At 71.6% G+C, this 55,222-nt stretch carries 55 protein-coding genes (2 of these 55 cut by a window edge); 34 read left to right on the top strand and 21 right to left on the bottom strand.

All coding sequences use genetic code 11. The annotated features are described in order from the left end of the window. From narH to EIZ45_RS02450, 4 genes are all read right to left on the bottom strand, one after another. Positions 1 to 751, bottom strand: partial view of a nitrate reductase subunit beta gene (narH, locus tag EIZ45_RS02435; RefSeq protein ID WP_134661460.1) — the 5' end (the start) only. 875 nt of this gene lie to the left of the window's left edge; the window shows 751 of its 1,626 coding nt (coding positions 1-751); the start codon lies at positions 749 to 751; the stop codon falls past the left edge of the window. Position 752: 1 nt separating this feature from the next. Beyond that, positions 753 to 4,454: a nitrate reductase subunit alpha gene (locus EIZ45_RS02440; RefSeq protein ID WP_134661459.1), complete on the bottom strand. Its 3,702-nt coding sequence runs from the start codon at positions 4,452 to 4,454 to the stop codon at positions 753 to 755. Between the two features lie 659 nt (positions 4,455 to 5,113). Then, positions 5,114 to 6,352, bottom strand: a complete 1,239-nt coding sequence (locus tag EIZ45_RS02445) for a cell wall metabolism sensor histidine kinase WalK (RefSeq protein ID WP_134661458.1) — start codon at positions 6,350 to 6,352, stop codon at positions 5,114 to 5,116. Beyond that, positions 6,349 to 7,032, bottom strand: a complete 684-nt coding sequence (locus EIZ45_RS02450; RefSeq protein WP_134661457.1) for a response regulator transcription factor — start codon at positions 7,030 to 7,032, stop codon at positions 6,349 to 6,351. Before EIZ45_RS02450 ends, EIZ45_RS02445 begins: the two co-directional genes overlap by 4 nt. A 116-nt stretch (positions 7,033 to 7,148) precedes the next feature. Here EIZ45_RS02450 and EIZ45_RS02455 point away from each other — a divergent pair, with 116 nt between their 5' ends. From EIZ45_RS02455 to EIZ45_RS02500, 10 genes are all read left to right on the top strand, one after another. Next, on the top strand, positions 7,149 to 7,472 hold the full coding sequence (locus tag EIZ45_RS02455) for a hypothetical protein (protein ID WP_134661456.1): 324 nt from the start codon (positions 7,149 to 7,151) through the stop codon (positions 7,470 to 7,472). Next, positions 7,469 to 8,407 carry an FAD:protein FMN transferase gene (locus EIZ45_RS02460; RefSeq protein ID WP_134661455.1) on the top strand — a complete coding sequence of 313 codons (939 nt, stop codon included), beginning with the start codon at positions 7,469 to 7,471 and terminating at the stop codon, positions 8,405 to 8,407. Before EIZ45_RS02455 ends, EIZ45_RS02460 begins: the two co-directional genes overlap by 4 nt. After that, on the top strand, positions 8,404 to 8,964 hold the full coding sequence (locus tag EIZ45_RS02465; RefSeq protein WP_134661454.1) for a ferric reductase-like transmembrane domain-containing protein: 561 nt from the start codon (positions 8,404 to 8,406) through the stop codon (positions 8,962 to 8,964). The genes EIZ45_RS02460 and EIZ45_RS02465 overlap by 4 nt, the downstream gene beginning before the upstream one ends. Further along, the gene (locus EIZ45_RS02470; RefSeq protein WP_134661453.1) at positions 8,964 to 10,292 is read left to right on the top strand and encodes an NADH-ubiquinone oxidoreductase-F iron-sulfur binding region domain-containing protein; all 1,329 of its coding nucleotides are present in this window, start codon (positions 8,964 to 8,966) and stop codon (positions 10,290 to 10,292) included. The genes EIZ45_RS02465 and EIZ45_RS02470 overlap by 1 nt, the downstream gene beginning before the upstream one ends. Then, a complete protein-coding gene (locus tag EIZ45_RS02475; protein ID WP_134661452.1) occupies positions 10,262 to 10,513 on the top strand; it encodes a ferredoxin in 252 nt (83 codons plus the stop codon). Before EIZ45_RS02470 ends, EIZ45_RS02475 begins: the two co-directional genes overlap by 31 nt. Positions 10,514 to 10,607: 94 nt before the next feature. Beyond that, positions 10,608 to 11,171 carry a DUF2231 domain-containing protein gene (locus EIZ45_RS02480; RefSeq protein ID WP_037806022.1) on the top strand — a complete coding sequence of 188 codons (564 nt, stop codon included), beginning with the start codon at positions 10,608 to 10,610 and terminating at the stop codon, positions 11,169 to 11,171. A 40-nt stretch (positions 11,172 to 11,211) separates the two neighbouring features. Next, complete coding sequence (locus tag EIZ45_RS02485) at positions 11,212 to 11,547, top strand: hypothetical protein (protein WP_037806023.1); 336 nt, start codon at positions 11,212 to 11,214, stop codon at positions 11,545 to 11,547. Between the two features lie 75 nt (positions 11,548 to 11,622). After that, entirely contained in the window at positions 11,623 to 12,870 is a 1,248-nt protein-coding gene (locus tag EIZ45_RS02490) for an NAD(P)/FAD-dependent oxidoreductase (RefSeq protein WP_134661451.1), read from the top strand. A gap of 15 nt (positions 12,871 to 12,885) precedes the next feature. Then, positions 12,886 to 13,203, top strand: coding sequence for a TusE/DsrC/DsvC family sulfur relay protein (locus EIZ45_RS02495; RefSeq protein WP_134661450.1), 318 nt, complete (start codon positions 12,886 to 12,888; stop codon positions 13,201 to 13,203). 14 nt (positions 13,204 to 13,217) lie between these two features. Further along, positions 13,218 to 13,676, top strand: coding sequence for a DsrE/DsrF/DrsH-like family protein (locus tag EIZ45_RS02500; protein ID WP_134661449.1), 459 nt, complete (start codon positions 13,218 to 13,220; stop codon positions 13,674 to 13,676). A 75-nt stretch (positions 13,677 to 13,751) separates the two neighbouring features. On the opposite strand, the gene EIZ45_RS02505 is transcribed toward EIZ45_RS02500, so the two are convergent. From EIZ45_RS02505 to ftsH, 3 genes are all read right to left on the bottom strand, one after another. Next, positions 13,752 to 14,192, bottom strand: coding sequence for a DUF6292 family protein (locus EIZ45_RS02505; RefSeq protein ID WP_134661448.1), 441 nt, complete (start codon positions 14,190 to 14,192; stop codon positions 13,752 to 13,754). A gap of 271 nt (positions 14,193 to 14,463) precedes the next feature. Further along, positions 14,464 to 14,940 (bottom strand): hypothetical protein, encoded by a 477-nt coding sequence (locus EIZ45_RS02510; RefSeq protein ID WP_134661447.1) that lies wholly within the window; start codon positions 14,938 to 14,940, stop codon positions 14,464 to 14,466. 145 nt (positions 14,941 to 15,085) lie between these two features. Then, entirely contained in the window at positions 15,086 to 17,020 is a 1,935-nt protein-coding gene (gene ftsH, locus EIZ45_RS02515) for an ATP-dependent zinc metalloprotease FtsH (protein WP_134661446.1), read from the bottom strand. 176 nt (positions 17,021 to 17,196) lie between these two features. Between ftsH and EIZ45_RS02520 the strand changes: the two genes are divergently transcribed. Further along, positions 17,197 to 18,192 carry a zinc-binding alcohol dehydrogenase family protein gene (locus EIZ45_RS02520; RefSeq protein ID WP_205669788.1) on the top strand — a complete coding sequence of 332 codons (996 nt, stop codon included), beginning with the start codon at positions 17,197 to 17,199 and terminating at the stop codon, positions 18,190 to 18,192. Positions 18,193 to 18,275: 83 nt separating this feature from the next. After that, entirely contained in the window at positions 18,276 to 20,549 is a 2,274-nt protein-coding gene (locus EIZ45_RS02525; RefSeq protein ID WP_134661444.1) for a heavy metal translocating P-type ATPase, read from the top strand. Here EIZ45_RS02525 and EIZ45_RS02530 read toward each other — a convergent pair. Beyond that, the gene (locus tag EIZ45_RS02530; protein WP_134661443.1) at positions 20,525 to 21,679 is read right to left on the bottom strand and encodes a site-2 protease family protein; all 1,155 of its coding nucleotides are present in this window, start codon (positions 21,677 to 21,679) and stop codon (positions 20,525 to 20,527) included. The genes EIZ45_RS02525 and EIZ45_RS02530 overlap by 25 nt on opposite strands. 165 nt (positions 21,680 to 21,844) lie before the next feature. Here EIZ45_RS02530 and EIZ45_RS02535 point away from each other — a divergent pair, with 165 nt between their 5' ends. From EIZ45_RS02535 to EIZ45_RS02590, 12 genes are all read left to right on the top strand, one after another. Then, positions 21,845 to 22,024 carry a hypothetical protein gene (locus EIZ45_RS02535; RefSeq protein WP_134661442.1) on the top strand — a complete coding sequence of 60 codons (180 nt, stop codon included), beginning with the start codon at positions 21,845 to 21,847 and terminating at the stop codon, positions 22,022 to 22,024. Beyond that, positions 22,021 to 22,821, top strand: a complete 801-nt coding sequence (locus EIZ45_RS02540) for a universal stress protein (protein ID WP_134661441.1) — start codon at positions 22,021 to 22,023, stop codon at positions 22,819 to 22,821. Before EIZ45_RS02535 ends, EIZ45_RS02540 begins: the two co-directional genes overlap by 4 nt. Before the next feature lie 23 nt (positions 22,822 to 22,844). After that, complete coding sequence (locus EIZ45_RS02545) at positions 22,845 to 23,426, top strand: flavodoxin domain-containing protein (protein WP_134661440.1); 582 nt, start codon at positions 22,845 to 22,847, stop codon at positions 23,424 to 23,426. Between the two features lie 35 nt (positions 23,427 to 23,461). Next, positions 23,462 to 23,869: an Hsp20/alpha crystallin family protein gene (locus EIZ45_RS02550; RefSeq protein WP_134661439.1), complete on the top strand. Its 408-nt coding sequence runs from the start codon at positions 23,462 to 23,464 to the stop codon at positions 23,867 to 23,869. Between the two features lie 61 nt (positions 23,870 to 23,930). Further along, on the top strand, positions 23,931 to 26,576 hold the full coding sequence (locus EIZ45_RS02555; RefSeq protein ID WP_134661438.1) for a GNAT family N-acetyltransferase: 2,646 nt from the start codon (positions 23,931 to 23,933) through the stop codon (positions 26,574 to 26,576). A gap of 18 nt (positions 26,577 to 26,594) precedes the next feature. Continuing rightward, positions 26,595 to 27,719: an acetate/propionate family kinase gene (locus EIZ45_RS02560; protein ID WP_134661437.1), complete on the top strand. Its 1,125-nt coding sequence runs from the start codon at positions 26,595 to 26,597 to the stop codon at positions 27,717 to 27,719. Next, entirely contained in the window at positions 27,685 to 28,095 is a 411-nt protein-coding gene (locus EIZ45_RS02565; protein ID WP_134661436.1) for a hypothetical protein, read from the top strand. Before EIZ45_RS02560 ends, EIZ45_RS02565 begins: the two co-directional genes overlap by 35 nt. Beyond that, the gene (locus EIZ45_RS02570; protein ID WP_134661435.1) at positions 28,092 to 28,718 is read left to right on the top strand and encodes a hypothetical protein; all 627 of its coding nucleotides are present in this window, start codon (positions 28,092 to 28,094) and stop codon (positions 28,716 to 28,718) included. The genes EIZ45_RS02565 and EIZ45_RS02570 overlap by 4 nt, the downstream gene beginning before the upstream one ends. Before the next feature lie 9 nt (positions 28,719 to 28,727). Continuing rightward, the gene (locus EIZ45_RS02575; RefSeq protein WP_134661434.1) at positions 28,728 to 31,400 is read left to right on the top strand and encodes a cation-transporting P-type ATPase; all 2,673 of its coding nucleotides are present in this window, start codon (positions 28,728 to 28,730) and stop codon (positions 31,398 to 31,400) included. Next, positions 31,397 to 33,640: a phosphoenolpyruvate synthase gene (gene ppsA, locus EIZ45_RS02580; protein ID WP_134661433.1), complete on the top strand. Its 2,244-nt coding sequence runs from the start codon at positions 31,397 to 31,399 to the stop codon at positions 33,638 to 33,640. The genes EIZ45_RS02575 and ppsA overlap by 4 nt, the downstream gene beginning before the upstream one ends. Before the next feature lie 29 nt (positions 33,641 to 33,669). Next, positions 33,670 to 34,167 (top strand): universal stress protein, encoded by a 498-nt coding sequence (locus tag EIZ45_RS02585; protein ID WP_134661432.1) that lies wholly within the window; start codon positions 33,670 to 33,672, stop codon positions 34,165 to 34,167. 10 nt (positions 34,168 to 34,177) lie between these two features. Further along, on the top strand, positions 34,178 to 34,879 hold the full coding sequence (locus EIZ45_RS02590) for a CBS domain-containing protein (protein ID WP_134661431.1): 702 nt from the start codon (positions 34,178 to 34,180) through the stop codon (positions 34,877 to 34,879). A 367-nt stretch (positions 34,880 to 35,246) separates the two neighbouring features. On the opposite strand, the gene EIZ45_RS02595 is transcribed toward EIZ45_RS02590, so the two are convergent. Then, positions 35,247 to 36,284 (bottom strand): zinc-dependent alcohol dehydrogenase family protein, encoded by a 1,038-nt coding sequence (locus EIZ45_RS02595; RefSeq protein ID WP_134661430.1) that lies wholly within the window; start codon positions 36,282 to 36,284, stop codon positions 35,247 to 35,249. Between the two features lie 58 nt (positions 36,285 to 36,342). Beyond that, positions 36,343 to 36,939, bottom strand: coding sequence for a hypothetical protein (locus EIZ45_RS02600; RefSeq protein WP_134661429.1), 597 nt, complete (start codon positions 36,937 to 36,939; stop codon positions 36,343 to 36,345). Positions 36,940 to 37,150: 211 nt separating this feature from the next. On the opposite strand from EIZ45_RS02600, the gene EIZ45_RS02605 reads away from it, so the two are divergent. Further along, on the top strand, positions 37,151 to 38,080 hold the full coding sequence (locus EIZ45_RS02605; RefSeq protein ID WP_134661428.1) for a universal stress protein: 930 nt from the start codon (positions 37,151 to 37,153) through the stop codon (positions 38,078 to 38,080). On the opposite strand, the gene EIZ45_RS02610 is transcribed toward EIZ45_RS02605, so the two are convergent. Further along, positions 38,010 to 38,249: a PLDc N-terminal domain-containing protein gene (locus tag EIZ45_RS02610; protein WP_134661427.1), complete on the bottom strand. Its 240-nt coding sequence runs from the start codon at positions 38,247 to 38,249 to the stop codon at positions 38,010 to 38,012. The two genes, EIZ45_RS02605 and EIZ45_RS02610, sit on opposite strands and share 71 nt — an antisense overlap. 146 nt (positions 38,250 to 38,395) lie before the next feature. Here EIZ45_RS02610 and EIZ45_RS02615 point away from each other — a divergent pair, with 146 nt between their 5' ends. Further along, positions 38,396 to 39,070 carry a CBS domain-containing protein gene (locus tag EIZ45_RS02615; RefSeq protein WP_134661426.1) on the top strand — a complete coding sequence of 225 codons (675 nt, stop codon included), beginning with the start codon at positions 38,396 to 38,398 and terminating at the stop codon, positions 39,068 to 39,070. A 307-nt stretch (positions 39,071 to 39,377) separates the two neighbouring features. Next, complete coding sequence (locus EIZ45_RS02625) at positions 39,378 to 39,659, top strand: hypothetical protein (RefSeq protein ID WP_240692025.1); 282 nt, start codon at positions 39,378 to 39,380, stop codon at positions 39,657 to 39,659. Positions 39,660 to 39,686: 27 nt separating this feature from the next. Here the strand turns inward: EIZ45_RS02625 and EIZ45_RS02630 are convergent, their stop codons facing one another. Continuing rightward, on the bottom strand, positions 39,687 to 40,094 hold the full coding sequence (locus EIZ45_RS02630) for an HPP family protein (RefSeq protein ID WP_134661402.1): 408 nt from the start codon (positions 40,092 to 40,094) through the stop codon (positions 39,687 to 39,689). A gap of 193 nt (positions 40,095 to 40,287) precedes the next feature. Between EIZ45_RS02630 and EIZ45_RS02635 the strand changes: the two genes are divergently transcribed. Continuing rightward, on the top strand, positions 40,288 to 40,887 hold the full coding sequence (locus EIZ45_RS02635; protein ID WP_134661401.1) for a hypothetical protein: 600 nt from the start codon (positions 40,288 to 40,290) through the stop codon (positions 40,885 to 40,887). Positions 40,888 to 41,312: 425 nt separating this feature from the next. On the opposite strand, the gene EIZ45_RS02640 is transcribed toward EIZ45_RS02635, so the two are convergent. Both EIZ45_RS02640 and EIZ45_RS02645 read right to left on the bottom strand, forming a co-directional pair. Further along, a complete protein-coding gene (locus EIZ45_RS02640) occupies positions 41,313 to 41,546 on the bottom strand; it encodes an SHOCT domain-containing protein (protein ID WP_134661400.1) in 234 nt (77 codons plus the stop codon). Positions 41,547 to 41,560: 14 nt separating this feature from the next. Further along, positions 41,561 to 42,568, bottom strand: a complete 1,008-nt coding sequence (locus tag EIZ45_RS02645) for an NAD(P)H nitroreductase (RefSeq protein ID WP_134661399.1) — start codon at positions 42,566 to 42,568, stop codon at positions 41,561 to 41,563. A 221-nt stretch (positions 42,569 to 42,789) separates the two neighbouring features. Between EIZ45_RS02645 and EIZ45_RS02650 the strand changes: the two genes are divergently transcribed. From EIZ45_RS02650 to EIZ45_RS02665, 4 genes are read left to right on the top strand one after another with little or no spacing between them, the layout of a single operon-like run. Continuing rightward, on the top strand, positions 42,790 to 44,193 hold the full coding sequence (locus tag EIZ45_RS02650; protein WP_134661398.1) for an amino acid permease: 1,404 nt from the start codon (positions 42,790 to 42,792) through the stop codon (positions 44,191 to 44,193). A 32-nt stretch (positions 44,194 to 44,225) separates the two neighbouring features. Beyond that, positions 44,226 to 45,440, top strand: coding sequence for an arginine deiminase (locus tag EIZ45_RS02655; protein ID WP_134661397.1), 1,215 nt, complete (start codon positions 44,226 to 44,228; stop codon positions 45,438 to 45,440). 26 nt (positions 45,441 to 45,466) lie between these two features. Then, entirely contained in the window at positions 45,467 to 46,462 is a 996-nt protein-coding gene (gene argF / locus EIZ45_RS02660; protein WP_134661396.1) for an ornithine carbamoyltransferase, read from the top strand. Next, positions 46,459 to 47,358, top strand: a complete 900-nt coding sequence (locus EIZ45_RS02665) for a carbamate kinase (RefSeq protein ID WP_134661395.1) — start codon at positions 46,459 to 46,461, stop codon at positions 47,356 to 47,358. Before argF ends, EIZ45_RS02665 begins: the two co-directional genes overlap by 4 nt. Before the next feature lie 9 nt (positions 47,359 to 47,367). Here the strand turns inward: EIZ45_RS02665 and EIZ45_RS02670 are convergent, their stop codons facing one another. Next, positions 47,368 to 48,105 (bottom strand): CPBP family intramembrane glutamic endopeptidase, encoded by a 738-nt coding sequence (locus EIZ45_RS02670; protein WP_134661394.1) that lies wholly within the window; start codon positions 48,103 to 48,105, stop codon positions 47,368 to 47,370. 37 nt (positions 48,106 to 48,142) lie between these two features. On the opposite strand from EIZ45_RS02670, the gene EIZ45_RS02675 reads away from it, so the two are divergent. Next, positions 48,143 to 49,249 (top strand): acyltransferase, encoded by a 1,107-nt coding sequence (locus EIZ45_RS02675; protein WP_134661393.1) that lies wholly within the window; start codon positions 48,143 to 48,145, stop codon positions 49,247 to 49,249. A 1,003-nt stretch (positions 49,250 to 50,252) separates the two neighbouring features. Here EIZ45_RS02675 and EIZ45_RS47575 read toward each other — a convergent pair. After that, positions 50,253 to 50,519: a DUF2637 domain-containing protein gene (locus tag EIZ45_RS47575; protein WP_370318106.1), complete on the bottom strand. Its 267-nt coding sequence runs from the start codon at positions 50,517 to 50,519 to the stop codon at positions 50,253 to 50,255. Continuing rightward, positions 50,456 to 50,695 (bottom strand): hypothetical protein, encoded by a 240-nt coding sequence (locus EIZ45_RS02685; RefSeq protein ID WP_134661392.1) that lies wholly within the window; start codon positions 50,693 to 50,695, stop codon positions 50,456 to 50,458. Before EIZ45_RS02685 ends, EIZ45_RS47575 begins: the two co-directional genes overlap by 64 nt. Positions 50,696 to 50,955: 260 nt before the next feature. On the opposite strand from EIZ45_RS02685, the gene EIZ45_RS02690 reads away from it, so the two are divergent. Next, complete coding sequence (locus tag EIZ45_RS02690; protein ID WP_134661391.1) at positions 50,956 to 51,855, top strand: LysR family transcriptional regulator; 900 nt, start codon at positions 50,956 to 50,958, stop codon at positions 51,853 to 51,855. 91 nt (positions 51,856 to 51,946) lie between these two features. On the opposite strand, the gene EIZ45_RS02695 is transcribed toward EIZ45_RS02690, so the two are convergent. The 4 genes from EIZ45_RS02695 to EIZ45_RS02710 all read right to left on the bottom strand — a co-directional run. Continuing rightward, the gene (locus tag EIZ45_RS02695) at positions 51,947 to 52,795 is read right to left on the bottom strand and encodes an aldo/keto reductase (protein ID WP_134661390.1); all 849 of its coding nucleotides are present in this window, start codon (positions 52,793 to 52,795) and stop codon (positions 51,947 to 51,949) included. Positions 52,796 to 52,817: 22 nt separating this feature from the next. Further along, positions 52,818 to 53,693: a DMT family transporter gene (locus EIZ45_RS02700; protein WP_238606336.1), complete on the bottom strand. Its 876-nt coding sequence runs from the start codon at positions 53,691 to 53,693 to the stop codon at positions 52,818 to 52,820. Positions 53,694 to 53,943: 250 nt separating this feature from the next. Beyond that, positions 53,944 to 54,309 (bottom strand): hypothetical protein, encoded by a 366-nt coding sequence (locus tag EIZ45_RS02705; RefSeq protein ID WP_134736016.1) that lies wholly within the window; start codon positions 54,307 to 54,309, stop codon positions 53,944 to 53,946. A 495-nt stretch (positions 54,310 to 54,804) separates the two neighbouring features. Next, positions 54,805 to 55,222, bottom strand: partial view of a LysR family transcriptional regulator gene (locus EIZ45_RS02710; protein WP_240690510.1) — the 3' portion only. It continues 485 nt past the right edge of the window; the window shows 418 of its 903 coding nt (coding positions 486-903); its start codon lies off the right edge, out of view; it ends in the stop codon at positions 54,805 to 54,807.

Below are 55,222 nucleotides of genomic sequence, written 5' to 3' on the forward strand. Positions count from 1 at the left end.
AGCAGAAGGTGCACTTCTCCGCTTTGCCGGTGGCGTGGTTGACGTAGACCTTCTTGTACGGGCACGCGCTCACGCACATCCGCCAGCCGCGGCACCGGTCCTGGTCGACCAGGACGATCCCGTCCTCCTCGCGCTTGTACATCGCGCCCGAGGGACAGGCGGAAACGCACGCCGGGTTCAGGCAGTGCTCGCAGATCCGCGGCAGGTGGAACATGAACGTCTTCTCGAACTCGAACTTCACCCGCGCGGCGGCCTCGGGGTCCATGGCCGCGATGTTCGGGTCGGTTCCGGCCCGTTCGGGCGCGCCGCCGAGACCGTCCTCCCAGTTGGCGCCCCACTCCAGGCGCATGGGCTCGCCGGTGAGCGCCGAACGCGGCTGCTTGACCGGCGTGTCGGCCGACCCGGCCGGCGCGTCGAGGAGGATGTCCTTGTCGAAGGTGGCGGGTTCGTAATAGTCCTCGAGCGACGGCAGGTCCGGGTTGGCGAAGATCCGCGACAGCCGCTTCGCCCGGCCGCCGGAGCGGAGGACCAGCCTGCCCTTGGCGTCGAGCTTCCAGCCGCCTTTCCAGCGTTCCTGGTCCTCGTAGTGCTTCGGGTAGCCGATGCCGGGTTTGGTCTCGACGTTGTTGAACCAGACGTACTCGGTGCCCTCGCGATTGGTCCAGGTCTGCTTGCAGGTGACCGAGCAGGTGTGGCACCCGATGCACTTGTCGAGGTTCATCACCATCGCCACTTGAGCGCGGATGCGCATGTCAGTACTCCACTTCCTGGCTGCGCCGCCGCACGACGGTGATCTCGTCGCGCTGGCTGCCGATCGGTCCGTAGTAGTTGAAGGCATAGGTCAGCTGGGCGTGCCCGCCCGCGAGATGCGTGGGCTTGACCAGCAACCGGGTCATCGAGTTGTGGTAGCCGCCGCGCTTTCCCTTGCCGCGGCCGCCTTTTTCGGTCTTCGGGACGTTCACCGTCCGTTCGGGGGAGTGGTACTGGAACACCGTGCCCTCGGGCATCCGGTGGCTGACCACGGCCCTGGCGACGATCACGCCGTTGCGGTTGACCGCCTCGACCCAGTCGTTGTCGGCGACGCCGATCTTCGCGGCGTCCTCGACGCTCATCCACAGCACCGGCCCGCCGCGCGACAGCGCGAGCATCAGCTCGTTGTCGTGGTACATCGAGTGGATCGACCATTTCGCGTGCGGGGTCAGGAACCGGACGGTGACGCCGCCGTCGGCGAGGTCGCCGGGCTTCCCGAAGTGCCGCGCCATGTTGAGCGGCGGCCGGTAGCCGGGCAGATGCTCGCCCAGTTCGGCGACCCAGTCGTGTTCGACGAAGAACTGCTGCCGTCCGGTGAGCGTGTGCCACGGCTTGCGGCGCTCGACGTTGATGGTGAACGGCGAATAGCGGCGGCCGCCCTTTTCCGAACCGGACCATTCCGGGCTCGTGATCACCGGCTGCGGGGCCTGTTGCGTGGCCGCGTAGGTGACGTGCTCGGTTTCGTGGCCCTCGACCAGGTCGGTGAACTGCTGCCCGGTCTGCTTTTCCAGCTTCAGGAAGCCTTCGTGGGCGACGCGGCCGTTGGTCGTGCCGGAGAGCGCGAGGATCGCCTCGCACATCCGGTCCGCTGTGGACAGCGACGGCCGCCCGGCGAGCGGGCCGTCGGCGATGACGCCGTTGCGGCGGCGCAGGTATTCCAGTTCCGGCGCGACGTCGACGGTGATGCCCTTGGTGGTGGTGCCGAGTTTGTCCAGCAGCGGGCCGACCGCGCGCATCTTGGCACCGAGCAGCGTGTAGTCGCGCTCGATTTCGATCAGCTTCGGCATCGTCACGCCCGGCACTGGCTCGCATTCGCCGCGGCCCCAGTCCCGGACCCGCCCGGACGGCGTGGCCAGTTCGTCGGGAGTGTCGTGCTGCAGCGGCGCGGCCAGCACGTCGCGGCGAGTGCCGAGATGGGCGACCGCGAGCTCGCTGACCTTGTCCGCCAGTGCGAGGAACGCGTCGTAGTCGGTGCGCACCTCCCCGGGCGGCTCGACCGCGGGGGAGAAGGCGTGCACGAAGGGGTGCATGTCGGTGGTGGAGATGTCGTGCTTCTCGTACCAGGTCGCGGCGGGCAGCACGAGGTCGGAGTGCAGGCCGGTGTTGGTCATCCGGAAGTCGACCGTGGTGAGCAGGTCGAGCTTGCCGGTCGGCGCGTCGTCCCGCCACTTCACGTCGCGCGGGCGTTCGTCCGTGCCGCATTCGTCGGCCGAGGCGAGGGAATCCACGCCGAGCAGGTGCTTGAGGAAGAACTCGTTGCCCTTGCCCGAGGAGCCGAGCAGGTTGGCCCGCCACAGGGTCAGGCAGCGCGGGAAGTTCGCCGGGTCGTCGGGGTCGTCGGCGACCGCGTGCAGCCGCCCCGCCCGCAGTTCGCCGACGATGTGCTCGGCCGCGCTGACTCCGGCGGCCGCGGCCTCGTCGGCGAGGTCGAGCGGGTTGCGGTCGAACGCGGGGTGGCCGGGCGACCAGCCCATCCGCTGCGCGGCCGCGACCGTGTCGGCGAAGGCCATCCCGGCCAGCCTGCCCTCGCCGAGCGGGGAAGCCAGCTCGTCGGCGGGCACCTTCTCGTAGCGCCACTGGTCGGTGTGCAGGTACCAGAACGGCGTGGCGGCCTGGTGGCGCATCGGGCGCTGCCAGTCGAAGGCGAAGCTCAGGTGCTGCTGCCCGGTGAGCGGCCGGGCCTTCTCCTGCCCGACGTAGTGCGCCCAGCCGCCGCCGTTGACGCCCTGGCAGCCGGTGAGGGTGACCAGTGCGATCAGCGCGCGGTAGGTCATGTCCGAGTGGAACCACTGGTTCGCGCCCGCGCCGAGCGCGATCATCGACCGGCCGTGGCTGCGTTCGGCGTTGCGCGCCAGTTCGCGCCCGATCCGGGCGGCCAGCGCCGCCGGCACGCCGGTGATCCGCTCTTGCCAGGCCGGGGTGTGCGGGGCGTCGGCGTCGTCGTACCCGGTGGGCCACTCGCCCGGCAGGTCGCCGCGCTGGACGCCGTACTGGGCCATGAGCAGGTCGAAGACGCTGGTGACGAGGTGTTCTCCGACCCGCACGACGGGCACGCCGCGCCGCATGGTGGCGCCGCCCTCGGTCTCGCCGATGTCGAACCGGGCGAGGTCGACGGCGACCTGGCCGCTGGCGTGGCCGAGCACGCCGAGCGCGGGCACGACGTCGCCGAGGTCGAGGTTCCAGCGGCCTTCGCCCTCGGCGCCGTAACGGAAACCCAGGGATCCGTTGGGCACCAGGGGGTTTCCGGTGGCGTCGTCGAGCAGGACGGTCTTGTGCCGCGCTCCTTCGCCGTCGTCGCCGAGATCGGCGGCGGTGAGGAAGCGGTCGGTGGCGTAGACGCCGGGCTCGCGTTCCCGCAGCGTCACGAGGAACGGCAGGTCGGTGTTGGACCGCACGTAGTCGGCGAAGTAGGGCACCTGGCGGTCGCGGAAGAACTCGGTGAGGACGACGTGCCCCATGGCCATCGCCAGCGCCCCGTCCGTGCCCGGGTGCGGAGCCAGCCAGTCGTCGGCGAACTTGACGTTGTCGGCATAGTCCGGGCTGACCGCGACCACCTTCGCGCCGCGGTAGCGCGCCTCGGCGAGGAAATGCGCGTCCGGGGTGCGGGTGACCGGGATGTTGGAGCCCCACATGACCAGGTAGGTGGAGTTCCACCAGTCGCCCGCCTCGGGCACGTCGGTCTGGTCGCCCCACACCTGCGGCGAAGCGACCGGCAGGTCGGCGTACCAGTCGTAGAACGACAGCAGCGTGGCACCGAGCAGCGCGTGGTAGCGGGTGCCCGCGGCGAAGGACGCCATCGACATCGCCGGGATCGGCGAGAACCCGACCACGCGGTCGGGCCCGAAGGTCTTGGTGGTGTAGACGTGTGCGGCGGCGATCATCGTCGTCGCCTCGTCGAAGGTGGCGCGGACAAACCCGCCGCGGCCGCGCTGTTCCTTGTAGGCCTTGGCTTTGCGCGGGTCCTCGACAATGTCCGCCCAGGCCGCGACCGGGTCGCCGAACCGCCTGAGCCCGGCCCGGAACATCGTGAGCAGCGAACCCCGCACGTACGGATGGCGCACCCGCGACGGCGAGTACTCGTACCAGGAGAACGACGCACCCCGGGGACAGCCGCGCGGCTCGTAGTCGGGGCTGTCCGGCCCGGTGCCCGGGTAGTCGGTCGCCTGGTGCTCCCAGGTGATCAGGCCGTCCTTGACGAAAACGTTCCACGAGCACGAACCGGTGCAGTTCACCCCGTGCGTCGAACGCACGACGCGGTCGTAGCTCCACCGGTCGCGGTAGAACGACTCCCACGCGTTCGCGTCGATCTGGTGCAGGGTGCGCCCGTGGTCGCCGACGGTCTCCTTGGTCAGCAGCCGCCGCACGCCGAGCAGCGGTCCGTGCCCGGGAACGCGGTCGTTGGCCGGCACTGGTCGTGTGGGCAATGCGACTCCTTCGGGCGGTCGGCTCGGCGGGACTGTCCCGCTGCGACACCACCCTGGTGCCGGCCGTACGCCATTCAGCTTCGGCGAAGGAGGCGGACCGTTCACCGGGCGTTCGTCACGGGTCGAAGTGACCTTCGGCCTCTGCGGGCCGCCATGCGCGCGTACGCGCAGTCCTGTCGGGAATCCACCACGATTCCGCGGGAAGAGTCTCTTGTGCCCGCCATCGATTGGCTGCTGCGCAAGCGGAACGGACGGCCGTGACGGTGTTCTCCGCAGGGAGCGGCGGCAGCGGAGGGGCCGGGGACGAGGGGAAGAGCCCCATGCCGCCGCCACCGCTCGAGGCGAGAGCGCTGCTGCCGAATCGTCGGGGTTGGCCCGCTCGCGGCTCTCGCGCTTTCAATTCTTCTTCTTGCCGCCGGGGGAACGGCAGGGCGCAATGTCCTCGCTGCGGAGGACGAAGGGCAGCGCCGGTGGCCGCTGTCGCTGCTGGCGTCGCCGATGAGCATCCGGTCGGCCAGCGGTCGAGATCCTCAGCGGAGGCATCTCGGTGCCGGACGGGGTGGACCTCATTGCCCGTCGTCGACCGCGGAAGACGTTCTGCCGCAACGAGGACGGGCCGCGGCTTCGCTGCCGCCGGCTCCCCGCTCAGAATCGGCTGATCAGCCGGGCGAGGCGCGGGAATCGCGTCCGGCCAGCGGCAGGGTCAAGGTCAGCAGCGCGCCGCCGCCGGGGTTGCTTCCGGCCGTGATGTGGCCGCCGTGCCGGTCGGCGATTTCGCTCACCAGGGCCAGCCCGAGGCCGTAGTGGCGGCGCGGCGAGGATTCGGGGCGAGCGGACGAGAATCGCTCGAACAATCCCGGCAGGACCGCGGGGTCGATGCCGGGCCCGTCGTCGGAAACCTCGACGACGCCGGTGGTTCCGGTTTGCTTCGTCGTGATGGTGACCGCCGAACGGGCGTGGGTCACGGCGTTGTCGACCAACGCGGTCACGGCGCGGAGGAGGCCGCCCTGAGTGCCGCGCACGAGCAGCGTCGGCACCGTCGGACGCGCCTCGATGACGATCGAGCGCTCGGCCGCGGCCGGGGTTCCGGCGGCGGCCGCCCGGGCGGCGAGTTCCACGAGATCGAGGGTCGCGGTGAGTCCGTCCGCGCGGACGTCGGCGGCCAGCAGAAGGTCTTCGAGGATGTCGGTGAGGTGCCCGGCGTCGGCGACCACCCCGTCGATTTCGGCGGTCAGCCGTTCTCGGGAGTCGCCGCGCCGCAGGTGCCGGCGCAGTACCTGGACGCGCGTGGACAGCAGGGTCAACGGGGTGCGGAGTTCGTGGCTCGCGTCGGCGACGAACCGTCGTTGCATGCCCAGCGCGGTGGCCAGCGGCGCGACCGCGCGCCGCCCGAACCACACACCCGCGCCTACTGCCAGCAGCAGCCCCACTCCGCCGCTGAAGAGCATGGCGGCGAGCAACCGCTCGCGTTCGTCGTTGTTCGCCCGCAGGTCCAGCGCCGCTTGCACGGTCTGCGTGCCGCGCTGCTCGGTGTAGACCTCGTAGCCGGCTCGCTCGCCGCGGACCTCGTCGGTTTGCGCGGTCCCGGTCTTCGCGACGTTCGCCAGCGCCGCCCGATCGGGCAGGACGGCCGGTACGCCGGGCGTCGCCGTCAGGCCGCCGGGTCCCTGGATGGCGAGCCAGACCCCGGCGGGCGGGTCCTGCACATCGTCGGCCTGCGAGGCGGCCTGCTGCAGCAGGGTGGCCACGCCGGTTTGCTGGCTTCGCAGCACCATCAACACCGCGAGGCCGGACAGCAGCACGACAATCGCGGCGACGGACAGCCCGACCTGCAAGCCCAGTCGCCAGGTCGCGCGTCGCAGCAGCCTCGCTTCGGTCGAAGCCGGCGGGCGGCTCACGGCGCGCCCAGCTGGTATCCGCGCCCGTGGACCGTCGCGATGACCGGCCGCCCGAGCTTTCGGCGCAGGTACGACACGTAGGTGTCGACGACGGCCTCGCTGTCGGCCTCCGGGAAGGCCAGGCTGAGCAGATCCCGCCGGGTGAAGACCCGGGAGGGCCTGCCCGCGAGCGTCGCCAGCAGCGCGCATTCCCGTTCGGACAGCCGGACCGGCTCGCCCGCCCCGGGGCCTGGCTCGACCTGGCGGGTGTCCAGGTTCAGCCGCATCGTGCCGACCGGCAGCACCCGGGCGACGTCGAGGTGGCGGCGGCGCAGCGCGCGCAGCCTGGCGAGCAGTTCGTCCACGTCGAACGGTTTGGGCAGATAGTCCTCGGCTCCGGCGTCCAGGCCCGCGACGCGGTCCGCGGGGTTGCCGAGCGCGGAAAGCACCAGCACCGGCGTCGTGACGCCTTTGCCGCGCAGCCGGGCGAGAACGTCGAGGCCGTCGAGCGCGGGCAGGCCCCGGTCCAGGATCACCACGTCGTACTGCCGCACCAGGCCGAGGTGCAGGCCGCGTTGCCCGTCCGCGGCGGTTTCGACCTCGTAGCCCTCGTCGGACAGCAGTTCGGTCAGGAGCTCGGCCAGTTCGGCGTTGTCCTCGACCAGCAGGACCCGGCCGGAGCCGCGGTGCGCAGTGTCCATCCCGCAATCGTGCCTGCCCGCGCGGCCCGCGGCATCCGCGGCCCGGATTCCCAGATTTTCCCCAGGACTCCCGTCGAAACTGGGCAGCAGACCTCCCCGGCCCGAAGGAGACCCGCGTGAATCACCGGCAACGCGTCCGGGCCCGTGCCCGCGGCCGCCGCAGCGTCTCGACGGCGACGTGGACGGCGGGTCTCGGCGGCGCGGCGCTGGCCACGGTCTTCGGCGTGACGCTCGCCCAGCAAGCGACGGCGGACACCACCGCACCGGCTTCTCCGCCGGTGACCTCCTCGCCGTCCGCGATCCCGCCGCCGCAGACCTCCGCGGACAGCACCCCGGACAGCATCCCGGAGAGCAGCGCGCCTCCGGCGGTCAGCCCGCCCGCGCAGCCGCCGGTCGTCGGTCGCCGGCACCACAGTGCCGCGCGCTCGGGCGGCTCATGACCACGGCCGCCGAACCGTTCGCGAGCATCCGGTTCCGCGCGCTGGGCACCACGGCCGAACTGGTGGTCACCGAGCCGGACCGCCTCCCGATCGCGACAGACCTGCTCCGGACCGAACTGCGTGCCGTCGACGAGACGTGCAGCCGGTTTCGCGACGATTCGGAGATCGCCGAGCTGCACCGCCACGCCGGTTCTCCCGTGCGGGTCAGCCCCTTGCTGGCCGAAGCGCTGCAGGTCGCGTTGCGGGCCGCCGAGGCGACCGGCGGGCTGGTCGATCCGACCGTCGGCCAAGCCGTGTGCGACCTCGGCTACGACCGGGACTTCTCCGCGATCGATCGCGATCTCGCGGCACCGGTCAAGCCGGCGGGCGAGGCTCCGGGCTGGTGGCGGATCACCGCCGACTGGCCCCGGCGCGAGGTCGTCGTCCCGCGCGGCGTGCGGCTGGACCTGGGAGCTACCGGGAAGGCCTGGGCAGCCGACCATGCCAGCACCGTGCTCGCGCGCGAACTCGGCTGCGGCGTGCTGGTCGGGCTCGGCGGCGACGTCGCTGTCGCGGGACGCGCACCGGCCGGGGGATGGCCGGTGGTGGTCGGCGAGGACCACGCCGCGGCGGATCCTCTCCGCGACCCGGTGATCGCCGTGGCCAGCGGCGGACTGGCCACGTCCAGCACGGTGTGCCGCACCTGGCGGCGAGCCGGGCGGACGGTGCACCACATCGTCGATCCGCGCACCGGGGACATCCCGGATCCCTGCTGGCGGACTGTGACCGTCGCGGCGGCCACGTGCGCGGACGCCAACACGGCCAGCACCGCGGCCGTCGTGCTCGGCGAACTCGCTCCGGCGTGGCTCGCGGAACGCCGGCTGCCCGCTCGCCTGGTCGCCTCGGACGGGCGCGTCGTCCGCGTCGCCGGATGGCCGGAAGAGGCGCCGGCATGAGCGCGTTGTGGTACGTCAGCCGGGCGACAGGACTGGCCGCATTGGTGCTGTTCACGGCCGTGGTGGTCCTCGGCGCGATCTCCAGCGCCCGGCTCGCGTCGCCGAGGTGGCCGAGGTTCGCCGTCGCCGCCTTCCACCGGAATCTGTCCCTGATCACGCTTGCCTTCTTGGCCGTCCACATCGCGACCGCGATCATCGACACGTACGCGGGCATCCGGTGGATCAGCGTGGTGGTCCCGTTCGTCTCGGCGTACCACCCGGTGTCGCTCGGCATCGGAGCCGTCGCGTTCGATCTGCTCGTCGCTGTGGTCGTGTCCAGCCTGCTCCGTCCCCGGATCAACGCCAAGGTCTGGAAAGCCGTGCACTGGGCCGCGTATCTCTCCTGGCCCGCGGCCGTGGTGCACGGCTTCGAGATCGGCGGCGCCGACTCCCGGCTGGGCTGGGTCCGGGTGCTGCTGGTGGCCTGCGTGCTCGCCGCCGCGGCGGCCGTGGGGTGGCGCGCGACGGTGCGGCATCCCGACACCGAGGCGCGGCGCGGCACCCTGGGAGGCCTGTGATGACGACCGCTCGCCGTCCCCGGGCGGCCAGCGAGCTGCTTCCGCCTGATCCGGCCCGCCCGCGCCGTCTTCTCGCGGGCTGGCTGGAAGCCCGGCAGTCCGCCGGATTCGCCGAGCACAGCGCCCGGTACGGCGCGCTGCCCGTCGAACGCTACGCCGGACGGAACGGCAGGGCCCTGCTGCTGTCCACAGTGGACGCTTCGGGGCTGCGGGGGCGCGGCGGGGCGGGTTTCCCCACCGGCCGCAAGCTGCGTGCCGTCGCCCGCGGCCGCCGCCCGGTCGTCGTGGCCAACGGCTGCGAGGGCGAACCGGCGAGCGGCAAGGACCGAGCACTGCTCACCGTCGCGCCGCACCTGGTCATCGACGGGGCGGTGCTGGCCGCGACGGCGACCGACGCGACGGAGATCATCCTGTGCGTGCACCGCGCCGATCCGATCGCCGGCTCCGTCGCCGGTGCGCTGGCCGAGCGGCCGAGCGGAGAGATCCCGATCCGGCTGGTCCAGGCGCCCGGCCGGTACGTGGCGAGCGAGGAATCCGCGCTCGTCAACTTCCTGGAGACCGGCGACGCCCGGCCGACCGCGAAACCGCCCCGTCCTTTCGAGCGCGGGGTGCGCGGCCGGCCGACCCTGGTCGACAACGTCGAAACGCTCGCCCATCTCGCCCTGATCGCCCGCTACGGCTCGGAGTGGTTCCGCGGCTGCGGCACCCGGGACTCGCCCGGCACCACACTGGTCACCGCCGGCGGCGGAGTCGCCCGGCCGGGGGTGTACGAAACCGCGTTCGGCACCCCGGTCGCGGAGGTGCTCGACCAGGCGGGCGGCCCGGCCGGAACACCGCAGGCGATCCTGTTCGGCGGATACGGCGGCACCTGGCTGCCCGCGCCCGCCGCGGCGGGCATCCGGCTGTCCCATCAGGACCTTCGCGCGGCGGGCGCGGCACTCGGCGTCGCCTCGCTGACCGTGCTGCCCGCGCGCGCCTGCGGTCTCGCCGAAACCGCTCGGGTGCTGCGCTATCTGGCGGGGGAGTCCGCCCGCCAATGCGGTCCGTGCATGTTCGGTCTCCCCGCCGTCGCCGACGATTTCACCTCCCTGGTGCTCGGCGGCCGGGCAGCGGCGCTGGCCGGGCAACGGCTCCGCACGCGGCTCTCGGTCATTCCAGGGCGCGGTGCGTGCGCCCATCCCGACGGCGCCGTCCGGCTGGCCGCGAGCGCGCTGCGGTGTTTCGCTGACGACCTGCGAGCCCACCTCGCCGGGCGTCCGTGCGCGTGGGCGGCGCACCCCGCGCTGCCCTTGCCGGGATGGAACAACCGAAGCGGCGATTGGACGTGACCGTGCCCGAACGACGCTCCCGTCAGCTGCGGGTCGACCCGATCGCCTGCCGAGCCCACGGAATCTGCGCCGAACTGCTGCCCGAACTGATCGACCTCGACGAGTGGGGCTACCCGATCCTGGTCGACCGGCCGGTGCCGGGCCCGGTGCTGTCCGACGCGCGCCAGGCGGTCGCCGCCTGCCCGACCCTGGCGCTGCGACTGGCGGGCGGGGGCCGATGACTGTCCGGCGCGAACCGGTCTCCACCGTGCCGCCGTGAGCGTGCCTTCGCAGAGTTCCCGCTGAATCGCGAAATTCCACCGGATTAAGGACATCATGACGACCGTGAACGGCCTGCCCGCCCACATCCTGCTCGTGCACGCGATTGTCGTGCTGCTGCCGTTGAGCGCACTGCTGCTGGTGCTGAGCAGCGTCTGGCCGAAAGCACGCGGAAAGCTCGCCGCGCCGAACGCCGTGCTGGCCGTGATCGCGCTGATCCTGGTTCCGATCACCACGAACGCCGGCGAATGGCTCGAGCGGCGAGTTCCGCGGACTCAGTTGCTGCGCGACCACACCGAACTGGGCGACACCGCGCTCTGGGTCGCGATCCCGGTCGCCGTGCTCGCGCTGGTGGTGTGGTGGCGCCAGCGCGAAAGCGCCCTGCTGACGGGCAAAACCGACGTCGGGACCGCCGAGGACAACGCCGCGGTCGCCACCGCCGTGCGCCGCAAGACTTACCTGGCGCCCGCCTCGACGAAGGTCACGACGGTGATCGCGGTCGTCGCGGTCCTGGTCGCCGGCGCGACCCTTTACGACGTCTACCGCATCGGCGATTCCGGTGCGCAGGCATCGTGGCAGGGTAAGTTCAGCGAGAACGCCGCCCCACGCGGTACTCGGTGACGCTCCGCCGCGGGGGCCCGCCGAGGAGGGAGCAGAAGCGATGACCGATCACCCGGCAGTGTCTTCGATCGACGCGGTGGCCGCCGAATTGCAGGTCGAAGCCGGCGCGCACGGATCACGGCGGGCCGCGCGGACGCTGGTGTCCGGAACCTCCCAGCGGGCGACGCTGATCGCGTTGGGGGACGGCGCCGAGCTGGCCGAGCACGACTCGCCGCCCGCGGCCACGCTCCAGGTCGTCGCAGGCACCGTGCGGCTGCACACCCAGGGTGCGGAGTGGACGCTGGAACGCGGGCAGCTGGCCGTCGTTCCGCCGGAACGCCACGGGCTGCAGGCGCTGGGAGACGCGGTCGTGTTGCTGACTGTCGCGCTGCGGTAACCGGCCCTCCTTGGTCGCCCCCGCCGGTGACCGAAGACCCTAACCGGACCGGCGGGCCGCTTCGAGACTGGAGCGGTGACCAAGCACATTGTGATTCTCGGCGGCGGGACGGGCGGCACCCTGGCCGCGAACCGGCTGCGGCGCGGTCTGGGCGACCAGGTCCGGATCACCGTGGTGGACCAGGACAACGACCACGTGTACCAGCCGGGCCTGTTGTTCGTGCCGTTCGGCCTCGCCCAGCCGGAGGACCTCGTCCGGTCCCGCCCGGCGCAGTTGCACCGGGGAATCGAGTACCACCGCAGCGCGGTAGACCACGTCGACGCCGAAGCCGCGCGAGTCCGTCTGGCGGACGGCACGATGCTCGCCTACGACGCGCTCGTGATCGCGACCGGCGCCCGGCTCGTGCCCGAGGAAACCGAGGGACTCACCGGCCCGGGCTGGCGGGAGAGGGTGCACACCTTCTACGACTACGCCGGGGCGATGGCGCTCGCGTCCGCGCTCGACGAGTTCACCGGCGGGCGCCTCGTGGTGAACGTGATCGACCTGCCGATCAAATGCCCGGTCGCCCCCTTGGAATTCTGCTTCCTCGCCGACTGGTACTTCACCGAACAGGAAATCCGCGACGAAGTGCGGATCACCTATGTCACGCCGCTCGATTCCGCGTTCACCAAACCGGTGGCGGCGAAGACGCTCGCCGGTCTGCTGGAGGACAAGAGCATCGAACTGGTGACGGAGTTCAACACCGGCGAGGTCGACGGCGCGGGCGGTCGGCTGGTCTCCTACGACGGCCGCGAGGTCCCGTTCGATCTCGCGGTGGTGGTGCCGATGCACAGCGGAGCGTCCTATGTGGACCGATCACCCGGTTTGGGTGACGAGTTCGGCTTCGTTTCCGTCGATCCGCACACGCTGCAGTCCACGGCGTACCGCAACATCTTCGCGCTCGGCGACGCCGCCGGGGTGCCGGCGTCCAAGGCCGGTTCGGTCACCCACTTCGAGGGCGCGGTGCTGGCCCGCAACGTCGCACGGTACCTCGCCGGCCGTCCGCTCGACCCCGGATTCGACGGGCACACCAACTGCTTCATCGAGAGCGGTTTCCACAAGGCGATGCTCATCGACTTCAACTACGACACCGAACCGCTGCCCGGTCATTTCCCGGCGGCGGCCGGACTTCCGCTGCTGCGCGAATCGCGGCTGAACCACCTCGGCAAGCTGATGTTCTCGTGGCTGTACTGGCACAGCCTGCTGCCCGGCCGGGAAATCCCCGGCATCGCCGCCGAGATGCCCCGCGCGGGCAAGGAGTTCCCGGCGCCCGCGGAACACTGACCAGAAAGGACGCTCATGCCCACCGCGACCTACGCGGGCACCGAGGTGCCTGTCAACGACGAGGGTTTCTTCACCGAGCCGGAGTCCTGGACCGAGCAGATGGCTCCGGAGATCGCCCGCGAAGCCGGCATCGACGCGCTGACCGACGAGCACTGGAAGGTCATCGAGTTCATGCGGCGGGAATACGCGGAGAAGGGCACCGGCCCGACCGTGCGGGCGCTCGGACGCACTTCCGGCGTCCCGATCAAGGACCTGTACCGGCTCTTCCCGAAAGGCCCGGCCAAGCTCGCCGCGAAAATAGCCGGAATCCCGAAACCGCGCGGCTGCATCTGAGGAGGAATCCCGGCATGATCGAAAAAGTCTCCGTCATCGTCTCGAAAGGCTCGCTGGACGCGATCTACCCCGGCCTGATCATGGCCAACGGGGCGCGCGCGGAAGGCATCGAAGCCGATCTGTTCTTCACTTTCTTCGGGCTGGACGCCGTGCACAAGGCCCGGCACGACCACATCAAGCTGGCGACCGTCGGCAATCCGGGCCTGCACCTGGCCACCTGGGCTGGCGGGCTGCCCGGCGTCTCGTCGGTCATGACGCAGTATCTCGAACGGAAGATGGAAAAGCTCGACATCCCGGCCATCCCGGAATTCCTCGAAATGATTTCCGACACCGGGGCCGGGCTGTACGCGTGCAAGGCGTCGGTCGACCTGTTCGGCCTCGAAAAGGACGATCTGATCGAGCAGGTGCGGGACATCATCACCGTCGGCGAATTCTACGCCAAAGCGGCGGGCGGCCAGATCATCTTCACCTGAGCGCCCCGCTGCGCGCGCGAAGCACCAGCTTGGCTGTGCCGGCCCGCTCGCGTCCCCGCTCCCGCTCGACCGGGGTCACTGGCTGGACAGCGGTTGCGGAGTCCGGTAGCCGAAAAGCCGGGCGAGGAGGTCGGCCCGCCCGCGGTTCAGCTCCGGCGGCGCGGGCGGCGGCGTGCGCCGGGTCAGGGCGCGGACCGCGCGGACGAATTCCCGGACGCGGGAAGGGGGCGGTACCAGGTCGTCGCCGAGGTAGGCCACCACGAGCAGGTCTTCGCCGGAATGGGTTTCGATGGTGAACGACCAGCCGTGCCGTTCGTCCCAGACCAGCGCTGTGTCGCGTCCGGGATGGACGGCGAGCTGCCCGTCGAGTGCGAGGTAGGCCGACATCGGCGAGTCGAGGTCCATCGTGGCGGACTCGGGGCCGACGCCCGCCGCGACGCTCACCGCGTCGAGATAGCCGCTCATTCCGCAGTGCAGGAGGTATTCGTCGTCGGTGGTCGCTTGCTGGCCGCTCATCGGTTCTCGTTTCTGCTGCCGCGTGGCACGGCGGATTTCTCGGCGCCGGCGGTTCGGCCGGGCGGGCTTTCGCCTATGCCCGGAATGGCGTTCCCGCGCTCGCCCTGGCCGCCGGTTCGCGACGGTCAGGGGGAATCGGGCGCCCGGCTGCCTGTCTCCAGGCTGCGCTTCGGGCGGGTGCCGGAAAAGGGCCGAAGGTCCCCGGCTCCGCCCTCTGTGGACAGCGGCCCGAGCCGCGCACAGGTTCGCCGCGCCGCGCGGTTCCGTTCGCTCAGGCGCACAGGTCGCGGCCGGACGAGCGGTCGAAGGCCGCGGCGATGCTCGCCCGGCACGCGCGGGTCAGCTGGCGGGTGGCGCGGTTGTCGGGGGTCTGGCCGCAGCGCGGGCAGGAGAACCGCACGTCGCCGGAGAGTTCGTCGACGGCCGCGTCGAGCGGGCGGCCGCACGGGCGGCACCAGCGGTGGCCGCTGAGCGGCACCGCGTGGTGCGGGGACGAGACGCACTGGTGGAGCCAGCGGCGATGGGTCCGGCAGGTGATCCGGTCGAACGGGTCGAGATCGGTCTCCTCGCGGGCGTCTTCCTGGGTCAGGGCGAGCGCGAGACGGAGGTCGCGGAGATCGGCGTACCGGGCGTCGACGCGACCGTCCGGCACCAGCGCGAGCCGGTCGTGGCGGTTGCGCCGCAGTCCGGCCGGGACGGTCGTCGAGGGCGCGGGAGGGCGGTCCGGGGAGATGCGGTCGATGCTCATGGTCGCCTCGCTTTCGTTGCGTCCGAGCTTCCGCTTCGACGCTCGGGCCCACGAGGGCCGCACTGCCCGTTCCGGAGGGCCCGCCGGCTCCCGGCGGCGAGCGGTTCTCCTTGCCGCGCGGGGACTTTAGGCACCGGATCGGCACCTATCGCGGCACTGCGGCCGGGATTTCGGCCAAATCCTCGGGTGCGGTTCGGCTGGCCGCCAGAGCAGCCTGCACGGCCGTGCCGTCGACGGTCTCTTCTTCGCGCAGCCGCTCGGCGAGCCGGTCGAGCGCGTCGCGGTGCTGTTCGAGCAGGGCTGCCGCCCGGGCCTCGGCCTCCCGCACGAGGCGGCCGATTTCCTGGTCCACCACGCGTTGCGTTTGTTCGGAGTACGGCCTGCCCAGCAGCGCCGGGCCGTCGTCGGCGACGGCGGGGGCTCCGCCGCGGCTGTAGCCGATCGGGCCGAGCGCGGGGGAGAGCCCGAACTCGGTGACCATTTTCGCGGCGATCGCGGTGGCGCTCGCGAGATCGTTGGCGGCACCAGTCGACGCTTCTCCCAGCGCGACCAGTTCGGCCGCCCGTCCGCCGAGGCGCACCGTGAGCAGATCGGCCAGGTAGCTCTCGGAATAGAGCCGCCGTTCGGCCTCCGGCAGCTGCTCGGTGGCGCCGAGGGCCATGCCCGCGGGCAGGATCGTCACCTTCGCCACGGGGTCGGCGTGTTCGCACAGCGCCGCGACGAGAGCATGCCCGGCCTCGTGCACGGCGACGGACCGGCGCTCCTCGGGAAGCAGCGCGTTCGAGGCGTCGCGGCGGCCGAGCAGGACCCGGTCCCGTGCGGTCGCGAGGTCGTCCGCGGTCAGCACGGTCCGGTTGTCCCGCACGGCGTTGATCGCCGCCTCGTTGACGAGGTTGGCCAGATCGGCGCCGGAGAACCCGGGCGTGCCGCGGGCGACGACCGTCAGGTCGACGTCCGGATCGAGCCGCTTTCCGTCGATGTGGACCGCGAGAATCTCAGCCCGCTCGGCCTGGTTGGGCAACGGGACGGTGACCTGCCGGTCGAACCGGCCGGGGCGCAGCAGCGCGGGGTCGAGGGTTTCCGGCCGGTTCGTCGCGGCGAGCACGACGGTGCCGCCGCTCTGGTCGAAACCGTCCATTTCGGCCAGCAGCTGGTTCAGCGTCTGCTCGCGCTCTTCGTGCCCGCCCGCGCCGCCGATGCCGCGGCGGCTGCCGACGGCGTCGATCTCGTCGATGAAGATGATCGACGGCGCGCGATCGCGAGCCTCGGAGAACAGGTCGCGCACCCGGGAAGCCCCGACGCCGACGAACATCTCCACGAACGCGGACCCGGTGATGGACAGGAACGGCACGCTCGCCTCGCCGGCCACCGCGCGGGCGAGGAGGGTTTTCCCGGTGCCGGGCGGCCCGACCATCAGCACCCCGCGCGGGCCCTTGGCCCCGGCGGCGGCGTACCGCGAGGGATCGCGCAGGAAGTCGACGACCTCGGCGATCTCCTGTTTCACTCCCTCGTACCCGGCGATGTCGGCAAACCTCGTGCCGGGTCGCTGAGCCTCGATGATCTTGGCCTTCGACCGGCCGATGCCGCCCATACCTCCCATGCCGCCGAGCCCGCCCGCGCCGAGAGTGCGCTGCGCGCGCCGGCCCGCCCACCAGAACAGTCCGAACATCACCAGGATCGGCAGATACGCCAGCAGAGCGGTGAAGACCGAATCGCCGCTGCTGGTCTTCGCGCCGGTGACGGCGACGTTCTTCTCGCGCAGCTTGGCGTCGAGCCGCGGATCGCCGAGCGCGGTGGGAAGCTGGCTGGTGAACTTGCCGCCGTCGCGGTAGTTCCCGGAGACCGCGCCGTCGTCGCCGACCGTGATCTCGGCGACCTGGTTGGCGTCTACTTTGGACAGGAGCTCGGTGTAGGCGAGCGCCGGGACCGACGAGGTCCACAGCGAGGGACCGGCGATGAGCACCACGGTGACGAGAACCGCCGCGGTGAGCAGAAGCCCGATGAGGCCGCCGTTGCGGTGCTCTTCGGGCTTGTGCGCGGGCGGGTCCGGAGGCGGCCCGGGACGGGCGGTGCGGGACATCCTGGCCTACGCCGCACGCTGGGGAGCAGTCATGGCACGACTCTGCGCAACCGCGGCGCCGGAGAGAAGAGCCGAACGTCCCCGGCGGGCGGGACCTGCGGACGTCGTCCCGGATCCGGCCCGCCGACATCCTGGACGGGGCACTGCGGACGAGAGGAGCCGCGATGACGGCGGAAATGCGGGCCTGGCGGCTGCGTGCGCCCGGTCCGATGGCGGGCGGCCCGCTGGTGCGGGAACGGACGCCGGTCCCGGAGCCAGGAGACGGCGAACTGCTGGTGCGGGTGCGCGTGTGCGGGGTGTGCCGGACCGATTTGCACGTCGCGGAGGGCGATCTTCCGGTGCACCGCGCCGGAGTGGTGCCCGGCCACGAGATCGTGGGCGAGGTGGTCGAGGCGAGGGCCGGCGGCTTCGGGACGGGGGACCAGGTCGGCATCGCCTGGTTGCGCGGAACCTGCGGCGCGTGCCGCTATTGCGTGTCCGGCAAGGAGAACTTGTGCCCGGAGTCGAGGTACACCGGATGGGACGCCGACGGCGGATACGCCGAGTACGCCGTCGTCCCCGCCGCGTTCGCGCATCGGTTGCCTGCCGGCTACTCCGACGAAGAGCTGGCGCCGTTGCTGTGCGCCGGGGTGATCGGCTACCGGGCGTTGAAGCGGGCCGAGGTCCCCGAAGGCGGCCGGCTCGGCATTTACGGGTTCGGCGGTAGTGCGCATCTCGCCGCGCAGGTGGCGCTCGCGCGCGGGGCGACCGTGCACGTGCTGACCCGCAGTCCCGAAGCCCGGAAGCTGGCGCTCGAGCTCGGTGCCGCTTCCGCGGGCGACGCGGCCGAGGCACCGCCGGAGCCGCTGGATTCGGCGATCCTGTTCGCGCCAGCCGGGGAACTGGTGCCGGTCGCGCTGGCGGCGCTGGACCGCGGCGGCACACTCTCGATCGCGGGTATCCATCTTTCGGACATACCCGTGCTGAATTACCAGCACCACCTTTTCCAGGAACGGCAAGTGCGCAGCGTCACCGCGAACACGAGGGCGGACGCGCGGGAGTTCCTGGAGTTCGCGGGAGCGCACCGGCTGCACGTCCGGACGATGTCCTATCCGCTGTCCGCGGCGGCGGAGGCGTTGACGGACTTGGCGGCGGACCGGGTCACCGGAGCCGCTGTCCTGCACGCGGACTGATTCCGTCCACTGTGGACTGAACCGGGGTCCTTCGGCCCTTCCCGGCCGGAGGCCTTCGGCGCATCGTGCGGCCGGGAGGCGTCATGACACTTCAAGGGAAGCGGCTGCCGGGCGAAGCGCTGTTGCTCGCCGCGGTGGCTGTGTTGCTGGCAGCCGGAGGAATTCTCTGGTGGTGGGGGAACCCCGGGTCCGGCGGCTGCTGGGCGGCGGCGACCGCGGTCGCGCTGGCTCCCGCCGTCTGGTGGGTGGCCGAGGATCTGCGGCACCGGCGCTGGGGCGCGGATTCGCTGGCGGTGCTGGCGCTCGCCTCGACCCTCGCGGTCGGCGAGTTCCTCGCCGGCGCGGTCGTCGCGGTGATGGTCGCGACCGGGCGGGTGCTCGAATCGCGGGCACAGCGCCGCGCCGCGCGGGACCTGACCGCGCTGCTGGACCGGGTGCCGCAAACGGCGCACGTGCGGGCGGGGGACGACCTTCGCGAGGTCCCGGCGGGCGAAGTCGCCGCGGGGGACGCGGTGGTCGTCCTGCCCGGCGAGGTCGTTCCCGTGGACGGGACGCTCGCCGCCGGCGGGGTATTCGACGAGTCGGCCCTCACTGGGGAACCGCTCCCGGTCGCGCGCACCGCCGGGGACGCGGTCCGCAGCGGAGTGGTGAACGCCGGGGCCGCGGCGGAGATCACGGCGGCGGCGAGCGCGGACGAAAGCACGTACGCCGGGGTGGTCCGGCTGGCCGAGTCGGCGGCGGCGCAGACGGCGCCGGTCGCGCGGCTGGCGGACCGGGTGGCCGTGTGGTTCTTGCCCGCGGCGTTGCTGATGGCCGGTGCGGCGTGGCTGCTGAGCGGCGAAGCGGAGCGGGCGGTCGCGGTGCTGGTGACCGCGACTCCGTGCCCGCTGCTGCTGGCGGTGCCGATCGCGGTGACCGCCGGGATGTCGCGCACCGCGAGGGCCGGGGTCGTGGTCAAGGACGGTGCCGCGCTGGAGTCGCTTGGCCGGGCCCGGGTGCTGCTCATGGACAAGACCGGCACGGTCACCGCCGGGCGGCCGGAGGTGACCGACGTGGTGTGCGCGCCGGGGCACCCCGTCGAGGAGGTGCTCCGGCTGGCCGCGAGCGTCGAGTACTACTCGCCGCACGTGCTCGCCGCGGCGGTCGTCCGGGCCGCGGAATCGGCCGGGATCGAACGCGTCCCGGCGGTCGAGGTCGGCGAGGTGCCCGATTCCGGGGTGGCCGGGCGCGTCGGCGGGCGGCTGGTCCGGGTGGGCAGGCCGGCCGCCGGCCGGGAGACGCCGGCCTGGGCGCGCAGTGCCGCGCGCCGGGGACGGCTCGACCTGGCGTCCGTGCTCTGGGTCGAGTGCGACGGCGAGCCGGTGGCGGCGCTGCTGGCGAAGGACCGGGTCCGCCCCGACGCGGCCCGCACGACGCGCCGGCTGCGGGCGGCCGGGATCGCCACGATCGGGCTGCTCACCGGCGATCGGGTGGACAACGCGCGGGAGGTCGCGGCCTTGCTCGGCCTCGACCGCGTCCAGGCGGAGGTCAGCCCGGCGGAGAAGGTCGCGGCGGTTTCCGCCGCTCGGGCCGAGGGACTCGTCGTGATGACCGGCGACGGCGTGAACGACGCTCCGGCGCTCGCGGCCGCCGATGTCGGCGTCGCGCTCGGTTCCCGCGGCGCCACGGCCGCGGCGCAGGCGGCCGACGCGGTGATCCTCGACGACCGGCTGGACCGGCTCGCCGACGCCGCGGAGATCGCCCGGCGCGCGCGGCGGCTGGCAGTGCAGAGCGCCGCGGCCGGAGTGGCGCTGTCGCTGGCGGCGATGGCGGCCGCGGCGGCCGGTTTCCTCACGCCGGTCTGGGGCGCGATCGTGCAGGAGGGCATCGACGTCGCGGTGATCCTCAACGCCTTGCGCGCCTTGCGGGTCCCCGCGGTCGCGGCTCCGGCGCCCGCCCAGCTGGTGCACCGCTTCGAGACCGAGCACGAGCGGCTCCGGCCCGCGCTGCTGGCGATCCGGCAGGCCGCCGACGCACTGGCCGGCGGGCCGACCCCGGCGGCGGATCGGGCTGTCCGGCACGCGTGCGACGTGCTGCTGCGGCAAGTCCTGCCGCACGAGACCGCGGAGGAGACCGAGCTGTACCCGGCGCTGGCCGATGCGCTGGGCAGTCCGGAGAGCACGGTGCCGATGAGCCGCGCGCACGCCGAGATCGCCCGGCTGGCGCGGCGGCTGGAACGGCATCTGGCCGAGTCGCCGTCGAGGATCCAGGCGGACCAGGTCGACGACCTGCGCGCGACGCTGTACGGGCTGGACGCGGTGCTCACCCTGCATTTCGCGCAGGAGGAGGAAGCCTATTTCACGCTGCCGGCGTCGTGAGCGGGCCGCACGCCGAGTCCGGCGAGTTCGAGCGTCCGCGCGAGATCGCCCGGAGCCGCTACTCCGGCGAGCTCGCCGTGGTCGACGACGAGCACCAGGTCCTGGCCGGGACGCAGCCGCACGCCCCCGAACACTTGGGAGAGCGGCGTGTCCGGACTGGCGATCAGGCAGGCGGGCGGCTTTACGCAGATGTCCTCCAGCCGCGTGGCGGTCCGCTCGGTTTCCGGGACCCGGGACAGCGCGGAAAGACTGACGACACCGACCGGTGCCCCGGTGAAGGACACCACGGGGAAGGTCCGGAACCGGGTCCGCGCGGCCTGGTCCAGGAAGCCTTGCACGGTGTACCAGCCGGGTGCGGTGACCGGTTCGGTGCTCATGACGTCGCGGAGCCGGAGCTGGGAAAGCAGCTGCCGCAGCGGGGCCGCGGATATCTCGGTGCGCGCGGCGACGGCGAGGAACCAGCTGATGGCGATCGTCCAGAGTCCGCCGAGGTTGCCCAGCGCCAGAATTTGCCAGGCGCCGAAGGCCGCGAGCGCGCTGGCGAGCACCTGGCCGCCGGCGGCGGCGATCCGCCGGGCACGGGCCCGGTTTCCGGTCAGCCGCCACGCGACGGCTTCGAGAACGCGCCCGCCGTCGAGCGGCGTCCCCGGCAGCAGATTGAAGACCGCGAGCACGCCGTTCGCCCAGCCCAGCCAGGCGAGCGCCACGGTGACCACCGCGGGCAGCAGCGGGGAGGCAAGCGCGGACGCGCCGAGGAACCCTCCGCCCGCCACTGCGCTCGCCGCGGGCCCGGCCGCCGCGATGAGCAGCGCGGAGCGCGGCGTCGGCGGTTCCTCGGGCAACTCGGTGGAACCGCCGAGCAGCCACAGCGTGATGCGTTCCGCCCGGAGCCCGTAATGCCGCGCGACGAGCGCGTGGCACAGCTCGTGCGCGAGCAGGGACGCCAGGAACACCAGCGCGCTCACGACCGCGACCGTCCAGTCGACCGCGACCGGCGAACCGCGGGCGCCGAGCGGAAGGACGGTCGTCGCGAGGAGATCGGCCAGCAGGCCCATCACGATCAGCACGGACCAGTGCGCGCCGACGCGGATCCCGGCGACGCGGCCGAGCGGGAATGTCGCCTGTGTCATGGCCCGAATCTCCCGCTGGGCCGGTGCGAGCGGCAGGGCCGCAGCGCCTCTCGCCGCGGGACCAAAGACTCCGGCGCCGCGGACGTCCGCCCGCAGCGGCCGCCGGCCGCGCGGTCTTAGCGTCGGCTTCGGGACGAGCGAGTCCCGGCTCGGAGGAGGCACGCGATGGACGAGAAGGAAAAGGCGCTGATCGAGGAAGACGCCCGCCGCAGCGTCGCCGAGCGCGGACAGCACGGCGGGCACGGCCCGGCGATGCGGCGGTATCTCCTGGCGGAGGAACAGCGGGCGAGCAACGAAAACGAACGCGGCGAGGTCCCCGAGCCGGCGCCAGCGCCGCACCGATGATCCCGCCGGTGGTCGTCGGGATCGACGGCTCGCCGGAGTCATCGGCCGCCGTCCGGTGGGCGGCGGCGCAAGCCCGGTCGCGCGGCGGCGGGCTCGTGGTGTTCCGCGCCGAACTGTTCGACGACCCGGACCTGCTGCCGCACCGGAAACCGCCCGTCGAAGCGGAATTGCTGCTCGAACCCGGGTACCGCCTGCTTCGGCGGGCGGCGGACGAGGCGCGCCGCGCGGTGCCCGGGGTCTCGGTGCGGATGTGTCTTCGGCTCGGGGCCGCGGCCGGCCTTCTCGTCGAACAGTCGGCCGAAGCCGGATTGCTCGTCCTCGGGCCGTCCGGCGTGGGCGGGATGCGGGGCGCGGTCACCGGTTCGGTGCCGCTCAGCGTCGCGGCCTCCGCTCGCTGTCCGGTAGCGGTCGTGCGCGGCCGCGCGGATCCGGCAGGGCCGGTGGTGGTCGGGGTCGACGATTCCGGCGGCAGCGAACGAGCGCTGGCCTTCGCTTTCGAAACCGCCGAAACGCACGGAGCGGCGCTGGAAGCGGTGCACGCGTGGCATGACGGAAACCGGGAAAACGGTGTCCCCGAACAGGTCGCCGCGTGGTCCCGGAAACATCCGGCGGTTCCGGTGCGCGTCCGGACGGTGCGTGCTCGTTCGGCGGCCCGTGCGCTCGCCGGGATTTCCCGCGGCGCCCGGGTGGTCGTCGTGGGCAGCCGCGGCCGCGGACCGGTCGCGGGCGGCCTGCTCGGCTCGACCGGCAACGGTCTGCTGGCGCACGCGGCCTGCCCGGTCGTGGTCGCCCGCTGAATGCGAGGGAAGGACTGAGTCTCATGAGAATTGTTGTCGCGGTCGCGACCCGGCACGGGGCGACCCGGGAGATCGCCGAGCAGATCGCGGTTTCGCTGCGCGGAGAGCTCGCGAAGACGGGCACGCCCGCGGAGGTGGTGGTGGCAGACGCGGGCGGCGTCACGTCGTTCGACGGCTGCGACGCGGCGGTGCTCGGCAGCGCTGTCTACATCGGACATTGGCTCGAGCCCGCTCGCGAACTGGTGCGGGCTCATCAGGACGAGCTGTCCCGGATCCCGGTGTGGCTGTTTTCCAGCGGTCCGGTGGGGGAGCGGAGCAAACCCGGCGAAGAACCGGTGGACGTCACCGACGTGCTCGCCCGCAGCGGAGCGAAGGAGCACCGGTTGTTCGGCGGCCGGCTCGACCGTTCCCTGCTGCGGTTCCCGGAGCGCGCGATGGTCGCCGCGCTGCGGGTGCGCGACGGCGACAACCGGGACTGGCCGGTGATCCGCGCCTGGGGCCGGGCGATCGCCCGCGAGCTGAGCGCGGGGACGGCCGGTGACCTTCGTCCATCGTCTTCAGGCAATCCGGCCGCGTCGCCGCGGCGGGCGCCTGGAGTTGTCTGAAAGTGCGAGACCGTTCGCGAAGAGAGGAGCGCGCAATGACGTCGCTGTTGCCCGGTTCCCGGCTGGCGCTGCCGAGCATCGCCGCCTGGCTCGACCACCCGTGGCCGTTCGCCGAGCACAACCCGGTGCGGATCGAGGAGTCCGCCGAGGACGGCAAGTACACGGTGCGAGCCGAGTTGCCGGGGTTCGATCCCGAGAAACACATCTCTGTGACCACGCACGACGGGCTGCTGACCATCGAGGCGGAGCGCGAAGCGAAGAAGGACACGGGCGGCCGCAGCGAGTTCTACTACGGCAAGTTCAGCCGCACGGTAGGCCTTCCCGCCGGCGCTGAGGCCGCCAAGATCGCCGCGAAGTACGCCGACGGCATTCTCGAGATCTCGATGCCGCTGGCGCGGCAGCCGCACGAGAAGCAGGTTTCGATCCACGTCGACAAGGCATGACGGACCAGGCGGCGGGCACGGTCGCGGCCGTGCCCGCCGCCTCGCGCAGGGAGGAGTTCCGATGAGCGCGGACCAGCCCGCACGGGTGCTGCTTGCCGACGGACAGGTCGGCCTGGTGCGCCCGCTCGGACCGGCCGACACCGAGGCCGTGCTGCGGCTGCACACCGACCTCGGGGAGCGGGACCGGTACTTCCGGTTCTTCGGCCCGCTGCCGTCCACTGTGGACAGGCTGGCGGCGGAGATCGCCGGGACGTCCGACGAATGCCACACGGCCGTCGGCTGTTTTCTCGGCGAGCAGCTGGCCGGGGTCGCGCACTGCGAGCGGATCGGGCAAAGCGCCGACGCCGAGATCGCGCTCGTCGTGGACGGGCACCGGCGCACGCACGGGATCGCGACGCTGCTGCTCGAACACCTCGCCGCGGCGGCCCGCGCGCACGGCATCTCCCGGTTCGTCGCCGAAGTGCTCGCGGAGAACGCGAAGGTGATCCGGGTGTTCGCCGAACTCGGCCTGCCCTACGAAATCGACCACGAGGGCCCGGAATGGTCGGTCACGATCTGGCTGGACGGCGAGGACCGCTACCCGGACGCGTTCGCCCGCCGCGACGAGGTCGCCGAGGCGGCCAGCCTGGCGCATCTGCTGCGGCCGGCGTCGGTCGCGGTGATCGGCGCGGGCAGGCGGCCGGGCTCGGTGGGGCACGCGGTGCTGGCGAACCTGCTGGACAGCGGTTTTCCCGGCTCGGTCGAGGTCGTGCATCCGGTGGCGGAAGAAATCCTCGGCGTCCGCTGCGCGCCGTCGGTCGCGGACCTGACCCGGACTCCCGAGCTGGTGGTGATCTGCCTTCCCGCGGAAGCCGCCGCGGACGCGGTGGAGGAATGCGGCAAACGCGGAGTGGCCGCGGCGGTCGTCGTTTCGTCCGGGCTGACCGGGACCGCGGCCGGCGAGCGCGTCCGCGACGCGGTGCGCAGGCACGGCATGCGGCTGGTCGGCCCGAACTGTCTCGGCGTGCTTTCGACGGATCCGTCCTGTCCGTTGGACGCGACGTTCCTCGCCCGCCGTCCGCGGGCCGGGGGCATCGGCGTCACGACGCAGTCCGGCGGGGTCGGGATCGCCCTCGTCGAGGCGCTGACCGGGCTCGGCCTCGGGCTTTCCTCGCTGGTCTCCACCGGCGACAAATACGACGTGAGCGGCAACGACCTGCTGCTGTGGTGGGCGAGCGACCGGCGCACCGAGACTGTGGTGCTGTACCTCGAATCTTTCGGCAATCCCCGCAGATTCGCCCGGCTGGCGGCTCGGCTGGCGAGGACCCGGCCGGTGCTCGCGGTGCGGGCCGGAAGCGGCGGGACCGCCCAGCGCGCCGCTGCTTCGCACACTGCCGCCGCGGCGACTCCCGCGGTGACTCGTGACGCGCTTTACGCACAGGCGGGCATCATCGCCGTCGACACGGTCGCGGAGCTGGTGGATGTGCTCGCCGGTGTTTCCTGGCAACCGCTTCCGCATGGCCGTCGGGTCGCGGTGCTGAGCAACGCCGGCGGAGCTGGGGTGCTCGCGGCCGACGCGTGCGAGCGCGAAGGACTCACGATGGCGAGCCTGTCGGCGGAGACCGCGGCCAGGCTGCGCGAGCTGCTGCCCGCCGAGGCCGCTGTGCACAATCCGGTGGACACGACAGCGGCGGTTCCGGCGGAGAAATTCGGGCAGGCGCTGAAGATCGTGCTCGCCGATCCGGGCGTCGACGCGGTCATCGCGGCGACGGTTCCGACTGCGGTCGGGAACCCCGCGGCCGCGCTCGCCGACGTGCTGCCGGACGTGGACAAGACCGTGCTTGCGGTCCGGCCGGGACAGCGGGAACGGGTGTCGCCGCTGTGCGCGGACGGACCCGCGGTCACCGCGTGCTACGACGATCCGGCCACCGCCGCGCTCGTGCTCGCCCGGCAAGCCGAGTACGCCGAATGGCTCGCTCGGCCCAGGAACGACGCCACGACTCTGCCGGAGATCGATTCCGCCGCGGTGCGGGAATTCGCGACGGCGCGAGCAGCGGAGCGCGAAGGCTGGCTGTCGCCCGCCGCCGCGGCGGAACTGCTCCGGCTCGCGGGAATCCCGTTGGCGCCGACCCGATACGCCCGCGACGAGACCGAGACTGTCCGCGCCGCCGAGGAATTCGACGGGCCTATCGCGGTGAAGGCGGATGCCGAGGGACTGTTGCACAAGTCCGCCGGCGGCGGCGTGCTGCTCGGCGTCGAGAGACCGTCCGGGGCGCGGGACGCGTACCGGCTGCTGCTGACGCGCTTCGGTCCGGCGCTGCGCGGCGTGGTGATCCAGCCGATGGCCGACCGGGGCCGGGAACTGCTCGTCGGCGTGCGGTCCGACCCGGTGTTCGGCCCGCTGGTGGTGTTCGGGCTGGGCGGGATCGACACCGATCTGGTGGCCGACCGCGCCGCGCGGCTCGCCCCGCTCACCGGACCGGACGCGGACCTGCTGCTCGACGGCCTGCGCTCGGCCGAGGCGCTGTGGGCGTCCGGCATCGACCGGGCCGCGGTGCGCGAGCTGTTGCTGAAGACCGGCCGGCTGGCGACGCTCGTGCCGGAGCTCGCGGAACTGGACCTGAATCCGGTGGTCGCGCGGGCGGACGGCTGCGCCGCGCTCGACGTCCGGATCCGGCTCGAGCGCCGGAAGCCCGCCGATCCGTACCTGCGCAAGCTGTCCGGCTGACCGAGCGAGGAGAAGCCAGTGCGAATCCTGACCCTGAATCCCGGGTCCTCCAGTGTGAAGGCGGCGGTCGTGCACGACGGCGTCGCGGTCGGCTGGGCGGCGTGGCAGAGCGACATGTCCCGCGCGGTCGTCGATGCCGTGGAGCGCTGGCCCCGGCCGGACGCGGTGGCGGTGCGGTTCGTCCACGGCGGCGCGCAGAAAGCGCCGGTGCTGGTGACCGACCAGGTGATCGCGAACCTCGACCGGCTGGTTCCGCTGGCACCGATCCACCAGCCGCTGTCGCTGGACGTCACCCGGCAGGTCCGGGCACTGCTGCCCGGCGTGCCGGTGGTGGCCTGCTTCGACACCGCGTTCCACGCCGAGCTGCCCGACGCGGCAGCGCACTACCCGCTGCCGCGCGAGTGGACGCGGCAGAACCGGTTGCGCCGTTACGGTTTCCACGGTTTGTCCGTGCAGCACGCGGTGCGCCGTGCCGCGGAACTGCTGCGGCGGCCGGCCGACGAGCTGCAACTGGTCTGCGCACACGTCGGAGCCGGGGTGTCGGTGACCGCGGTGCGCGGCGGGCGGAGCGTGGACACCTCGATGGGGTTCACCCCGCTGGAAGGGCCCGCGATGGCCACCCGGTCCGGTTCGATCGACCCGGGATTGCTGCTGCACGTCATGAAAACCGCGCCGATGGGACCCGACGAGCTGGCCGACGCGCTGTGCCTGCGGTCCGGGCTCGCCGGGATGAGCGGGACCAGCGGCGACCTCGGAGAAGTGCGGACGGCCGCCGCGGCCGGGAACGCCGACGCAGCGCTGGCGGTCGAGGTCTACGTCCACCGGCTCCGCCGGGAGATCGGCGCGGCGGCGGTCAGCCTCGACCGGCTCGACGCGCTGGTGTTCACCGGCGGGGTCGCGCAGTACCAGCCGGACACCGTCGCCGAGGTCGCGCGCGGCCTCGGGGCGCTGGGCGTGCGGGTGGGGGCGCTCGAGAGGTCCGACGCGGACCGGGCGATCAGCGCGTCCGGCTCGGCCGCGCCGGTGCTTGTGGTCCGCGCCCGGGAAGACCTGGAACTCGCCCGCGGCGCGGAAACCGTGCTCGCCGATCTGGGAAATGAGGTGCATCGTGCACGTACTGCTGACCGAAGCGAAGTTCGGTGACTGCGACGCGCTCAGCAAGCCGTTGCGGGACAACGGGTGCCGGGTCAGCCGGTGCCATGCGCGGGAAGGGATCTGCCTCGCACTCGCGCCGGGTTCGTCGTGCCCGCTCGACGACCGCGCCGATCCGCCGGTGCTCGCCGTGGACGTTCGCGACGCCGACCCCGAGCTCACCGCACGCGAGTTCGGGGTCGTGTGCGCGCTGCGGAAACAGGTCCCGGTGGCGATCGTCCCGCCGGAACCCGGACTGCCGGTGGCCGCGCCCGCGGGGCTTGAGGACCGGGTCACGGTGACCGACGCCGAGACCTTGTTGTCGACCTGCCGCGCGGCGGCCTCGATCCCGAGACCGAGGCCGGAACCCGCCGGAGCGATCGGATGAGCGACGTCGCTTTCGCCTGGGACCGCTGCGCGCGAGCGGTGCTCGTGGACGCGCTGGTGCGGCTGGACGTGCGCCGTTTCGTGGTCGAGACCCGGGCAGGCGAGCTGGCGATCTCCCGGGTGGGCCGGCTCCGGCACGATCCCGGCGGACGCCACGTGCTCGCCGGATGCGGCACCGCGCTGTCCGCCGCCTGGATCGTGCTGCGGGGGCTGGGCATCCGCCCGGTGCTGTCGTTCCCGGACGACCCGAGCCGCCCGGACGTGGTCGCGGCCGTGACCCCCGGGGCGGACGACCCGGCGACCGCGAGCGACTGGGACCGGTACCTCGCCTTGCGTGCGGTCGCCGGACCGCCGCGAGGCCGCGCGGTGCCGGTCGCCGACCCGGGCGTGCTCGCGGAGCTGGCGCAGGAGAACACCTGGCCGCGCACCCGAGTATCGCGGCACCCGGGCAGCCGGGGCCTCGTGGTGCTCGCCGACGGAACGACTCGCGTCGACCGCGTTCTGGTCGGCGCGGCGGTCCATTCCCTGCGGGTCGCAGCCGCGGTCCGCGGATTGACGACCGAGGTGCGTCCCGGGGACCAGAGCCCGGCTCCGCAGGCGGTCCTTCACGTGTTCGAGAGCTGAGGGAATTCCATGACCACGCATCTGCGCCCGCCGCCCGCGACAGCGGAGCCCGAGGTCGACGCACGGGAGCCGATCGGCCTCCTGCTGCGGGATCTCCGCTCCGCGCCGGGCGGCTTGAGCGGCCGGGAAGCGGCCCGGCGACTGCAGGTCTACGGGCCGAACGAGCTGCCGCACAAGGGCGGCAGGCAGTGGCCGCTCGCCCTGCTGCGCCAGCTGGTCCACCCGCTCGCCCTGCTGCTGTGGGTCGCGGCCGGGCTGGCGTGGTTCGCCGGGACGACCAACCTGGCGTACGCGATCGTCGGGGTGATCATCCTGAACGGGCTGCTCGCGTTCTTCCAGGAACAGCAGGCGGAGCGGGCGGTCGAAGCACTGGGCAAGTACCTGCCCGAGCGCAGCGCGGTGCTGCGTGACGGCGTCGTCGTGCACCTCGAATCAACCGAGCTGGTTCGCGGCGACGTCGTCCTGCTCGCCGAAGGCGACCGGGTTCCGGCGGACGCGCGGCTGATCGAAGGGACGGTGGACATCGACGCGTCGATGCTCACCGGCGAGTCGGCTCCGGTGACCCGGACCGCCGACGCCGTGGACGACGCCGACCGTTCGCTGGATTCCCCGGTGTTGGTCTTCAGCGGCACGGTCTGTGTCGCGGGTTCCGCGCGGGCCGTGGTGCACGCGACCGGACGGCGCACCGAAATCGGCCGGATCGCGTCGCTCTCGGCCCGGATCGGCCGCGAGGAGAGCCCGCTGGAGCGGCAGGTGCGGCGGGTCGCGTGGCTGATCGCCGGGGTCGCGGTGGTCGTCGGGGTCGGGTTCCTTCCGCTCGGCGTCGCGGCGGGGCTTTCGTGGTCGGCCGCCTTCGTGTTCGCGATCGGCCTGCTGGTGGCCAACGTGCCCGAAGGCCTGCTGCCGACGATCACGCTCGCGCTGGCGGCCGGGGTGCGGTCGATGGCGAAGGCAGGCGCGCTCGTGAAGCGGCTGTCGGCGGTGGAGACGCTGGGCTCGACCACCGTGATCTGCACGGACAAGACCGGCACGTTGACCCAGAACTCGATGCGGGTCGAGGAACTGCGCGGCCCGGACGGCGCGGATTCGGCACACCCGCGCGAGACCGCCGAGGTCCTCGCGCGGTGCAGCACCGCGGACCTCGACGGGGAATCCGGCGATCCGACCGAACTCGCGCTGCTTCGGTTCGCCGCGGACCATGGCGCGAACGTGACCGCGAGCGCCCGTGAAGCCGCACGGAAAACGTTGTACCCGTTCGATCCCCGGCTCAAGCGGATGTCCACAGTGGACTTAGTGGATGGCGGCCTCGTGGTGGCGGTGAAGGGCGCGCCCGAACAGGTGCTCCCGTTGTGCACCACGGAGTTCGACGGAACGGAGCTGACCGCGACCCGGCGCGCGCAGCTGGCGGCGCTCGTCGACAGCATGGCCGGGCGCGCGCTGCGGGTGCTGGCCATCGCCCGGCGGGAGACGCCGGCGATCCCGGGCAGCCGCGTGGAAGCGGAGAACGGGTTGTGCCTGCTCGGCTTCGTCGGCCTGGTCGACCCGCCTCGTCCGGAGGTCGCCGCGGCGGTCGCGGACTGCCATTCCGCCGGGATCACCGTGCACGTCGTGACCGGGGACAACGGGCTGACCGCGGCCGAGATCGCCCGCCGGGTCGGCATCGGCGCGGACCGGGTCGTGGACGGCACCGCGCTCGCGCGCATGCCGGAGCCGGACCTCGACACGGTGCTGGCCGGGGGAGACGAAGTGGTGTTCTCGCGTGCCGCACCGGAGGACAAACTGCGCATCGCCGACGCGTTGCGCGACTGCGGCGAGGTCGTCGCGATGACCGGCGACGGGGTGAACGACGCGCCCGCGCTGCGGCGGGCCGACATCGGCGTCGCGATGGGCGTCAGCGGCACCGACGTGGCCAAAGAAGCCGCGACCGTCGTGCTGACCGACGACAACTTCGCGACCATCGTCGCCGGGGTCCGCGAGGGCCGCCGGGTGTTCGACAACGTCCGCAAATTCGTGCTGTACATCTTCGCGCACGCGGTGCCGGAGGTGCTGCCGTTCCTGCTGTTCGCGATCTCCGGCGGCGCGATCCCGTTGCCGCTCACGGTATTGCAGATCCTCGCGATCGACCTCGGCACCGAAACGCTGCCCGCGCTCGCGCTCGGCCGGGAGCCCGCCGAGCCCGGGCTGATGGCGCGCCAGCCGCGCTCCCGCCGCGAAGGCGTGGTGACCGGCCGGATGCTTCTGCGAGCGTGGGGAATCATGGGCGTGCTGTCGGCGGCGCTCGTGCTCGGCGCCTTCTTCGCGGTGCTGTACGCCGCGGGCTGGCACCCCGGCGCGGACGTGTCGGACGGCGCGCCGCTGCACCACGCCTATCTCCAAGCCACCACGGCCAGCTTCGCCGCGATCGTGTTCTGCCAGATCGGCACCGCGTTCGCCGCCCGCACCGAACGGGTCTCGCTGCGGGCGATCGGCCTGGGCACCAACAAGCTTCTGCTCGGCGGCATCGCCTTCGAACTGGCCTTCGCCGCCGCGCTCATCTACCTGCCCTGGCTTCAGGACGTCTTCGGCACCGCGGCGCTGCCCGCGTGGGTGTACGCGGTGCTGGCGCCGATGCCGGTGCTGGTCTGGGGCGCGGACGAGCTGTTCCGCCGCCTGACCCGCGGTACCCGAGGAGGATCGTCATGACACACGTGCGCAAACTGGCCGAGATCCGGCTCGTTGATGCCGAGACGGCGGGCGGCAAGGGGGCGAACCTCGGCGAGCTGATCTCCGCGGGCTACCCGGTGCCGGACGGATTCGTCGTCACTCGCGACGCGTACTGGTCCGCGCTGGAGGCCGCCGGGGTCCGTGCCGAGATCGCCGACCTGCACGCCAAGGCGCTGATCGCGGTGGACGACGCACAGGAGCTGGCGGCCGCCTGCGAGCGGCTGCGAGAGCTGGTGCGCTCCGCCGGGCTGCCTCGGGAACTGGCGTCGGAGGTGACCGGCGCGTACCGGGCACTAGGCGACCAGCCGGTGGTGGCGGTGCGCTCGTCGGCAACCGGGGAGGACGGCAGCGAAGCCTCCTTCGCGGGCATGAACGCCAGCTACACCAACGTCGTCGACGAAGAAGCCTTGGCCGCGCGAGTGGTGGACTGCTGGACGTCGTTGTTCTCGCCGCGCGTGGTGAGCTACCGGGCGAGCCGGGGATTCACCGGCGAACCGGCGATCGCGGTCGTCGTGCAGCGGATGATCCCGGCCGAGCGGTCCGGCGTGATCTTCACCGCCGACCCGCGCACCGGCGACCGCGACCGGGCGGTGGTCGAAGCGGTGTTCGGCCAGGGCGAGGCGATCGTGAGCGGCGCGGTGGACCCGGACACCTACGTGGTGGCGAAAGAGGACCTCCGCGTGCTCAGCGCGCGGATCGGGGCCCAGTCGCACAAGATCATCCCCGAAGCGGGCGGGGGAGACGTGAAGGTCGCGCTGACCGCGCAGGCAGGCGGCCGGCGCGTGCTCGACGACGCCGCCGTGCTCGGGCTGACCCGGCTCGCCTGCCGGGTCGAGGATCACTACGGCGTGCCGCAGGACATCGAGTTCGCCATCGCCGATCGCCAGACCTGGCTCGTGCAGTCCCGGCCGATCACCACCCTGCCGCCGGTTCAGGAAGGCGCCACCGGCGTGCTGGTGACCGGGCTGGCGGCCTCGCCCGGCGAGGGCAGCGGCGCGGTCCGGGTGCTGCGCGATCCGGCCGAAGCACGGCGGCTGCGCGACGGCGAGGTGCTGGTGGCCCCGATGACGACACCGGACTGGGTCCCGGCGATCCGTCGCGCGGCTGCGCTGGTCACCGACGGCGGCGGGATGACCTGTCACGCCGCGGTGGTCGCCCGGGAACTGGGCGTGCCGTGCGTCGTCGGCACCGGCGACGCCACCCGGGTGCTCGCGGACCGCACGCTGATCACTGTCGACGGCACGAAAGGCGAGGTGCGAGCGGGAGCGATCGCGCACGAGGCGGCGCACCCGAAACCGGTCGCCGCGCCCGCTGCCGCCGAGGCGATCGGCACCCGGCTGTACGTCAATCTCGCGATGCCCGACCACGCCGCCGAGGTCGCGGCCCAGCCGGTCGACGGGGTCGGCCTGCTCAGGGCCGAGTTCCTGCTGACCACGGCACTCGGCGGACGGCATCCGCGCGCCCTGATCGCGCGCGGCGAGGAAGACTCCTTTGTGGACGCTATGGCGAAATCGCTGCTCGAGATCACCGCCGCGTTCGGCTCGCGTCCGGTGGTCTACCGCGCGACCGACCTGCGCAGCAACGAATTCCGCGGCCTCGACGGCGGAGCCGAGTACGAGCCGGTCGAGAACAACCCGATGATCGGCTACCGCGGCTGCTACCGCTACCTGCGCGAGCACGACCTGTTCGCGCTGGAACTGCGGACGCTGGCGCGGGTGCGGGAGCGGACGCCGAACCTGCACCTGATGATCCCGTTCGTGCGCACGAAATGGGAACTGGAGGCGTGCCTGGAGGCGGTGGACGCGAGCCCGCTCGGCAAGCAGCGCGGGCTGCACCGGTGGATCATGGCCGAGGTCCCGTCGGTCGTCTACTGGCTGCGCGAGTACGCCGGCCTCGGCATCGACGGGGTATCGATCGGCAGCAACGACCTCACCCAGCTGATGCTCGGCGTCGACCGGGATTCGGCGGTGTGCGCGGAACTGTTCGACGAGGCCGATCCCGCGGTGCTGGACGCGGTCTCGAGAATCGTGCGGACAGCCCGCGACTGCGGCATCACGTCGTCGCTGTGCGGCCAGGCGCCGTCGACGAACCCGGCGTTCACCGAACATCTCGTGCGCGCCGGGATCACGTCGATCTCGGTCAACCCGGACGCGATCGGGGCGGCGCGCGGCGCGATCGCCGCGGCCGAACGCCGCGTCCTGCTGGAAAAGGCGCGCTGAGCGCCGCATCGTGCACGGAGGAGAAAACCATGACCACAGCGAATGAACACGAAATCGTCGTCGGCGTCGACGGGTCGGCGGGCAGCGCCGCGGCGGTCCGCTGGGCGCTGGCGGAAGCGAAGTCGAGCGGCCGGACGGTGGTGGCGTTGCGAGCCTGGACGTTCGACCCGCTCGGCGACCTCGAATCGGCGGTCACCCGTTCGCCGGACGACATCGCCGCCCGCTACCAGCACGAACTGGACCAAGTGCTGGACCAAGCACGGGACGAGGCCGAAGGGGTGCGCGTGCGCAGCGGCACGATCGACGGCGCGCCCGGCCCGGCACTGGTCCGCGCGTCGGCGGAGGCGGCGATGCTGGTGCTGGGCAGCCACGGGCACAGCCGGGTGCTGCGCATGCTGGTCGGCTCGGTCTCCGAGTACTGCCTGCGGCACGCGCGCTGCCCGGTGGTCATCGTCCCGGCCCGGTCGGCCGAAGAACGGGAACCACTGCCCGAAGCGGCCGCGTACTACCCCGGACCCCTGTTGTGAGGAGCGGAAAATGAAGAGAACACGCCGGATCCGCTCGGTGATGACGACCGATGTCGCACAGGTCGTGCCGGGCACATCGTTCAAGGCCGTCGCCGCACTGCTGGAAGAACGCGGCGTCGGCGGTGCGCCGGTCGTCGACAAGGACGGCCGCGTGCTCGGGGTCGTCTCGCGCGGCGATCTGCTGGAGCGCAACGTCGAACACCACGGCCTCGGACCGCAGGCACGACGCGGCAAGCACAAGGCCGAAGCACTCTTTGCGGCCGACCTGATGACGGCGCCGCCCGTCACGGTGGACGTGGAGGACGACGTCGTGCGCGCGGCCCAGCTGATGGAGAAGCACCGGGTGCACCGGCTGCCAGTGCTCGAAGCCGACGGGACGCTGGCCGGGATCGTCTCCCGGGCGGACCTCGTGCGGGCGTATTTGCGTTCGGACAACGACATCCGCGAGGAAGTGCGCGACGAGGTCTTGAAACAGGAGATGTGCCTCGACCCGTCCACGCTGTATGTCTCGGTGCACGACGGGGTGGTGTCGCTGAGCGGGGCTGTCGAGCGGTACAGCATGATCGGGGTGATCAAGGCCCTGATCAGCCGGGTCGACGGGGTGGTCGAGGTGCGGGAGCACCTGCGGGTGGAGCTGGACGACCGGAACATCGGGCCGGGCGTGCCCGCGGCGGGCGGGATGTTCCCGGACCGGTCGATCCATCGTCCGTGAGCTCGGCTGTAACGTACGCGAGGGCCTCCCTGAGGGAATCAGATTCCGTCAGGGCGGCCCTCACGTACTTCGGCGGGTGCGGAGAGCCACCCGGCCCGGCCGATACTGCGCATCGCGGCGGCCGGGCTCGTTCGCGAAGGGCGCGCCTCGCGGCCTGCGCCCGGCGATGAAGGCAGATCTGCCGGAACCAGAGTCAATGCCAGGAAGTTGCTGTGCCGATTCCGCCCGCTGACTGTCCACACGAGACGCCAGCGGCACCGAAATGCCCGATTGATCGCCACCTGGCTGGTATTCGAGGTGCGTGAGGGGCCCCTGAGGGAATCAGATTTCCTCAGGGGCCCCTCGCGAACGTTCACCGGGGCGCAGCTCACTCGCGGAACAAAGCGACCTTCAGTGCACCGCTGTCCTGCGGATGCGCGAAGACGTCATACGCCTCGTCCATCTCCTGCAACCCGAACCGGTGCGTGACCATCCGGCTGACGTCGAGGTGTCCGGCGGCGAGCATCCGCAGCAGCATCGGCGTGCTGGAGGTGTCGACCAGGCCGGTGGTGATGGTGACGTTGCGGATCCAGAGCCGTTCGAGGTGCAGCGTGGCCGGTTTGCCGTGCACGCCGATGTTCGCGACCCGGCCGCCGGGGCGGACGAGCTCCGCGCACAGTTCGAACGTCTCCGGGACACCGACGGCTTCGAGGGCCACATCCGCGCCGAGGCCGCCGCTCGCTTCGCGCACCGCGGTCTCGGCTTCCGAGGGCTGGACCGTCACGTCGGCACCAGCCGCTTTGGCTGCCGCGAGCCGGGCGGGTTCCTTGTCGATCACGATGACCGACGACGGGCTGTAGAGCCGGGCCCCGGTGATCGCTGCGAGGCCGATCGGGCCCGCTCCGACGATCGCCACGACGTCGCCGGGGCGGAGGCGTCCATTGAGGACTCCTACCTCGTAGGAGGTGGGGAGGATGTCGGCCAGCAACAAGGCCGCTTCGTCGCTCACCGACGGCGGCAGCAGGTAGACGGAGGTGTCGGCGAACGGGACGCGGGCGAATTCCGCCTGTACGCCGTCGACGAGGTGGCCGAGGATCCAGCCGCCTCCGCCGAGGCATTGGCCGTAGCTGCCGCGGCGGCAGTATTCGCAGCGGCCGCAGGCGCTGATGCAGGACACGAGCACGCGGTCGCCCGGCTTGACCGAGGCGACCGCGTCGCCGGTGCGCACGACGGTGCCGACCGCTTCGTGGCCGAGGATCCGGCCGCGTTCGACCTCGGGGACGTCGCCTTTCAGGATGTGCAGGTCGGTGCCGCAGATGGTGACGGCGTCGATCCGGACGATCGCGTCGGTCGGCGCGAGGATTTCCGGGTCCGGGCGGTCGGTCCAGGACCGGCGACCGGGGCCGTCGTACACGAGTGCCTTCACAGTTCCTCCTTCACAGGACTGCGGGCGTCCGCCGGCACGGCGGACGCCCGTGGACGGTTCAGCGCAGCCAGGTCCGGTCGCCGACGAAGGCGGCCCAGCGGCGGCCGATTCCCCACGTGTCGCCGGCGCAGGCGGCGGCGAGCGCGATCAGGACAAGGGCGTAGACCAGGTGGTAGTCGAGGAACGGGTTGGCCGAATGCGTGGCCGCTCCCGCACCGGTGCTGCGGGCGGGCGGCCATTCCGCGGCCCACATGAGCAGCATCAGCAGGGTCCCGGAGACCGCGGCGATCCGCAGTCCGGCCCCGGCGGCCAGCGCCAGCCCGATGCCGAGCAGGCTCAGCATGAACAGCCAGTCGGCCCACCACGTTCCGGCCCACGCGTGGAACATCGACGCGAACGGGCCGACGTCGACCTTGCTCAGGAAGCCGTTGGTGGGCGAGCCGCCGTGGATCCAGGCTCCGGCGGCGGGCGTGGAGTAGCCCAGGCCGAGCAGTTTGTCGGCGAAGGGCCACAGGAACAGGAATCCGGCGGCGATCCGCAGGACCGCGAGCGACCGGGCCCCGTAGCTGGCCCAGGGCGGCTGCGCGACCGTCTCGTCGCGACCGGCCGGAGTCCGGCTCGCCGGGGGTGTGCTGTGCTGGGATTTGACGGACATGGGGACCTCCATTCGTCTCTGGCCCGAGTCTGATCCGCCGGGCCAGTGCGGCTCTGGAGCCGAAAGTCCTCGTCGGACAGGCCGTTGGGCGCGGATCGCCGAGGAGGGGCCGAAGGTCCACGCACGAGGGGACCGACGCCGCTGCCGCCCGGTGCCGTCCGCGCCTACCGTCCGGAGGGAAAACCCGGCTGGACAAGGAAAGGCGGAACCGATGACCGAACCCGCACTCGTCGCCGCAGTCGACGGCTCGCTGGCTTCCCTGCACGCGGTCGGGTGGGCGGCGCGCGCCGCGGCGGGACGCGGGGTTCCGCTGCGCCTCGTGCACGTCCTCGACGAGCTGGCCCTCGACTTCCCCCGTCCATTGCCGACAGTGGAGAACTTCGGCAAGGTGCTCACCGCGCGCGGGCACCGGATCCTGCGCACCGCCCGCGACGCCGCCCAGGAAGCGGTTCCCGGACTGACTTCGGATCTGGTGCTGCTGCGCGGAATCGTCGGGAAGTGCCTCGCCGCGCAGTCCCACGGGGCGGTGCTGCTGGTGCTAGGGACCCCCGGACTGCGTCCGTTGGGCCGGATCCTGCTCGGCTCGGTGTCGATCTCTCTCGCCGCGCACGCGGACTGCCCGGTGGCGCTCGTCCGGCCGCACGCGGGCGACGAAGAGCCGCCGGCGACCGGACCGGTCGTCGTGGGAGTCGACGGTTCGCCGTCGAGCGAACTGGCGCTGGGGACGGCGTTCGAGGAAGCCGCGTGGCGGAACGCTCCGCTGACCGCGGTGCACTGCTGGGACGACCGGCTGCTGTCGGCGATCTTCCGGGAGAACCGCTGGAACGCCGACAGCGGGATCGAGCAGGAGGCGCACGTGGTGCTCGCCGAGCGGGTCGCCGGGTGGGCGGAGAAATATCCCGGTGTCGATGTGCGGCAGCTGGTGGTGCGCGGCCGTCCTGCCGAGCAGTTGCTGGATCTGGCGGACCGGGCGCAGCTGCTCGTCGTGGGCAGCCGCGGGCGCGGCGGGTTCGGCGGACTGCTGCTCGGGTCCACGAGCCAGGCGGTGATGTCCTACGCGCTGTGCCCGGTCATCGTCGCCGGTTCCGGCGAGGAACCGCCCGGCCCCAGCGGAAATACGCCAGCGGACCCGCGAAGTTGACCGCGATCGCGACCGCCCAGGCGGATTTCGGGCCGTTGACCCCGTCCTCGGGCCGTTTCGCGAGATCCCGCCAGGCGGCCGCGGCCAGCAGCACTTGCACCGCGGCGGCGGCCAGGACCGTGCGCCGCTGCGCGGGGGAGAGATCGGAAAACTTCCGGTGTGCTCGCATGGGCTCCTCCTCCTGGTCGGGCTCCCAGGCAACACCCCCGCGAGACCGGCGGGGAAGAGGAGAACGGCCCGGCTCCCGGGGACCGCGGACTCCGGCCGCCCGGCGAGGGAAAGCATACGGTGCGACGAAAACTCGGAGGTGCTGTGATGACCGGACTGCTGGTCTCGGAGGTGATGAACTGGCCGGTGGTGACTGCCGCGCCGGACACGCCGTTCAAGGGACTGGTCGATCTTCTCGCCGCCAACCGCATTTCGGCGGTGCCGGTGACCGACGGGTCGGGGCGGCCGGTCGGGGTGGTTTCGGAGCAGGAACTGCTCGCCCGGTACGACAGCCGGGCCGAAGGGCCCCCGCCCGGCTTTTTCGCCTCTCCTCGCCGCCGTCGCCGCTGGGCGCGAGCGCGGGGCCGGCGGGCCCTCGACGTGATGCGCACCCCGGTGCGCGTCGTCCGGCAGGACGAACCGCTGGCCGACGCGGCGCGGTGGATGGTCGAGGCGAACCTGCGCCGGTTGTTCGTCGTCGACGGTTCCGGATCGCTCACCGGAGTGCTCGCCCGCCGGGACGTGCTCGCGGTGTTTCTCCGGCCGGACGCGGAAATCAAGGAAGCGGTCGAACGCCGGGTGCTGCGCGAGGCGCTGTGGGCGGACCCCGCGACGACGTCGGTGCGGGTGGACGACGGCGTGGTCACCTTGACCGGGACGGTGGACAGCCCAGGCGAGGTGCTGCGTGCCGAGCTGCTGACCGAGGTGCTGCCCGGAGTGGTGGGCGTGCGCAACCGGCTGCAGTACGCGGGGGACCGGCACGAGGCCACCGCCCAGGGGTGAGACGGCAATGCCAGGGCACAGACGACAATCCTGCTCACGATGGGCCCGGCAAGAGCCGTGCCGGGCCGCTCGGCGTGGGCAGCCGAACGCATAACGCCGCCCTGAGCGCCTGGCATCGGCGGTGCGACGACCGTGAAGGCCGCCCCGGCACTGCCGGGCGGCCTTCACGGTTTTCAGCCTCAGCTGAGGGCTCGCCCGATGGTTTCGGCGAGTTCGACGGTTCGGGCCGCGTAGCCCCATTCGTTGTCGTACCAGCCGAAGACCTTGACCAGATGGCCCTCGGCCTTGGTCAGGCCGGCTGGCCGCGGTGATCACCCGCGATCAGGGCGCGGCGGCCGAGGTCCGCGCCGGGATGGTCATGGAACGCGTCCTGCTGACCGCGACCGCGGAGGGGCTCGCGACGTCGTTCCTGTCGCAGCCGTTCGAAGCGCGGTCCACGCGGGCGCAGCTGCTGGCGGCCTTCCGCGGTCTCGGACAGGTGCACACGCTGCTGCGCATCGGGTACGGGCTCCCCACCCGGATAACAGCGCGCCGCCCAGCCGCGGAGGTGACGACGGTGCGGAGCGTGCCGGAGGTCCCGGCGTCGTGACTGATGCGCTGGGATAACCCGATCCGTTCAGGACGCCCCAGCGCCGGGAAGCACCCGAAGCACGTCCTGGAACGTCACCATGCCGACGAGCACCCCGTCGTCCAGCACGGGCAGCGAACGGATCCCGGCCTCGCTCATGCGGCGGGCCAGCTCGCCGCAATCCAGGTCGGCCGCCGCGCACAGAGCCGGGGTCCGCATGACCGCCCCGGCCGTGCGGTGTCCGCTGAGCATCGCGCCGGCATCCGGGTCCGCCTCGCCGGGGATCCCCGCGCGGATCACGTCCTCCTCGGTCAGCAGGCCCATCAGCCGGCCGCGGCTGTCGACGACCGGCAGTGCGGTGAACCCGTGCCGGGCCATCAGCCGGGCAGCCTCGGGCAACGGGACCGAGGCGGTCACCGCGATTACCGGCGTGGTCATGATGTCGCGCGCGTGCATGGGAGTCTCCGTTCGTCGCGCTCCTGCGTCGACGATCACCCCGAAACCTCGGTGCGCCAAGGGCATTTGGTCCCGGCCGCAGTGCCCTTCCGCGCGGGACCGGCGGCCCGCGCGTCCGGGCGGAATTCCTCTTCGGACGGAACGCTTTCCCGGCGATTCTGGGGGCTGGCAATCCTTACGGAAGGGGCGCGAGATGAACGCGTCAACGGACCGCGTAGTGCGGTGGTGGCACATGCTCGTCCCCGGGCGCGGTTCGGTGGCCCGGCCCTCGGACCGGTTCCAGTCCGGTCTCCTCCTCGTGGCGGTTCTCGTCGCGCTGGCCGCGATCCCGTTCGCGGCGGCCGCGGGTTCCGAGCTGTACGCGACCCAGAAACCCGTCTCGGCCGAGCAAGTCGCGCAGCGCAGCAAGGCGACCGCCGTGCTGCTGGCCGACGGCCTGGCGACGACGGTGAGCGGGCGCAGCGGCGTCGTCGCGAACTCCGCGCCGACGGACGCGGTCTGGCAGGCTCCCGACGGTTCGCGCCGGGTCGGCAAAGTGGCCGCCGACGAGGGGGCGCGGCGCGGCGACCAGGTCACGATCTGGGTGGACCGAGCCGGAAACCCGGTTCCGCCGCCGCTGACCGCCGCGGCAGTGCTGGTCGACGCGGTATGCGCGACGCTGGGGCTGTGGGTGTCGGTGTGCTTGCTGCTGGCCCTCGTGTACGGCGGCACGGTGTTCGCGCTGAACCGGCACCGGCTCGCCGAATGGCAGCGCGAATGGGACGCCGAGCAGGAAAAGCGCACCCATCCGTGAGGACGGCCGGTCAGCAGGCCGAGACTGCGAGAGCGCGGGCGACGCACGGGTGCGGCTCCTCCGTCAACGGAAGGGGCCGCACCCGTGCGTCGCTTCCGGGCCGGGCACCGCGCTTCGCGAGATCATTGACGGTCCCGTGCACAGCGAGATCAGTGGACATCCGCCCGCCCGAACTGTGGCCGAGCATGCGTTCGGTCTGCGCGGCAGGAGGCGGGGCGAGTGAGCCGCTCCGGACCGGCGGTCGCGAAGCGGCTGAAGCGTGGGAAGTCCGGGTGCCCGTAGAGAAGGATTTCGCTGCCGCACGGAACGTACCGCCGGTGTCGAGCCCGAGTTCGTCGAGCGCGGCGAAAGGTTCAGTCACGCCGTGCTCGACGGCGGTCGCAGCGACGTGCGCGCACCGCTGTGGCTCGGCCTCACGTCTCCGCTCAGTGCCGGAGAGCTTCGCGGCGGCGGTCGTACTCGTCCTGGTCGATCTCGCCGCGGGCGAACCGCTGCCGCAGAATCGCGGTGGCAGGGTCGGCGTCCGGCACGGAGCCGGACGGGCGGCGGACGAGCAGCGCGGTGACCACGGCGATCGCGGCGAGCAGCGCGACGGCCACGATGCTCATCACGACCGGCCCGACCCATTCGGCGGCGGTTCCGTAGTGCCAGTACATCATCGGGTGCTCCTCGGCTAGGGCCGGTCGCGGCGGACGGCAGCTTCGAGCGGCTGGAGTACGTCGCCGATCTCGCGCCGCGGAGTCGCGGGCAGCGGGTCCGCGTTGGCCGGAGCCCAGCCGACGCGCAGGACCATCTGCGGGAAGGCGCCGGACGTGACCTTCTGCTCGACCGTGCGGCGCACGTCGGGCAGTTCGAGCGGCTCGGTCAGCGGGCAGGTGGCGAGGCCGAACCGGGTCGCGGTGAGCAGCGCGGCGCTTGTCGCTTCCCCAGCGCGCAGCCGGGACATCCGGTCGTCGGACGCGGTGCTCAGCACGAGCAGCACTGTCTCGTCATCCTCGCCGGCCGCTCCGGCGGCTTCGGGCAGTTCCGGGTCCGCGAACTGGCGGCCGGGCAGCGCACCGGGAGTCAGGTCGGGCATGGGGGTGTTGCGGGACGGGACGCCGTCCGGGGACACGTGCCGTCCGCTCCAGGCGGCGAGTTCGATCCGGTAGGCGGGATCGCGGCGGTGCCGCAGCGACGCCTCCTCGACCGCGGTGGCCAGGTAGTAGCGCTCGGCGTCTTCGGCGACGCGCAGCACGACGCCTTCATCCGCGACCGCTTCGGCCATGCTCTCCAGATGTCCGCGGGGCACGTGCCACGAACTGTGCCGTCGGCGGTCGGTGCGGCGGCGGGGAATCGCGGCGGCGAGCGCGACCTCGTCGAGAGTCGGCTCGTGGCGGTGAAGTTCGATGGACGCCAGGTGGTCCGGTTCCGCGGGGTTGGGCAGCCGGTGCACTTCGGCGCTCCAGCCGAGCGCGGCGAAGGCGACGCGTGCGTGGTGCAGCGCGGCCCCGCAGCTGATCATCAGGTCCCGCCCGTCCGGGTCGGTCTGGGCGAGCTGCCGCGACGGATCGGCGTACAGGTGCAGGGACCGGTGCCCGACCGCGAATCGCCACGGCTGGGAGTTGTGCACCGACGGCGCGCGGACGGCCATCCCGACCGCTGTGGTGACGGTGTAGTCGTCGGGGAGTCCGCGTTCCATGGCGACCTGCCTTGTCGTCTCGTCCAGTGATGCGTCGACGGTGACAGTCGCGGCGGGACCCGAGACAGAGCCGGAATTCCCCGGGCGCAGGGACTTTCGCCGGTCGTCGTGCGCCGCGGTGACCTTCGCGGGCGCGCCCGGGCCGAAAGACCTCTGCCGTCGCCGGTCGCTCGCGATGTTGCATGACAACCCGATGGGGGCGTCGCGGCGACAGGAGCGAAATGTCCAGAGCACACGAAACAGACCCGGCCGAGTCACGGAGCCGGGCACTCGGCCTGACCTCGGCGACCGGATTGGTGGCGGGCAGCGTGATCGGCACCGGCGTGTTCACGATGCCCGCCGTGCTGGCCGGCGCGGGAACGAGTTCGCTGCTGGTGCTCGGCGTGGTGGCCGTCGGCGCCGCGGTGCTGGCTGTCCTCTTCGGACAGTTGACGAAACGCACGCCGAATTCCGACGGCGGCCTGTACGCCTACGCCCGCCGCGAGTTCGGCGATTTCGCCGGCTATCTGGTCGGCTGGTGCTACTGGGTTTCCGCGTGGGCAGGCAACGCCGCGATCGTCGCGTCGTGGGTGCTCTACGTCGAAGCCCTCTTCGGCATCGAACATCCCTCGACCTGGGTCGACCTCGGCATCGCGCTGGCCGGGCTGTGGATCCCGGCCGCGGTCAACCTCGCGGGCGTGCGGCAGATGGCGTGGTTCCAGAACACCACCGCGGTGCTGAAGTTCCTGCCGCTGCTCTTCGTGGGCGTGGTGGGCTGGTTCTTCGTGTCGAAGGGCAATTTCGGCGCGTTCAACACGTCCGGCGGGAGCCTTTACACCGCGATCGGGATCGCCGCGGGCGTCGCGCTGTTCGCGTTCATCGGGGTCGAAGTCGCGGCGGTCACGGCGAAACGGGTGCGCGAGCCGGGACGGAACGTCGGGCGCGCCTCGCTGCTGGGCACCGCCGCCAGCGCGGTGGTCTACCTCGCGGTGTCCGCGGCGGTGATGGGACTCGTCCCGCACGACGTGCTGGTTTCGAGCGGAACCCCGTTCGTGCCCGCGTTCGAGGCGATCCTGCCGGGCGGCGGCTGGGCCGGGAAACTCGTCGCCGCGCTCGCCGTGGTCTCGGGGATCGGCGCGCTGAACGGCTGGACCCTGGTGACCATTGAGGTGTCGCGTGCCGCGGCGGCCGACGGGCTGTTCCCGCGGGCGTTCGCCTGGGCCGACCGCAAGGACACCGCGTGGTTCGGCATCCTGCTGGCCGCGCTGCTGCCGTCGCTGCTGATGGTGTGGCGCTACACCTCGGGCACCGGGCTGGCGGTGTTCTCGTTCCTGGTGAACCTGGCCGTCGTCACGGTCGCCATCCCGTACTTCTTCTCCGCCTGCGCGCAGCTGGCCTACCTCGTGTCCCGCCGGCGCCAGGTGCACGGCTGGCTGCTGGCCCGCGACCTCGGCATCACCGCCGCCGCGGTGCTTTTCTCCCTGTGGGTGACCTTCGCCGCCGGCTACGCCGCGGTGTACGAGGCGATGCTCGTGCTGCTGGTGGGTCTCGTCCTGCACGCGGTGCTCAAGGGCCGGGCGGCGGCGCACGGCAAGCGCGAGACTCCGGCCGAGGACACCGGTGAGCAATGGCCGCGCGCAGCTTGACTCCGACCGACACGACGAAAGGCACCGCATCCATGAGCTTCGCAGTCGCGTCCGAAACCGGCCGCCTCCGACAGGTGATCCTGCACCGCCCGGGCACCGAACTCTCCCGGCTGACCCCGCGCAACGTCCACGAATTGCTCTTCGACGACGTCATGTGGGCGAAGAAAGCGAAGGAGGAACACGACGTCTTCGCCGAGGCGCTGCGCGAGCAAGGCGTGCGAGTGCACTACTTCGACCGGCTGCTCGCCGAAAGCCTGGACGTTCCCGAAGGCCGCGCGTTCGTGCTCGACCGGGTCTGCACCCCGCGAACCGTCGGCCCGGCACTGGCTCCGACGCTGCGGAAACTGTTCGACGACCTCGACAGCACGAGTCTCGCCGAATCGCTGATCGGCGGCGTCCTGAAAGCGGACCTGCATCCGCTGCGCACCAGCAGCCTGAAATGGCACTCCCTGCGGGCCGACGACTTCGTGCTGCCGCCGTTGCCGAATCACCTGTTCCCGCGCGACAACTCCTGCTGGATCTACGGCGGCGTCTCGATCAACCCGATGGCGAAACCCGCGCGGCAGCGGGAAACCCTGCACGCACAGGCTATCTACCGCTATCACCCGCACTTCGCCGGAGCGTCGTTCGCGAGCTACTTCGGCGACGAGGACTACTTCCCGGCGACGGTGGAAGGCGGTGACGTGCACGTCCTCGGCGACGGCGCGGTCCTCGTCGGCATGGGGGAGCGGACCACGCCGATGGCTGTCGAACTGCTCGCTCGCGCGCTGTTCGACAGCGGCCAGGCGCACACGGTGCTCGCGGTCGAGCTGCCCCGTTCGCACGCGACGATGCACTTGGACACGCTGATGACGATGGTCGGCGCGACGACGTTCGTCCTCTACCCGTATTTCGACCGGCAGCTGCGCTCGTGGACTGTCACCGCGGGCACCGAGCCCGGTGCGCTGGAGATCCGGCAGAACGACAGCCTCTGGAGCAGCCTAAGCCGGACGCTCGGCGTCGAGCGGGTCACCGTGCTGTCCACCGACGAGGACGTCCGTGCGGCAGAGCGGGAACAGTGGGACGACGGCAACAACTATCTCGCGGTCGCGCCGGGGATCGTCGTCGGCTACGACCGCAACGTCGCGACGAACACCATGCTGCGCAAGAACGGCATCGAGGTGATCACCGTGCCCGGCGGCGAACTCGGCCGCGGCCGGGGCGGCCCGCGCTGCATGAGCTGCCCGATCGAACGCGACCCCGCGTGATCACCCCCGACACTCAGGAGCACTTGATGAATCTGCACGGCCGCAACCTGCTCAAGGACACCGACCTTACTGCGAACGAATTCCGTTCCGTCGTGGAATTCGCGGCCCGGCTCCGCCAGGAAAAGCGGGCCGGGGCGCGGACGCAGCGGCTCGCCGGGCGCAACATCGCGCTGGTCTTCGAGAAAAGCTCGACGCGCACCCGGTCCGGATTCGAGGTCGCCGCCCACGACGAGGGCGCGCACATCACCTATCTCGGCCCCGAGGAATCCCACCTCGGCCACAAAGAGTCCGTCAAGGACACCGCCCGCGTGCTCGGCCGCATGTTCGACGGCATCGAATTCCGCGGCTCGTCCCAGGAAGCGGTCGAAACGCTCGGCGCCTACGCCGGGGTCCCGGTGTGGAACGGGCTGACCGACACCTGGCATCCGACACAGCTGCTGGCCGACGTCCTCACCATGCGCGACCACGCGCCGGGCTCCCTCGACAACGTGTCGTGCTGCTACCTCGGCGACGGCCGCAACAACGTCGCGAACTCGCTGCTCGTCGCCGGTGCGCTGCTGGGCCTCGACGTGCGCATCTGCGCGCCGGAACCGTTGTGGCCGAAGGAAGAGATCCGGCGGATCGCCGCGAGCCTCGCCCGTGAATCGGGCGCGAAAATCCTCGTGTCCGACGACGTGACGGAGGCCGTGCACGCCGCCGACTTCCTCTACACCGACGTCTGGCTGTCGATGGGCGAACCGGAGGAAGCCTGGGGCGCGCGGATCGAACTGCTGCTGCCGTACCAGGTCAACGCCAAGGTCGTCGCCGCGACCGGGAACCCGGCGGTGAAGTTCCTGCACTGCCTGCCCGCGCTGCACGGCCGGGACACGGCGGTCGGGCAGCGGCTCGGCGAACGGTACGGGCTCGACGCCCTCGAGGTCACCGACGAGGTCTTCGAATCGGCGGCGTCGGTCGTGTTCGACCAGGCGGAGAATCGCATGCACACCATCAAGGCCGTCATGGCCGCTACGGTGGGAGCATGAGGATCGTCGCGGCGCTCGGCGGGAACGCGCTGCTCGAACGCGGGGAGCCGGCCGAGTCCGACATTCAGGAGGAGCACGTCCTCGCCGCCGCCGAAGCACTCGCGCCGGTGGCCCGGGAACATGAACTCGTCCTGACCCACGGCAACGGTCCGCAGGTCGGCCTGCTCGCGGTCGAGAGTGAGCGCGATCCGGCGTTGCGCAGGCCGTATCCATTCGACGTCCTCGGCGCGCAGACCCAGGGGATGATCGGCTACTGGCTCGCGCAGGCCCTGCAGAACGCCTGCGGGCGACCGGTGGCCGGGCTGGTGAGTCGCACGCTGGTGCGCGCCGACGATCCGGCTTTCGCGGACCCGGCGAAGTTCGTCGGCCCGGTGTACGACCGCGCGACGGCCGAGCGGCTCGCCGCCGAACGCGGGTGGGACGTCCGCCCGGACGGCGCCGTGTGGCGGCGGGTGGTGCCGTCGCCCGAACCCGTCGAGCTGATCGAACTGCCCCTCGTGAAGACCCTGATGGAGGCCGGTGCGATCGTGGTCTGCGCGGGCGGCGGCGGGGTCCCGGTGGCCGCCGCCGAAGGAGGCTTGCGGGGCGTCGAGGCGGTCGTGGACAAGGACCTGACCGCGGCACTCGTCGCACGCGAGATCGGTGCCGACGCGCTGTTGCTGCTGACCGATGTCGAATCGGTACAAGACGATTACGGCACGCCGCGGGCCCGGCCGATCCGTGAAGTCAGCAGCCGCGAATTGCGTTCCCGGCGCTTCCCGGCCGGTTCCATGGGGCCCAAGGTCGACGCCGCGTGCCGGTTCGTCGAGAACGGCGGCAAGTTCGCCGCGATCGGCAAGCTGACCGCGGCGGGCGAACTGGCGGCGGGAACGGCCGGGACGATCGTCCGCGCGTGAGACCGGGATTCAGCCGACGAGCGCCCAGGCGAGCACCAGCCCGCCGGAGTTGGTGGCCAGGTGCACCAGCATCGGGGCGAGCAGCCCGCGGCCGGTGTGGCGCCACCAGCAAAGGAACACGCCCGCTCCGGCCGCGGCGACCATCGCCAGCACGGAGATCGTCGCGAGCGGAAGCCCGCCGACGGTCTGGTGGACGGCCGCGTTCTGGGTGAGGGCGAGGGAAGGCAGCAGATGCCACAGCCCGAACAACGCGGACGCGCCGAGCACCGGCCACCAGCGCCACCGCTCGCCCGCGCCGAGCAGCGCCGGGAGCACGCCGCGGAAGGCGATTTCCTCGATCAGCACGGTGCCGAGCGGGATGCGCACCAGCGCGAGCCACATCAGCTGCCCGAATCCCGGCGAACCGATCCGGCCGTCGTGGAACAGCACGCGCAGCGCCGGGATAGCGGCGGCGAGACCGAGCCCGAACGCCACGACCGCGAAGCCGCCGAGCCCGAACCACAGCATCCGGCGCGTGTGCCGCCGGCTGAATCCGATCTCGGCCCATCCGACGCCGGCGAATCGGGCGAGGGCCAGGAGCCCGGCGGCGGCGACCGCGCCGCAGACCGGGTAGGCCCAGCCGGGCAGCACCCGGTTGGCCAGCACGGTGGCCGCCGCCAGCAGCAGCACCGCGGCGACGACGGCAAGAGCACGACGCCGGAAAGCAGTGACTTCCGGCAGTTTCGGGACAACCGCGGCAACAGACATCGTGATTCCAGTGTGCCCTCGGAAAGGGACAATGGCGATGACGACCAAGGAACGCGAACCGTATCTCGACTTCCTGCGTGCGGTCAGCCTGATCGTCGTCGTACTGTGGCACTGGGCGTTCACGATCCTGCACTGGACGCCGACCGGGCCGCAGCCCACGAACCCGCTCGCGTACTTCCGGGGCTTGTGGGTGCTCACCTGGTTTCTGCAGGTGCTGCCGGTGTTCTTCTACGTTGGCGGGTCGGTGCACCTGGCGTCCTGGCAGCGTGCCCGCGCCGGCGGCCAGTCGCGGGGTTCGTACGTCTGGCACCACGTCAAGGAACTGGCGACTCCAGCCGGGGTGCTGATCCTTTTCTGGGCCGCCCTCGGCGTCGTGCTGACCCAGACGCTCGGGGCGCGATGGGTCGGCGGCGCGGTGCTGCTGGTCCTCAGCCCGCTGTGGTTCCTCGCGGTCTACGTCGGCCTGCTCCTGCTGCTGCCGGTCATGGCATGGCTGCACGAACGGTTCGACGTCCTCGTGCTGGTCTGGCTCGGCGGCGTCGCCCTGCTGGTCGACGTCCTGCGGCTGCGCTTCGGCTGGTCGGAGGTGAGCTGGGTGAACGTGGCCGCGGTGTGGGGCTTGGCGTATCAGGCGGGGTTCTTCCATCACCGCATCGTCGCCGCGTCGCGGCACGTGGCCGGGGCGCTGTTGTGGGCGGGCTCGTTCGCCCTCGCAGGACTGGTGCTGTCGGGCTTGTATCCCGGTTCGATGGTGGGCGTGCCGGGGGAGCGGATGTCGAACATGTCCCCGCCGACGTTCGTCATCGTCGCCCTGCTGGCCTTCCAAGCCGGGCTGTGCGAGGTGCTGCGTCCGGCCGTAGAGCGCGCACTGGCCAAGCCGCGCTGGCAGCGGGCGACGGCGGTGTTCACCAGATACGCGTTGCCGTTGTTTCTCTTCCACACCACCGGAATGGCCCTGGCCCGAGCGGTTGTGTACTTCGGCTTCGACCGGCAGTTAGCCGACGACCGCGCCCCGGACTGGATCTGGTGGGCCGAACGCCCGCTCGCGATCCTGGGCCCGCTGGTGTTCAGCGTCCCGCTGATCGTCTTCTTTGGGCGGTGGCAGGCAGTGCACCGCGCGAACAACCCGGGAACATCGCGGTGAAGCTGGCGACAACAGACCGTCGAAATCGCTCGGAGGCTCCGATTTTCGCCTGGGGCGCATCAGGTCGTGCTGGTGTTTTGCTTGGCAGGGGGAGGTGCGCAGATCGGTCGAGCGCTTGGATCGGAATCGCTCCTGGAGGCATACCCGAGGCCGCCGAGGCTTCTGCGGACTGCCGCATCACCCGACTCGGCCGGACCACGCCGGTGGCGCTCGCTCACCAGGTACGCGCCCTCAGTGAGGAGGTTCTCCGTCTTCTGAAGGCTGAGGGGTCGGCATGGTTTCTCGTCTAGGACGCCCGTAGCGCCAAGGGGCTTGCTGGGCGTCCGTGGCGCGTGGCGTTCGCGCTTCAGGATGACGGATGGCTGTTGCGCAATGCTGGATCCGACAGGCGGAACCGAGTTCGAGCTTGCGGCGCGCCGTTGGGGCCGCAAGGACATTACTCTGCAGGCACGGACGGCGGCGTGCGTCTGCGCTACGGGAGAACGCACACAGGTCGAGGCTGGCTGAACCCATCCGGTGAGGCCGACGGCGATGTGCTAGTCGGCTCTGCTCGGCACGACCGTATGTTTGTGCCGGGCTGAGTCCGCTAGCCGATCAGCTAGCGATCAGGAACACGTCTTCTCCTTCGCCGGGCACGACGTCGGCTTCCGTCAGGCGGCCCGATCGCCGCTACACGACGCCCGTAATTGTGCGTCCCCGCCACTCTGTCCAGTTCGGCCCCGCTCGGTGGGCGTCCCGCGGTGACTTGCTTCGCGTAGTAGGCCCACATCCGTTGCTCCGCCGTCAAAGACGGTTCGCCGAGACGGGACGAGACTGTCTTCAACGCCCCGTTCAGCAACTCCACCGCGAACAACAACGCGATCGGCGGGCATGCCACCACCACCTGCAACGGGCTTCGCACCAAAGCGGACCCGATGTTCGCCAGCAGCGACAGCTCGATCCCGAACACGAACGCCGACCACGCCACCCACCTGCCACGATCCCGCCCGGCCCGGCGTCGCTTTCACACCTCGACCGTCGCGATCGTCAGCAACCCGTCCGCCAGCAACGGCCAGATCGACGCAGCCGAAGCATCCGCACCAAACCGGACTGCGAGCTCACGGCCGTGGCGGTACGACGCATACGCCGCCCCCACCGCGACCAAACCCGTGCAACCGCATTGCAACCACAGAGCCAGCTTCGGAGCAACCTTCCCGCTCGACTCTCTCAACACGTCGCCACCCCGGCAGCATGATCGAATCGCAGTGGGAACGGCCGTCCGGAGCGGCACGGACCCGGCACCACGAACCGGCAGGTGCGAGCCCGAGAGTGCACAGCGGCCCGCCGGGGGATCGCCGAGGCGAGTTTCTGGGCGGCATTGGCGGCGACTTCCTGGGCGACGTTGGTGTAGAGGTCCATGGTGACCTTGATCGACGAGTGGCGGAGGATGTGCTGGATCACCTTCATGTCCGTATCCAGGGCAGGCCGCGGCGGGGTCGCAGTATTCGGGGCATGCGCAGCTGTCGAGGCAGCAGCGAACCCCGCGGCGCGGACCGTCGGCGGGCACTTTCCGGCGTCGAATCGGACAACTGAACACGGTGTTCTTCCGGCGGTTCCGCGGCGGCGGACGCGTGCATTCGGGGGAATAGTTTCCTGCAGCCAACGGAAATCGCCTCGATGTCCCGAGAAACCCTCGCCGGAAAGGCGATTTCCCTATACTGGTGTGCATGCACGATCTTGCGCAGCTGCGCGCCCTGCACGCAGTCGCCCGCAACGGATCCATCAGCGGGGCCGCGGATGCCTTGCACGTCACCATCTCCGCGGTTTCGCAGCGGCTGGCGAAACTCGAGCGCGAGGTGGGCCAGCCGCTGCTCGAACGGCACGGCCGGAGCGTGCGCTTGACCGATTCCGCGCTGCTGCTGGTGGGGTACATCGAACAGATTCTGCTGTTGATGGGCGAGGCCGAGGCAGCGCTGGAAGGACAGAAAGGCGCGGTCACCGGAACGCTGTCCATCGCCGCATTCCCGACCGCCGCGCGAGGCCTGGTTTCGGGCACGCTGCGCAGCCTGCGGGAGGATTATCCGAATCTGCGCGTCGAGTTCACCGAACTCGAGCCGGAGGAGTCCTTGCCGAGGGTCGTCCGCGGCGACGTCGACATCGCGGTGGTGCAGGACTGGTTCACTTCGCCGTTGCAGATTCCCGACGTGCTGATGAAAGAGCATCTGCTGGACGACGTCACCGATGTCGCGCTGCCCGCCGGGCATCCGCTGGCCGACTGCGAAACGGTCGAGCTCAGCGAGCTGGCGAACGACCCTTGGGTCACCTGGTCGGTCGGGCAGATGTGCCACAACTGGCTGCTCGACACGATCCGCGAGCACGGCGTTCAGCCGCGGATCGCGCACACCGCCGCCGAGTACGCGACACAGCTGGCGCTGGTGGCCGGGGGCAACGGCGTCGCGATGATTCCGCGCCTGGGCCGGGACGGCACCCCGTCCGGGGTCCGGATCGTGCGGGTCGAACCGGTGTTGAGCCGGCAGGTTTTCGCCTTGTGGCGCAACGAGGCGGTCCGTCGGCCGGCGATCCGCGCGGCCGTCGAGGCACTGGTGACCGCCGCGGCCCGCCAGTGACCGCCGACGAGCGCGACGGCGAGCGCGGCGGAAGGTAACAGACCGTGGAACCGGGCCGACCGAGCGATGCCGGCCGGCCCGGGGAGCGGGGCTAGGCCGGCGGCGCGATCGCGGACAGCGCGGCGAACTGCTCGTCGGCGAGCTCCAAGGCGGACGCGGCGTGGTTCTCCTCGAGGTGCTTGATCGACGAAGTGCCCGGAATCGGGATGACGACCGAGGAACGCCGGTACAGCCAGGCGAGCGCCACCTGCGACGGGGTCGCGCCGAGTTCCTTCGCGATCGACGCGAGCGGACCCTTGGCCGAGGCCAGGTCGCCCTTGGCGACCGGGCGCCACGGAATGAACGCGATGCTCTCGCGTTCGCAGTAGTCGAGCACCGCTTCGTGCTGACGCTCGGCCACGTTGTAGAGATTCTGCACGCTCGCCACCTCGATCTGCGTGCGCGCCTCCTCGATCTGCGCGACCGTCACCTCGGAAAGGCCGATGTGCCGGATCTTGCCCTCGTCCTGCAACTCCTTGAGAACGCCGAACTGCTCGGAAGCGGGCACCTGCGGGTCGATGCGGTGCAGCTGATACAGGTCGAACCGGTCCAGCTTGAGCCGGCGCAGGCTGAGTTCTGCCTGCTGGCGCAGGTATTCCGGGCGGCCCAGCGGCTTCCACTTGCCGGGCCCGGGACGGCTCTGCCCCGCCTTCGTCGCGATGACGACACCGTCGGCGTAGGGGTGGAGCGCGTCGGCGAGCAGCTCTTCGTTGCTGCCCGGACCGTACGCGTCGGCGGTGTCGATGAACGTGATGCCCAGTTCGACCGCACGGCGGGCCACCTCGATCGCCCCGTCGCGGTCGGCCGGGTCGCCCCACACGTTCGGACCGGTCAGACGCATGGCGCCGAAGCCGCTCCGGTGCACGGCGAGGTCGCCGCCGATGGCGAAGGTGTCATCCATGGATATCCTTTTCATTTCCTGGTCAAGACCGGCTGGAAGCCGGTTCCGGGCGGCGTTGGGGTTGCGTCGTCGGGCCGGGCGAGCGCTGCACGAGTGCCACGCCCGCCAGCGCGACGGCCATGCCTGCGATCGCGTTCCAGCGGAACGGCTCGGCGAGAAACGCCATGCCGAGCAGCACGGACACGATCGGCAGCAGGTAGGTGACGGTGGACGCGACGGTCGAGCCGTCCTCGACCGTCAGCCGGAAGTTGAACAGGTAGGCGACGCCGGTGCAGAGCACGCCGAGGACGGCCAGCGCGAGGAACGCGTCCGCGCGCACCGAGACCGGCGAGCTGCCGGTGACCGGGATGGTCAGCGCGGCCAATCCGGTCGCTACCAGCAGTTGCGCGGCGACCATCGCGACCGGCTCGACGCCGGAGCCGGTCAGGAACCGCCTGGTGTAGACGTAACCGATCCCGTAGCAGACGGCGGAGGCCAGGCACAGCAGCGCGCCGCCGAGCGCGCCACCCGCTTCCCACGGCGAAAAGCAGAGCAGCGTGCCGGCGAAGCCGAGTACCAGCCCGGTTCCGCGCCCGGCGCCGACCGAGGTCTCCTGCCGGACGCCGAGCGCGATCGCCATCGTCCACAAAGGAGTGCTGGCGTTGAGCACGCCGGCCAGGCTCGAATCCACCTGCTGCTCGGCGATGCCGTACAGCAGGTAGGGGACGAAGTTGGCGAAGACCGCGGCGACCGCGATCTTCGCCCAGAGCCGCGGCGACCGGGGCAGGCCGAGCCCGCGCACCCAGCACAGCGCGAGCAGGAACAACGCGCCCAGGCCCAGCCGGACCAGCACGACCTGCCCGGGCGAAAATCCGCGCAGCGCCAGTTTGATCCACAGGAAGCTGGAACCCCAGAGCAACGCGACGACGGCGAGCCGCGCGAGGCTGGCGCACTTGATGGTGGCGATGACTGTCCTCCCCGAGATGCCCGCCTTTCCTTCCCCCGTGAGTCTGCCGCGCCGACGCTGCGCGATGTGTGAAACGTTGTGTGGTGAACCTTTCAGTGCCGCTTAAAGCTCGTCTCAGTGGTGCGAAACGCCCGCCGGTCCACGCCTGAAGTCCGGCTGCTCAGGCCGGGCCAGGCATTACGACAGCATTAGGTGAGACAAGCTAAGTGACGAGCTTTGCCTCCGCGACCAGGAGCACGTCTTCTCCTACACCCGTGCTGACGCCGGCTTCCGTCAAGCGGCCCGACCGCCGCCACCTGCGAAGCACACGACGCCCGTAATTGTGCGTCCCCACCACCCGGTCCAGTTCGGCCCCGCTCGGCGAACGCCCCGCGGCGACTTGCTTCGCGTAGTAGGCCCACATCCGTTTCTCCGCCGTCAACGCAGGTTCGCCGAGACGGAACGAGACCGTTTCACTGTCCGCCGCGTCGGTCTCGCATTCGCTGATTTGAAGCACGGACTGGTCCTGCCCGGGCGCGGTCACGGCGGCTTGCTTCAATGCCCGGTTCAGCAACTCGACCGCGAACAACAGCGCGATCGGCGGGCAAGCGGCCCGCGTGACTCTCTCATCACGACGCCACCCCCACAGCATGATCGAATCGCCGCGGGAACGGCCGTCCGGAGCGGCACTGGCCGGGCACCACGAACCGGCAGGTGCGAGCCCGAGCGTGCGCGAACACGGCGACAAACCACGGCATCACCTGACATCCGGCACGCGTACACAGCGAGGTAAACAACACGGACCGTTCGGCACCGTTCGAAACTCGGTCAAAACGACTGTGACCCGGCGGGTTCAGAGTTCGAATCCCTGGCGGCCCACTCTCGAACCCCAGGTCACCGGGCTCGGTGACCTGGGGCTTTGTGCTGTCCGGGCGAGTTTCTCGCGGGCTTGGACTGTCCATGCGACACGACTCCCGCGCCGACCACTTGCTGCGCTTCCCCCGAGGACCACTGCAGACCTAGACACTCCGTAGTTTCCCTTGCAGTGTCGGCACTGTCGCGTATTCCGCGTGAAACATCCGGGCTAGTAGTTCGCCTCCGTCAGCAGGGCCTGAGCGGACCGGCGAAACGCGGCCACCAGGGGTGCGCTGTCCCCGGCTCGGGTGGCGAGCACCACCTGACCTGGCTCGACCCCGTGCAGCGGGATCGAGGTCAGGTCGGGCCGGGTGCCCTCGCCGCGCAATCCGGCGGGAAGCATGGCGACCGCCTGCCCGGACGCGACCAGTTCGAGTACGTCCTCGATGTGGCCGGCCAGCGGCCCGTCGGGTGCCGGCGTGCCATCGGGACGGGGGTCGACACGCCAGAACGAGTCCCACTCAGCGGCGGGCAGCCTCGGCACCGGCTCAGTTGCGATGTCGTCGAGGGTGACTGATTCCCGGCCGCCCAGCCGGTGGGACCGGGCGACGAGCAGCACGCGGGTCTCGTGATGCAGGACGGTGACT

It is taken from the genome of Amycolatopsis sp. CFH S0740 (genome assembly GCF_004522315.1).
Classification (GTDB): domain Bacteria; phylum Actinomycetota; class Actinomycetes; order Mycobacteriales; family Pseudonocardiaceae; genus Amycolatopsis; species Amycolatopsis nivea.

Excerpts from the sequence above, each read along its gene's own strand:
- EIZ45_RS02450 (WP_134661457.1), bottom strand. The coding sequence starts at position 7,032 with ATGGACACTGCGCACCGCGGCTCCGGCCGGGTCCTGCTGGTCGAGGAC.
- EIZ45_RS02460 (WP_134661455.1), top strand. The coding sequence starts at position 7,469 with ATGACCACGGCCGCCGAACCGTTCGCGAGCATCCGGTTCCGCGCGCTG.
- EIZ45_RS02465 (WP_134661454.1), top strand. The coding sequence starts at position 8,404 with ATGAGCGCGTTGTGGTACGTCAGCCGGGCGACAGGACTGGCCGCATTG.
- EIZ45_RS02470 (WP_134661453.1), top strand. The coding sequence starts at position 8,964 with ATGACGACCGCTCGCCGTCCCCGGGCGGCCAGCGAGCTGCTTCCGCCT.
- EIZ45_RS02475 (WP_134661452.1), top strand. The coding sequence starts at position 10,262 with ATGGAACAACCGAAGCGGCGATTGGACGTGACCGTGCCCGAACGACGC.
- EIZ45_RS02480 (WP_037806022.1), top strand. The coding sequence starts at position 10,608 with ATGACGACCGTGAACGGCCTGCCCGCCCACATCCTGCTCGTGCACGCG.
- EIZ45_RS02485 (WP_037806023.1), top strand. The coding sequence starts at position 11,212 with ATGACCGATCACCCGGCAGTGTCTTCGATCGACGCGGTGGCCGCCGAA.
- EIZ45_RS02495 (WP_134661450.1), top strand. The coding sequence starts at position 12,886 with ATGCCCACCGCGACCTACGCGGGCACCGAGGTGCCTGTCAACGACGAG.
- EIZ45_RS02500 (WP_134661449.1), top strand. The coding sequence starts at position 13,218 with ATGATCGAAAAAGTCTCCGTCATCGTCTCGAAAGGCTCGCTGGACGCG.
- EIZ45_RS02505 (WP_134661448.1), bottom strand. The coding sequence starts at position 14,192 with ATGAGCGGCCAGCAAGCGACCACCGACGACGAATACCTCCTGCACTGC.
- EIZ45_RS02510 (WP_134661447.1), bottom strand. The coding sequence starts at position 14,940 with ATGAGCATCGACCGCATCTCCCCGGACCGCCCTCCCGCGCCCTCGACG.
- ftsH (WP_134661446.1), bottom strand. The coding sequence starts at position 17,020 with ATGTCCCGCACCGCCCGTCCCGGGCCGCCTCCGGACCCGCCCGCGCAC.
- EIZ45_RS02520 (WP_205669788.1), top strand. The coding sequence starts at position 17,197 with ATGCGGGCCTGGCGGCTGCGTGCGCCCGGTCCGATGGCGGGCGGCCCG.
- EIZ45_RS02525 (WP_134661444.1), top strand. The coding sequence starts at position 18,276 with ATGACACTTCAAGGGAAGCGGCTGCCGGGCGAAGCGCTGTTGCTCGCC.
- EIZ45_RS02530 (WP_134661443.1), bottom strand. The coding sequence starts at position 21,679 with ATGACACAGGCGACATTCCCGCTCGGCCGCGTCGCCGGGATCCGCGTC.
- EIZ45_RS02535 (WP_134661442.1), top strand. The coding sequence starts at position 21,845 with ATGGACGAGAAGGAAAAGGCGCTGATCGAGGAAGACGCCCGCCGCAGC.
- EIZ45_RS02540 (WP_134661441.1), top strand. The coding sequence starts at position 22,021 with ATGATCCCGCCGGTGGTCGTCGGGATCGACGGCTCGCCGGAGTCATCG.
- EIZ45_RS02545 (WP_134661440.1), top strand. The coding sequence starts at position 22,845 with ATGAGAATTGTTGTCGCGGTCGCGACCCGGCACGGGGCGACCCGGGAG.
- EIZ45_RS02550 (WP_134661439.1), top strand. The coding sequence starts at position 23,462 with ATGACGTCGCTGTTGCCCGGTTCCCGGCTGGCGCTGCCGAGCATCGCC.
- EIZ45_RS02555 (WP_134661438.1), top strand. The coding sequence starts at position 23,931 with ATGAGCGCGGACCAGCCCGCACGGGTGCTGCTTGCCGACGGACAGGTC.
- EIZ45_RS02570 (WP_134661435.1), top strand. The coding sequence starts at position 28,092 with ATGAGCGACGTCGCTTTCGCCTGGGACCGCTGCGCGCGAGCGGTGCTC.
- EIZ45_RS02575 (WP_134661434.1), top strand. The coding sequence starts at position 28,728 with ATGACCACGCATCTGCGCCCGCCGCCCGCGACAGCGGAGCCCGAGGTC.
- ppsA (WP_134661433.1), top strand. The coding sequence starts at position 31,397 with ATGACACACGTGCGCAAACTGGCCGAGATCCGGCTCGTTGATGCCGAG.
- EIZ45_RS02585 (WP_134661432.1), top strand. The coding sequence starts at position 33,670 with ATGACCACAGCGAATGAACACGAAATCGTCGTCGGCGTCGACGGGTCG.
- EIZ45_RS02590 (WP_134661431.1), top strand. The coding sequence starts at position 34,178 with ATGAAGAGAACACGCCGGATCCGCTCGGTGATGACGACCGATGTCGCA.
- EIZ45_RS02600 (WP_134661429.1), bottom strand. The coding sequence starts at position 36,939 with ATGTCCGTCAAATCCCAGCACAGCACACCCCCGGCGAGCCGGACTCCG.
- EIZ45_RS02605 (WP_134661428.1), top strand. The coding sequence starts at position 37,151 with ATGACCGAACCCGCACTCGTCGCCGCAGTCGACGGCTCGCTGGCTTCC.
- EIZ45_RS02610 (WP_134661427.1), bottom strand. The coding sequence starts at position 38,249 with ATGCGAGCACACCGGAAGTTTTCCGATCTCTCCCCCGCGCAGCGGCGC.
- EIZ45_RS02615 (WP_134661426.1), top strand. The coding sequence starts at position 38,396 with ATGACCGGACTGCTGGTCTCGGAGGTGATGAACTGGCCGGTGGTGACT.
- EIZ45_RS02630 (WP_134661402.1), bottom strand. The coding sequence starts at position 40,094 with ATGCACGCGCGCGACATCATGACCACGCCGGTAATCGCGGTGACCGCC.
- EIZ45_RS02635 (WP_134661401.1), top strand. The coding sequence starts at position 40,288 with ATGAACGCGTCAACGGACCGCGTAGTGCGGTGGTGGCACATGCTCGTC.
- EIZ45_RS02640 (WP_134661400.1), bottom strand. The coding sequence starts at position 41,546 with ATGATGTACTGGCACTACGGAACCGCCGCCGAATGGGTCGGGCCGGTC.
- EIZ45_RS02645 (WP_134661399.1), bottom strand. The coding sequence starts at position 42,568 with ATGGAACGCGGACTCCCCGACGACTACACCGTCACCACAGCGGTCGGG.
- EIZ45_RS02650 (WP_134661398.1), top strand. The coding sequence starts at position 42,790 with ATGTCCAGAGCACACGAAACAGACCCGGCCGAGTCACGGAGCCGGGCA.
- EIZ45_RS02655 (WP_134661397.1), top strand. The coding sequence starts at position 44,226 with ATGAGCTTCGCAGTCGCGTCCGAAACCGGCCGCCTCCGACAGGTGATC.
- argF (WP_134661396.1), top strand. The coding sequence starts at position 45,467 with ATGAATCTGCACGGCCGCAACCTGCTCAAGGACACCGACCTTACTGCG.
- EIZ45_RS02665 (WP_134661395.1), top strand. The coding sequence starts at position 46,459 with ATGAGGATCGTCGCGGCGCTCGGCGGGAACGCGCTGCTCGAACGCGGG.
- EIZ45_RS02670 (WP_134661394.1), bottom strand. The coding sequence starts at position 48,105 with ATGTCTGTTGCCGCGGTTGTCCCGAAACTGCCGGAAGTCACTGCTTTC.
- EIZ45_RS02675 (WP_134661393.1), top strand. The coding sequence starts at position 48,143 with ATGACGACCAAGGAACGCGAACCGTATCTCGACTTCCTGCGTGCGGTC.
- EIZ45_RS02685 (WP_134661392.1), bottom strand. The coding sequence starts at position 50,695 with ATGAAGGTGATCCAGCACATCCTCCGCCACTCGTCGATCAAGGTCACC.
- EIZ45_RS02690 (WP_134661391.1), top strand. The coding sequence starts at position 50,956 with ATGCACGATCTTGCGCAGCTGCGCGCCCTGCACGCAGTCGCCCGCAAC.
- EIZ45_RS02695 (WP_134661390.1), bottom strand. The coding sequence starts at position 52,795 with ATGGATGACACCTTCGCCATCGGCGGCGACCTCGCCGTGCACCGGAGC.